The following is a 57,671-nucleotide window of genomic DNA, read 5'->3' on the forward strand; positions in this document are numbered from 1 at the left end:
CTATTCTGAAATTACGGAAAATCAGCTGATTGCTTTGGTTGTCGAAATAGGTCATGTAATACCTGGCATAGCTGGTAGCGGAATTCCCTTTGGCAATAATTTTGGGGTACTGATACCGGTCAAGTAAGAGGGCGTTTAAATTGACGGTTTCCAGGGCAATCGCATTATTAGTGTTGTCAAATGCCCAGTTATAACCAGTGTAGGCATTATAATCGGAATAGCCGGTACCGCTTCCCCATCCTAATCCAGAACTTGTGTGTAATTCCGCATACCGGTCATAAATGAGGTGGAATGTCGCGCCGTCCCGGTTATAGGTAGTGGCATGGATGTACCTGCCCGATTCATCCCTGGCCATACCCATGGTGTCCCAGATAGACGCCTTGATCAGATATTCCGTATCCTGCCGCGCTCCGGTCCCAAGGTCAAATCTTGTACGCTGGGGCATGGCATGAGTGGGTTGATAGGTACCGGCATATTTGTTCGCTCCTATTGCGGGGGTTCCACTGGAACCGCCGGTCAAATCAAGGTACCCGAATACCGGATTATCCCCTTCCATAAGCATGACCGGGTAATACCCGTTTTTAACGTCGGTCTGTTTAACCGTATAGAACTGCAGGTAACGGTCATCGGTGAGGCGTATGTTCTTGGTGTTATAGCGGTCAGCTTCGCGGTTGGGCATATTTTCCTGGTCCAGGCCGTTGGTGCTGGAAGTAAGCGTATATGCCCCATGGGAATCGTTGGCGTTGATGTTATTCAGGGTACCCACCGGCGCCGTAGTAGTTCCGCTGTATACTGCCAGGTATCCTGACTTGGTGGAAGCATTAGTGGCTGAGAACCCGGTTGCAGTAGCGCCGGTAAAGGTCAAGGCTGTTCCCACTGTAGCATAGCCCGTTGTCGCCGGGTTATAAGTGTCATTCTGAGCAGCAGTAAGGATCCGTACCCCGTTGGCTATGGGCCTAAGGTTAAAGCCTGTAACGGTTATAAAGTTGGCATTGGAGCCTTGAATTACCGAGTACTTGCCGTCGGCGGAACGGATGTTATTGTCCTTTAAGCCGCCCTGATTCCGCACACCGGTACTAATCTTCGAGATATAGGGTACCACGTCCATGCGGTAATAGGGTGTTTTGGCAGCAGCCGTCGTGGTCTGGGTAGCAGTTCCCAGGGAAGGGGTATTTGAAGAATCCCTGGCAATAACCCTGAAGGCCCGGTCAGAGGCAGCATAATCGGCAATTTTACTGGTATCCAGATCGAGCCGCCAGTTTACCTTATGGCCTTCCTGATCGTGGGACAGGGGCTCCACCGTAAGATGCCAACCGTTTGTTGCCCAATTACCGGCGCCGGTAAGGACGCCTCCTGTGTAGGAAGCAGCCTGGGCATAAATTCTGCCATTATCACTGATAGTGTTCGCAGCCCCGGTAAAGCTAAACCCTTCCATATAGAACCAGAGAGAACCGAGTATGTTGTTGTCCTCGGCGCTTCCCCGTATGCTTATCTGCCCTGAAACCTTGGGATCCTTGTCCAGAATACCCGTAGTACCAGTAAATTTATCGGAGGGCAGATCCGCTTCCAGCTCTATGTGGCCGTTATCTTTACTGTTCCCGTAGAGGGAATTATCCGAGGCATTGTTCCAGTAGAAGGGGTTTACCACCACTTTGGGGGGCGTTTGGTCCACGTTATCCACATCAATACTGAAGACAGCCGCCTGGGCAAGCTGCTGGGCTTCAGCGCCCCCTGTTGTCGAATCATAAACCTTGACGATGAAGAGCTTGTTACGCATAAGCGTTGTAGTATCTCCAATGAGAGAATCGCTAATGCCGGTAAAATCCGTACCGGTACTATAGGAAACTGTCACATCATGGGTGGTGGAACTGGCAAAATTCCCTGCCTTGGGGGTTGTAGTGGCTACCTGGGTATAGCCGTAGGCGTCACCGCTGGTCCCGTCGGAAGCAGACGCGGACTTCAGGGCAACAAAGGTGGTTCCCGCAAGGTTACTGGGAGCGCCCAGCCTGGTCCAGCGGGTATTCCCCTCGGTATTAATGGTATAGACCTGACCCACCGTAAGGGCGCTTGCCGCTGTAGCGGTACCATTCTGTGTTACATGGGTAACATTGTAACGCTTGAGCCCGTTTCCGTAAAGGGTTTTCAGGTCTATCTGCAGCTTCAGGTTCCGTACCGTAAAGTTGGTAGTGATTTTACCAAAGTTGCTGCTGTCAGGATCAAGCTCCCCTCCTACAATGGCGCTCACCGTCCAGGGGTTTCGGTTGAATTCTCCGGGACTGGTGGCACTCACCCAGGAGCTTACGGCTGCGTCGCCATTGATATCCGTACCCAGGTTGAATTCCCTGATGATGGGCGGATTGTTCCGTATGTAAATATCCTCTTGATAATGGCTTGCATTACCCGCAAGGTCCATCACCACATAGTGAACCGTCAGGGGGCCATCACCAAGGGCATTAATAGTGGTATCGAACCGGGCCTGCCATTCCTTGTCTGGGGTGCCGTCAAACATTTCAGCAAAGGTACCGTCACCATCACTATCCGTAGTGGCGCCGATTTCCTGTTTGTCGATCACCATGGCATGAACCGATTTCCATACCTCACCGACCTGGGTCAGTACCGGGAAATTGTTGAAAGTCGGCACAATGGTCCCACCGGCAGCAAAATTCTTCACATTGGAGTAGCTGGTCATGGTGGAACTCACCTGGCCTGAGGCGTTGAGGTAATTGGTTCCCCGCTGGAAGTAGACCAGCACCCGCTCAACTCCCTGGACTGGCCCGGAAGAGGCGGCGGGTGGGATGCTATAGTCTCTGGCTATACCGGACACGTAGAACTGACTGGTGGAGGCGCTGTACTGGGTAGTAATCGTCGTCTCAGGGTAGAAGTTATCGATAGCGATATTGATAGTTGCGAGTGTAACAAAGGGTGCGGGTATCGTATTGTTGTCGGTTACCTGGAGATCCAGGATGTAATTCCCCGTGGGAAGCTTAGTGGCGTGGGTAAGGGGGAAGAAGCTGGTAGAATCCACTATAAAGGAGATTGAATACTTAAAGAACTGACCATCCCAGTTTGAATCTGTCGGAGAAGCGCTTGCGGTGGTTCCTATTGCCTCATAGGCCGTTGCTGAACCGCCGGCGGGCCATGAGCTGCCATCAATTTTTGCCCGTATCATGGTCCCGTCTGCATAGACCTTATCGACAGAATAATCCAGGTCAATGGCCTCCCAGTCAGCCTGTGAGGCGCTGCCGGGAGTGATAATATGGTATTTCTTCCCAAAAGCCCAACTAGCACGCCCAACATTTGTGGGGGGCGTAACCTGCCAGCCTGTGGGCAGGGTTACGAGCATATCCGTGAAGAGGGACTCCCCGTTTTGACGGGCCTTTATACTTTTAATGCCCCCTTCGTCGGTGACATCCGCAGTAATCGTAAAGGTTCCGCCGGCACGCATTCCCGCGCCGTATGGCCGTTCTACGAGGCCCTTGGTAACCTTGATATTAGTGATGGTGGGAACGCCGCCGTCAAATTCAACGTTTATCCCCTTGGGGAACCCTACCCGGGTAGCTGCATTATGTTCCGGGACCTGGGTATCCACCGCCCTGACCTGTATGGTAACCGGGCGCAGGGCGCCTGTGGGTGGGCTCAATGCACCGTCGGCATTAACATTGTAGTACCATGCTACTACCCTATCGGTATTACCTACTATGGTAGCCCATACCCAGCCATCTTCCTGGTTCCCCGCGGTGGGAGGGCCAACAGGATCACCGTTGATCCAACTGTCATCGGGGTCCCTGTAATAAGCATTTGAGGTGGTGTCAATAATCCGGATCTGTACCCCGTATATCCAGTCATCGTCAGTGGCGGTGCCGGAAATCCGGACCTCGCCGCCTACCTTGGTCCCGTTGCTTGGGTTGGCGATGGCAACCTGGGGTATATCCAAATCAGGATCCACCGCTACATTGTAGCGCAGCACCCGTATATTGCCCGCCTGATCGCTTACCTTGATGTAGAAGGGAAGGAAAAACGCGCTTCCGACGGCAGGATTGACATCAGAGGGATTGGCTGAATAGCCGCTGAAGTTACTATTTTGGTAGGTCCAGTAGTAGAGCCCGCCGGACCAGCCTGAGGCGTGAGTGGCACTGGTAAGCAGGGTATCGGTCCATGAGGCTGCATTATAGACCAGCTCATTGGCGGCATCGGTAGCAGTTTCGCTGTCCCCCAGTTTACCCAGGTGATAGGCGATGGATGCGACGCCGCTTATGGCGTCTTCACTGACACCCCGGAGTTCCGCGCTGCCGTTTATCCAGGTTTCCGAATCTATGATCTGGTAAATGCCCCCGGTGAGAACGCCGCTTCCCACTGTAAGGGTCACGTTGTTTCCCGTGTCCGGGGAGTTAAAGGACGCGGTGGGCGGGGTCTTGTCATAGGTGATCTGTCTGGCTACGGTGCTGATCTTACCCGCACCGTCGGTGGCGCTTACGTTCAGGGTATGGCTCCCTTCGGGGAGGGTACTGCCGCCAGTGACAGGAATGGTAACTTTCCAGGTAGCGTAGGTGGAGTCACCGGTGGAAGTCGCATTCGTTGCGGTCCAGGGCTGGCCATCCAACTCGGCTTTAACGCTGGCAATACCGTTCAAGTCAGAAGCGGTACCGGAGATGGTTATGGCGCTATTGTAGAAGGATTTTATAGGATCAGTCCCCGCAGGTACCGATAGTGCCGTGTCTATGGCTACAGTTGGACTCTGCCTGTCGATGCGGAAATCCCGAACCACCGGGGTAATGGCGTTACCCGCCATATCCGTGGCATTGATAGTTATTCTGTAATAGCCGTCAGCAACTACTAATCCTGTAGGGCCTAAGTCCTTAGACCAGTTCACCACCGTGTCCCCTATGTTTGAATCCGGGGGCGCTATGAGGGTTGTAGCTGCCTGGATGACATCAGTAAAGTTACCGGTGCTTGTACCGTCGCTGCTCTTCGCAAGCGTACTGGTGAGGGTCTGTACCCCGTAAGTATCCCGGGCCAGGCCCAAAACTATGGGATTCGGGTCCGCGAAAGTAGTGAGCGGGGTGGCTGCCACGTTGCTGAATTCCACCACCGGGGGGGCAGTATCCTTGATGAAGACCCAATCCACGCTGGCGGTACGTCCCGCATCGTCGGTTGCTTTGATAGTAATGGTGTGGGTACCCTGGGCAAAAGTAGATGCGTCAAACACGGGTTTTGTTACCCCAACATAACTCAAGGTTTTTGTCCTGTCCGGGGTTCCGAAGGGACCGGCAACGGTTGTGGCAGAATTCCCGTCCCGGGTAAAAGAGACCTCTTTCAGGTTCGCGTCAAAGGCCGTTCCCGTCAGGGTGAACATCGGGGTAGTGGTCTGGGTGGAGTATACGGTCCCCGAAGCCGGACCGATGATGGTAATCGTCGGAATCGTGGTGTCTATCTTGAAGCCCATCCAAATGGGGTCATCGCCGACAGTGACAACTTCAAGCGGGCCCGGGGTACTCCCCTCATTGCCCAGAGCGTCCAATACCTTGATCTGAATCTTGTGGGGCCCGTCGGCTAAGCTCAAACCGGTCAGGGGGATGGCCCAGCTCACATTCTTGCCTGAGCCGGCGGAAGTCCCCGGGACCCAGTCACTGGCTCCGTCAAAACGGTAGCTAAAATAGCCGGCGCCGGTGGGAACCGTTGAATAGTCATCGGTAAAGGTCCCCCGCAGTATGGGGTTGGCATCCGCAAGAATCGTTTCACCGTTCTGTGCAGTCGTTAAAGTGTTTCCGGTATAGCTATTGGGAATTAGCACTTCGTTAATATTGTTGAAAGAAACTACCGGGCCTGTGGTATCCTTGTAGAAGTTCCATGAGCGGGTAAAAGTCAGGCCCACCTTATCGGTTGCTTCCAGGGAAACAGAATGGAGCCCATCGTCAAGGGTGTCAAAGACTGCGGCAGGAATGGTAAGGGTCCAGTTTTTGGTATCACCACCGGCAACCAGGTGCAATTCAACGGCTGTGGTAGAATCATTGTGAGTGCCCACCGAATTAACAGACTGGTCCGTGTCAAGCTTGACACGGAAAGTATCCAGGTTGTGTTCCGTTACGGTCCCGGTAATAGCGAAGTGGGCTTTATAGGTTTCAGCCTGGCCAGGGGTTATGGCTATCGCCGGAGGTGTGATATCCCAGTTAAAGTTTTGGAGAACGATTATGTTCGTTGTATCAGGAGTTGTGTCAGGATCCGTAACCAGCTTTACAGCACTATCATCGGAAACCTGTATCTCAACCCGCTTAACAAAGCTATCACCACCCATGCCTGTGGCAGGAATAGTATAGGTAAAGGATTTTTCCCGATCTGTTCCGGTAATATTAGCTACCGGTATGGTCGTCCAAAGGCCGGTACCGTTTTGCCAACCAGAAGCACCAGTACCGGTTCCATTGTGGAACCTAATTTGAAGTGAACCACCCAGTATCCCGTCGTCGTCCCGCACTATGCCCCGTACCGTTGTACCGGCACCCAGCACGGACAGCTCGGACCCCATGGCGGGGCTGCTCAGGGTTACTACCGGGCTATCGGTACGCTGATCCACAAAGACGGTCAGGGGGGTAGAAACGCTGATATTGTGCGCCCTGTCCTGGGCCATGACATAGAGTTTGTACTCGGTAAGATCATCCAGGTCCGTAGTGGTATTAACAAAGGCCGCATAGGTTGAATCGAAATCTGCCCCATAGGAATCGGCGTAGAAAGTCGTCAATTCGGTCTGCGTAGAAGCCGGAATGGGATTAAAGCTGCTATAATAGGTGGAGGGTATAAAGAAGTACCTGACCCCATCTATACCGTTATTATCCATAGCCGAGGCGGCAAATTTGATAACCCCGTTTATGTTGTCCAGTCTTGTTGTCGGAACTAAGCCGAGCAGGGGCGGAATATTCATGCCCTCGTTGCTGACCATTGCCGGGGCCATGGTCAGGCTGGTGGTCGGCGGGGTTGTATCCACAATGACCGTAAAGTTCTTGTGATCATCCGAAGTATCACCTGGTGTATTATTGTCCAGGGTGTTTTCCTTCCCCGTAACATCATACACAGCGATATTGTAGGTATAATTCCCATCTGCCTGGTCTTCGAAGGCTACAGTAACCGGCTTTGACTGATCCGAACCTGTGCCTACGTTAATCGATATACCGGTGCCGCTGGTGATTTCCGCGCCGTTTCTGAAGATCTTTACCGTATCGGTTGCCCTCAGGGCATTGGAATCAGTCGCGTTAAAGGCAAAGGTATAATCTTTCCCTGCATAGGTATACCCATCAATAGTATTAAGGCCAGCGGGCGTCCAAGCTTGTATCTGGGGCGGACTGGCATCCACAAAGAAGGGCCGGTCCACATGGGTGGCACTTTGATTCTTCAACTCATCATAGGCAACCAGGTGCAGGTAGAGGTTCCCTTCGGTACTCGTATCTATCGCGGGATTACCACCCCAGGTTGCCCCGCCCACAAAAGTCCAATCTGTCAAGGTTGGATCAGGACTCGCAGTGAGGTCCAAGTTACTTATAGAAGGATTAATAAAGGTGCTGCTCGAATCAATTTTGTAAAATACCGCTATGCCTTCGGGGCTATGGGTATCCGAGGCGGTCCCGTTTATGTACAGGGTGGTCCCGGTGGCGGTGGCTCCGGAGCTGGGATTCTGCACCGTTATGACCGGCCCGACAGTATCAATGGTTACGGTAAATACCTTCGTAACCGTGCGATCCGTGCGGCCGGTAACGTCCCTGACGGTCAGAGTATAGGTATAGACCCCGTTCGCAGCAATTGTGCTCAGGTTAGCCAGGTTAGCAGGGTTTGACTCATCCCTGGGAAGGTTTTTAATACCCAGATCCCAACTTGTGTTGAGGATTGTCTTGATATAATCCGTTGTAACAGCAAGGGGTATAGTCACAATGGCCCCGCCGTCTTTCCTCTGGGTCAGGGTTATGGAATCCAACTTGTTAGTATCAGTAACCGCACCGGTAATGGAGAAACCGGTTTTAAAGTGGGGACTCACATCATTGTCATAGTAATTTGCCCCAGTGGTGCTGGCATCGACTTTATCGTTCACTTTAACTGCGGTAGCTCCGGGGGGGTTGTTGTCCAGCCCAAAGGTGAAGGGGGTATAGGGGTATGCGGAGGAGGTCGCCGGGTTAGTGGCAGGAGTCCAGTTATTGTTCTGGTTTCCTGCGGCGTCAAAGACCACTACATAGACTTTGTACTCCCCTTCGGTACTGCTTATGGGGAGGGCGGTCGGATCAAGGCTGGTGTTCCAGTCGATGCGGGCAGCGGGGGAATTGGGCAGTTTTGTCCAGTTCGTAGTATCCGCCTCGAAAAGGGCCTGGTTAGCATGTAGGGTTGGTAATGTCGCACTTCCTACCGCTATTCTATAGAACACTGCGGCAACCTGGTCTTCATCGGAGACGGTACCCCGGAGGGTGTTCACGTCGAGGTTAATGTAGTTATTGGATTGGTTGGCCAGGCTGATAGTTGCCGGGGCGGTGTTTGCCGCTCCCTGGATAGTCAGTTTCGGCGGGGTCTTATCCACGGTCACGGTCCGGGTGAGCTGGCTTGTCTTTCCGGCAATATCGGTCACGGTGATGGTATAGGTGTAGGTTCCGGAAGGATCCGCAGGGGTTGAACTTCCGTCAGCGGCTTTGGGCAGACCGATGACGTGCCAGGCATCGTTTTGAGCCCCGCTGGGGAAGGCGGAGGAGCTGGTAGAGGTATAGGTAATAACTGTACTGGCAAGGATTACCTCAGCGCCGCCTTGCTTTTGCTGTTTTATTTCCAGGCTTGCCAGACCGTTGGTATCGCCAATCGCGCCGTCCATAGCAAAGCTGCCGGTTACCACTTTGGTTGCGGTGGTATTGATTGTAGTTTCCGTCACAGTCGGCAGGGCTTTATCCAGCCCGAATTCAAGAGGGGCATAGGTATAGGGCGAATGGGTCGTCCAGTTGTTGTTCTGGTTTCCTGCGGCGTCAAAGACCGCCACATAGACCTTGTAGGTCCCTTCTACAGCGCTTCCGGCAGTGCCCGCTCCTATGGGAGCGTCGTTAGGATTAAGGATGGCTTCCCAGTTAATTTCGCTGCTGGGGGTAATTGTCAGCTTTTTCCAGCCATCGGCCTCCGCCTCAAAGATAGACTGAGCGGTGCTGAGGTTGTAGGTTGTCGTGCTGAGAGGGTTCTTCTGCACATTATAGAACACCGCAGCGATACGGTTGTCGTCGGAGACCGTGCCCCTAATGGCGTTCGTGGCATCGTTAATCCAGGTAACGGAGCCTACGGTGCTGCCCGGGTTACGCAGGCTGACATTTGCTGGGGCGGCGAGCGCCGCCGACAGGTCCCCCAGTTTCGGGGGAGTGTTATCCACGGTCACGGTTCGGGTGAGCTGGCTCGTCTTTCCGGCAAGGTCCGTGAGGGTGATAGTATAGGTGTAGGTTCCCGGAAGATCGGCGCCCGTAGCAACGTTGGCCGGGGTGATCGGATCTCTGGGCAGGTTGGTGACGCTCCAGGTAGTGGCGGTGATGTTAGGGTTAGTGGTGAAAGTTTGAGTATCAATGGTTACCGTTGTACTGCCCTTGGTTTGGGTTATCACCAGGTTTTTCAGGCCGTAGCTGTCGGAATCAGCCCCGCCCATACTGAATGCGCTGGGCTTTACCTGGGCGGTGGCGCCGACGGTGGTTTCCGTAAGGGTCGGCGGAGCCAAATCCAGCCCGAATTCCAGGGGGAGATAATTGGCTGTATACGGGTTTGAGGTCGTCCAGTTATTATTCTGGTTTCCTGCGGCGTCAAAGGCTACCACATAGACCTTGTACTTTCTTTCTACCCCATTTATGGGGATTGGTAGGGTGTTTGTTGTAGGATCAAGGACATCGGCCCAGTTAATTTCATTGGTGGGGCTAATGTTCAGAGTTTTCCAACCAGTATCCGCAACGAAGGCAGCTTTGTTGGTACCCAGGTTATAGGTCGGGGCGAGGTCACCAAAGGGCTGTATTCTATAGAACAGCGCGTCAACCTGATCGTCGTCGGAGACGATACCCCTGAGGGTATTCCCTGTACCGCCAATCCAGTTAACGCCGCCATCCAAGGTAAAGGCGGCCAACTTGACATCCGCCGCAGCACCGGTTCCGGCTCCCAGGGCGCCCAGTTTCGGGGGGGTAGTATCCACCGTGACCGTCCGGATGATTTGGGTGGTCTTGCCGGCAATATCAGTGACGGTGATGGTATAGACGTAGGTTCCGGAAGCGGCAGTACCGCTCAAGGGAGTTGAACCGTCCGAGCTCTTGGGCAGACCGTTGATGGTCCAGCCTATAGTACCGGAGTCCCCGGGGCTCCAAACGGTATCATAGTTTATAGCCGAAGGGTCAATGTCTACCACAACGCCGGTCTTTTCCTGTTTTACCGTCAGGATTTGCAGGCCGTTAGTATCCCCAATTGTCCCCGCCAGGCTAAAGCCGCCGGGCATCATCTGAGTTACGGTGGTATTGATAGTATCCGTAAGAATTGGCGGGGTCTTATCCACCCCGAAGTGAAGGGGCGTATATGGGTAAAGTGAGGCGGTACCCGGGATCGTTGCGGGGTCCCAGTTGTTGTTCTGGAGTCCTGCGGCGTCAAAGACCGCCACGTAGGCTGTGTACTTCCCTTCAGTGCTTATGGGGAGAGCCGAAGTCTGAAGGATGACGGCCCAGTTAATTTCGTTGCTGGGGTTAATTTCCAGCTTTTTCCAGCCATCGGTACTCGCAGTGGCAGTATCAAAGTTAGCCTGGGTGGTGCCAAGGTTATAGGTTGTTGTATCGAGGGGTGTCTCACTGTCCGGCACTATGTTATAGAACAGCGCAGCAATACGGTCGTTGTCGGAAACGTAACCCCTGAGGGTGTTCGGAATGCCGTCAATCCAGCGGACCCCGGATATGGTGTTGCCCTCGGTGGCCAGGCTGACGTTTGCCGGGGCGCTGTCTAAGGCGGACCTGTCTACCAGCCTCGGGGGGCTGACATCCACGGTCACTATCCGGGTGAGGCTAGCCGTCCTCCCGGCAAGATCCGTGAGGGTGATAGTATAGGTGTAGGTTCCCTCAGCGCTGGTGCTGGGCATGGAGGGAACAGACCAACTATTAGAACCGGGATTAGTAAATGAGATTATATTTAATACCGTTACGGGGGTCGAGACTCCGGCTTCTTTCTCCGTAATAATCAGGCTTTTCAGCCCAACCGTGTCAGAGGCCGTACCGCCCAGAGCAAAGTTTAGGGGCTTCCTTACCTGGTCATTTGTGTTTATTACATTTTCTACCAGAGTCGGATAACCCGTATCCACACCGAAATCAAAGGCGGCGCCCATGTTGTTGTTCTGGTTTCCTGCGGTGTCAATGACCGCCGCATAGATTTTGTACTCCCCTTCAACAATAGCGCTACCACTCCAAATGGGGGCGTCTGTTGCAGGATTAATCGTGATGCTCCATTCGTCGGAGGTTCCGCTGCTAAGCTTCCTGGTAAAGCCTTTGCTTAAAAAGTCGGAGTCCCCGGATGCTGCGTTAATTAAAGGAGCGTCGTCAGTCGCTTTCTGTATCTTGTAATACAGGTTAGCTAAACTGTAGTTATCGGCAGCGGGTATCTTAAAGGTAAAGGTACCGCCCACCCAGGGGGTGGTTGACGCCGGATCTATAACCCCGGCGAGTACAGCTATGGTCCCCAGGGTCGGCACGGTATCGTCCACCCGGACCGTCCGGGTCAACAGGGTTGTCCTACCCGCTTTATCCGTGGCGGTGATCACATACTCGTAGGTTTCGTCGCCAGTAACGGTCGGCAAGTTAGATATAGACCAGGTATTAGAACCGCCAGTGAAGGCGGTCGTCGGATTAGTCGGCTGATCGTATATCACCATCGGCGTGCCCGAGCCTTTTTTCTGTGTAATAACCAGGCTTTCCAGCGCATTGCTATCTTCCACATTGCCGTTCAGGGTAAAGCCGCTTTTACTTACCGCAGCCGGAGTGTTTGCAGTCAGGGTAGGCGGAGTGGCATCCACCCCAAATGCCAGGGGGGCATAATTGTTATAGGCCAGGGGAGGATCCCAGTTGTTGTTCCAGTTTCCTGCGGCGTCAAACACCGCTACATAAACCTTATACCACCCTTCAGTGGTGATGGCAGCAGTAGTGGCGGTCCAGCTCTTCTGCCCAGGCCCGGTGGTGTCCAGCTTTATCCAGTTATTAGGCGTAAGAGCCGCAGCTTCAAAAGCTGCCCGCGTGGTTTCACCGGGTGCGCTGTCTAAATACGGCAGTATCTTATAAAATACCGCCCCTATCTCGTCATTATCATAGACGGTTCCCCGGAGCAGGTTTGCATCGCCGTTAATCCATATCTCAGTAGGGGCGAATGCAGGGGAAACTAATTTCGCGTTCAGGTCTATGTCTGCCTTGACGTTCACCGACAATTCTGTTTCCAGTTTCGGGAGGGTGGTATCCACCTTGATCTTCCGGGTTTCCGTAGCGGTTCTTCCGGCTATGTCAGTGACGGTAATCTCGTAGATGTAGGTCCCGTCCACACTGGGAGCGGGTGTGGTAATAGATGTATAAGGGCTAAGAGGATCCCTGGGCAGCCCATTGGCGATTGACCAAGTACTGGATGTGGGAGAAGTAAAGGGGGTTGTCGGGTTAGTCGGTTGATTGTATATGGTCACCACGGGACCTGAATCTTTTTGCTGGGTAATAACCAGGCTCTTCAGTGCATTGCCATCCCCAACGGTGCCGCTTAAGCCAAAGTTCAGCCCCCGCCTCTGGGTATCGGAGGTATTTATGATTTCGCTCACCGTCGGAAGTTCTTTGTCCACCCCGAATTCAAAGGGAGTGTAATTAGTTCCCGAGTACGGAGTACCGGGAGACCCTGTCCCTGGGATTACAGCCGGGACCAAGTTGTTGTTCTGGTTTCCTGCGGCGTCAATGGCCGCCACATAGATTTTGTACAGGCCCGAAGATGCAGGAAGGGCAACAGTAACGGTCTGGTCGAAGTTGGTTCCGGTAAACGCTATTTTTGTAAAGCCGGCGCCGGTTAAAGCACTATCGCCGGAAGTTGCCGTAATAGAGGGATCAGCATTAGCTACCTTATAGTACACCGCAGCTAACTTGTTGGTATCCTGTACGGTTATGTTGAAAGTAAAGTTAGCGGCATCTAAGTTATTACTCAACCAGGGAGGTGTGATCGCGCTGTCTATAACCCCGGTCAGGGTGTTTATAGTGCCCAGGGTTGTTGTCCCCAGGGTCGGTACGGTATCGTCCACCTGGACCGTCCGGGTTTCCACGGCGGTCCTGCCCGCTTTATCCGTGGCGGTGATGGTATAGGTGTAGATTCCGTCGCCGATAACCGTAGAGGGCAAGCTGGGGGTTGTCCAGGTCCCTGTAGTGGTTTGGGTTAAAACAATTGTACTGCCAGTCACGCCCGCCTTAGTTTGGACTACCACCAGGTTGTGCAGGGCGTTACTATCCGACACATTGCCGTTCAGGGTAAAGCCGCTTTTACTTACCGCAGCCGGAGTGTTTGCAGTCAGGGTAGGCGGAGTGGCATCCACCCCGAATGCCAGGGGGGCATAATTGTTATAGGCCAGGGGAGGATCCCAGTTGTTGTTCCAGTTTCCTGCGGCGTCAAACACTGCTACATAAACCTTATACCACCCTTCAGTGGTGATAGCAGCAGTATTGGCGGTCCAGCTCTTCTGCCCAGGCCCGGCGGTGTCCAGCTTTATCCAGTTGTTAGCCGGAAGATCAAAAGCTGCCCGCGTGGTTTCACCGGGTGCGCTGTCTAAATACGGCAGTATCTTATAAAATACCGCCCCTATCTCGTCATTATCATAGACGGTTCCCCGGAGCAGGTTTGCATCGCCGTTAATCCATATCTCAGTAGGGGCGAATGCAGGGGAAACTAATTTCGCGTTCAGGTCTATGTCTGCCTTGACGTTCACCGACAATTCTGTTTCCAGTTTCGGGAGGGTGGTATCCACCTTGATCTTCCGGGTTTCCGTAGCGGTTCTTCCGGCTATGTCAGTGACGGTAATCTCGTAGATGTAGGTCCCGTCCACACTGGGAGCGGGTGTGGTAATAGATGTATAAGGGCTAAGAGGATCCCTGGGCAGCCCATTGGCGATTGACCAAGTACTGGATGTGGGAGAAGTAAAGGGGGTTGTCGGGTTAGTCGGTTGATTGTATATGGTCACCACGGGACCTGAATCTTTTTGCTGGGTAATAACCAGGCTCTTCAGTGCATTGCCATCCCCAACGGTGCCGCTTAAGCCAAAGTTCAGCCCCCGCCTCTGGGTATCGGAGGTATTTATGATTTCGCTCACCGTCGGAAGTTCTTTGTCCACCCCGAATTCAAAGGGAGTGTAATTAGTTCCCGAGTACGGAGTACCGGGAGACCCTGTCCCTGGGATTACAGCCGGGACCAAGTTGTTGTTCTGGTTTCCTGCGGCGTCAATGGCCGCCACATAGATTTTGTACAGGCCCGAAGATGCAGGAAGGGCAACAGTAACGGTCTGGTCGAAGTTGGTTCCGGTAAACGCTATTTTTGTAAAGCCGGCGCCGGTTAAAGCACTATCGCCGGAAGTTGCCGTAATAGAGGGATCAGCATTAGCTACCTTATAGTACACCGCAGCTAACTTGTTGGTATCCTGTACGGTTATGTTGAAAGTAAAGTTAGCGGCATCTAAGTTATTACTCAACCAGGGAGGTGTGATCGCGCTGTCTATAACCCCGGTCAGGGTGTTTATAGTGCCCAGGGTTGTTGTCCCCAGGGTCGGTACGGTATCGTCCACCTGGACCGTCCGGGTTTCCACGGCGGTCCTGCCCGCTTTATCCGTGGCGGTGATGGTATAGGTGTAGATTCCGTCGCCGATAACCGTAGAGGGCAAGCTGGGGGTTGTCCAGGTCCCTGTAGTGGTTTGGGTTAAAACAATTGTACTGCCAGTCACGCCCGCCTTAGTTTGGACTACCACCAGGTTGTGCAGGGCGTTACTATCCGACACATTGCCGTTCAGGGTAAAGCCGCTTTTACTTACCGCAGCCGGAGTGTTTGCAGTCAGGGTAGGCGGAGTGGCATCCACCCCGAATTCAAAGGGGGTATAGGTATATGGCGAAGGGGAAGACCAGTTTCTGTTCAGATTTCCCGCAATGTCAAAGACCGCCACATAGAGCGTATGCCGCCCTTCGGGGGCGGTAATGGAGCTGCTCCAGGTAGAATCGGGGTTGATAGCTACCTTTGTCCAGCCATTTATTGCAGCCCCGGCAGGATTTTCAAAATCGGATTTGGTGCTTCCAGTGGGGGCAGAACTTGCTATCTTATAAAATACTGCGCTTACCGCATCGTCATCGTAGACTGATCCACCGAGAATGTGAGCGGCATCATCAATCCAGACATCACCGGTAACAGGCGGGGTGGTCAACAAGTGAGGTAACAAGTTTATGTCCGCCTTATTAGTTGGCCCGGTCGCTATGGTCAGTTTCGGTGGAGTGGTATCCACCCTAACGATAAATTTTCTATAGGGGTCAAGTTCCTGGGTATTATGTTTGTCGACGATATCCTTTATATCAAAAATGTACTCATACTCTCCCTGTGCCGGGGCTGTGACATCCAATTTAACATGGACTGATGTAGTATCCGTAGGAGTTGGCATGGGAGAAATAGTAAGGACATAGTCGTTTACGGACCACGGCAGGTTTTCGCCGTTTCTGGTGATAGTAACGCTATTAGGTGTATTAAGGGCATTGGAATCGGTGGCGTCAAATTCAATTATGTAATCGCCATGGGCGTAGTTTTTCACACCGATAAGAGTTGTGTCCAGAGATTGAAAGTGATCTATTACCGGCGGAGCAGTATCCAAATAGAACTGCCGGTCCACAATATCGACGCTCTCATTACCCAGCCTATCGTAGGCGAACACATGCAGGTAGCGTACTCCTTCAGCCCCCCCTGGGGTCGATGCGGTCGGATCAACCCAGCCTGGGTCGATCTTGTGCCAAACAATATTAAACGGCGATACGGATGTTGGGGATGGTTTTGTGCCTGAGTAAAGGGGGTTACCGTCAATAGTGTACCAAACAGCATCTGGTTCGCTCAGGGCATCCAGGTTCGTCCCGCTTATACGCAGGGTAGTGTCGCCGATACCAATGCCGGCGGTGGGGGTACTTATGGTTACTACCGGCCCGGTGGTGTCCACAATGGCGGTGAAGGTATAGGTGGAGGTTCTGGGGTAAGCAGCAGTAGCAGTACTAACGGTAATATCCGTTACAGTAAAGGTGTAGGTGTAGGTGCCGTCATAGGTATGGCTGCTCAGATTGGCCAGGCTGGAAGGAGAGCCAGGGTCCCTGGGCAGACTGGGGATATCCAGGGTCCAGGACGTATCACTCCCGAAAGGCGTTTGAGTATAAGTGGCGCTTATCGGAATGTTATGGCTCGGCGTCGAGCTGCCGGGGGCGGGTACAAAAACCTGGCGCAGGGTTATGGACGCCAAATCGTGGGTATCGCTGACGGTCCCGCCTACGGAGAAACCTGTATTACGGTGTACACCGGTAGCCAGGTCGTTCAAGGTGACGGTGTTGGTGGGGTCATCTTTAAACTTGATGGTTGAAACTGTGGGCGCAGCATAATCCACACCGAATGGATAGGCAGCATAGTTGTAATACTGTACCGGGGAAGTACCCGGAATTTCTGCCGGAGCCCAGTTGGCATTCCAGTTTCCCGCAGCGTCAAAGGCCGCCACGTAAGCTACATGTCGGCCCTCAGGCAGCGGAGGAGTATTAACGGTGTCGCTCCAGTTGGATTCCCCTGAGCTGGCGATAGTTTTCTTTGTCCAACCATTTATGGGATTTTCAAAATCGGATTTGGCGCTTTCTGTGGGGACGGCAGCGGGGACTGCAACTATCTTATAAAATACCGCGCTCACCTCATCCGCATCATAGACCTTTCCCCTGAGGGTGTTCGATTCTCCGCTGATCCAGTTTCCGGTGCCATAGGCACCCAGGTCGCGGATGACGGCACTGAGCTTGTGGTATACAACCATCCAAGCTTTTCTCCCGGCTCAAACACATGGGGTGTCGGCAGTTTGCCCTCCACCGGCGTGGACGGGACCTATACCTATAATATTCTCGCCACGGATATTTCCGGAAGATCAACCCCCGTGACCCGGAAGATCAAGGTGGATACCATCCCCCCGAAACTGGGAGCCGAACTTGGCCTTGCTTCGGACATTTCCCTGCTCACTAATAACCAGGCTTTTCATTCCGACCAAGTCCGACACCGTACCGCCCAAACTAAAGCCCATCGATTGCCTTGTGACAGCATCGGTGTTTATTATAGTTTCCGTCAAAACCGGAGACTTCGTATCCAGGATAAAGTAGACGTGCTGGGAAGCAGCCGGGCTTGCATTTAATACCGTGGTTATGGCAGTACCGGTCTGTAGATAATTTTTGGTAATTTTATCGTCCGCAATTCCTATTTCAAAGGAATATATCCCATCCGGGACATCAGTGGACAATGTAGCCGTAAAGCTCACCTCTTTGCGGGGCAAAGCGGGGGGCACCGGGGTGGGAGCAAGGGGGCTGATCACTACATCTACAGTTCCGGTAATCGGGGCGCCGTCCTTGTTGTAAAATTTTACGCTGCCCGTATTATCGTTCTTCCAAATAATGTCTTCCAGCCTGACCCCGTCATCGTCAAGGAAGCTTCCCTGGATGACCCTGGTATTGAGCAGGCGGTTATCGGTGGTGGCCAGGAGTGCAGCTTCGGTACCGATGGTATCGACAAGGCTGGTGAGCACAATTTTTGGTTTATCAGTATCCTGATCCGCATCTAAGAGCACTACCGAGCGCTTATAGTTGCCCGCCTTATCCTTGGCGACAATATGCAGGTAGTTCAACCGGGAGGTAAAGGCGGTGGTATCAATGACTACCGATGCGCTTGTGCCGGCCTTCTTGTATACCGGCGCTTCGGGTGCATCAAAGAATGTGGCGGCGGCATTGTTGTACAGCGTTACCGGATCGTCTTCTTTACTGGTAGAGATGAGGTATTTGATCTCCCGGTAGTCGCTCTGCTCTTTATCGTATCCGATGTTATTAGCATCATTGGCAACAACATCTGCGGCAATGAAGCCGTTTACGATAAACTGCTTCATCTTGTCGGTCGCTTCGCTTTCCTCAACATTCGGCTGTATCCGGGATACATCTACCTCAGGCGGGGTCGTGTCTATGTAGACTGTGTAGGCCTTGGAGGATTCGCTGCCCTGGTTACTGGTGGTGGCAACGGTAAATTCATATTCGCCATCGGTGAAGGTATAGTCCTCCAGGTCTTCATCGGTATACTTTGGATCAAAGTCGGTTTGTTCATAGGGCGTTCCCGGTGTTATTACATGGGATTTCAGTATCCGCTCCATACGCTCAGGCGGATCGGATGCCAGCGTATTAGCCGTAAATTCCGCACGGGCCAGGATAGTTGCTGCAGCATCCCCGGCTTTCCTAACCGAGAGCGTGGCTATCCCTATCCCCGCCGAATGGCTGAGGTTCGCTTCGATCGTAAATTCTTTATTCTGGTAATCATTAACCAGGGGGGTAAACGTAATTTTGGGGAGTTCATTGGCTTTTATTATTTCCAATTTCCAGGGGGCATCTTCTTTAGGAGGGTATTGGGCAACGTGGATTTGTTTGCCATCCTCAAGAATCCCGTCCCACACCAGCAAGCGGTAGGAGTAGGTCCCTGTGGGCAGACCCTGGGGCTTTACCGTGGAGCTGGGCTTGTAGGGGTGCGCATCGGGAGCAATCCCATAGTACCGGAAATTGACAAACTTTTTCCCGTCATCAGGATAGTCGGAATCCATGTCCGACCAGTCATCAGGTTCGTCGTTACCGTCAAGCCAAAACTTGATTTTCGGGTAGCCCTGGGCGATACCCATATCGTCATTGGCCACGCCCCCTAAATAACCGCCGGAAATCATTTCCGCCAGTTCCTTATCCTCTTCTTTCAACGGGGTCTGCACTTCCACTGTGGGGGGGCCGTTCTTAACCCTAAAGGGCAGTTCCTCGGAAACCACTGCCTTGCCTGTTCCGTCCCAGGCCTGGAGTTTAACCGTTACATCGCCATTTAACCCTTCAAAACCTAATTCATTCAAGGTATCCAGGGTGACGAGATAGTTGCCCCCATTGGAAGATATATAGCTCGTCGCATCTTTGGTAATCGAGACATTGCCGGAGCCGTCAGGTTTCTTCCCGGTAACGGTGATGCTTACCCGGCTGATGGACATATCATCGGTGGCGTTTATTTCAAAAGATACATTCGATCCCCAGATAAAAGGGTTTTTGCTCGGAGACGGGGATACCAGATTTACTTTAGGAGGTTCTATATCAACCTTATTGCCCAAGCCTGCCTGTATCGGATTTTCGCAAGAAATCAGAACCAGGATTGCCAGACTTACCAATGAAAGTTTTTTATACATACAAATACCTCTTTTATGCGGTTATTATCGAAAAATACCCAACAATATTGAAAAATACTCTGTTTTATTATAGTATAAAACAAAATAAAAATCATTATTATACGAATTTTCGGAGTATTTTACTAAAAAACCTTGATTATTGTAAATTATTTGGTAATTTTGGAAAAATTATCAGGGGTTAGAGGCTGTTTTTCCGCCCTGTTCCCCCATCTGCCACACAAAACTGCTGCTCAGCCAGGCCAGGCGGGCTGCCCGGGAAACCGGGTTGTAGGGGGCACCGTTACGGTGGGCGGGAATCCAGCCCAGGGTGTTGGCTATGAGGGTCTGGGTTTCCGGGGAGGCGAGCCAGGTTTTGACCGGAGACAGTTTTTGTACGTACTTTTCTTTGCCGAAGGGGACGGCCCAGAGTAGATCTGCCTGGAGGCCGAATTCGTGCCAATCCTCCCGTTCGGGGAAGCGGCTGGCTTCCAGGCTGCTGGTGTCCTGGGGGGGGAGGGATCGGATGCGGCTGAGGGGGGCGTAGATCCAGGCGGGTGAAGATTGGTAAAACAGGGGGATGGCGTCTATCCAGCCGTAGGTGGAGGCGCCCTGCTGGAAACGGCGGCCTGAAAACAGGGTCTCCCGGGTGCTTTCCCAGAGATCCGGGTCCAGGGGAAAGACGCCGGGCTGTATCTGCAAAAGTTGGGCGGTCCATGCCTCCACAGAGGGGGCATCCCGGCCAGGCATGATCAGGTGGCCTTCCCCGCCTGAGGGGGAATCTACCCGGGTACGGGATACCACAGGGTCCTTAAAATCACGAAAAACCATCCAGGGGTCCAGGGCTAATACCTGGGCGCCCCGATATTCCCCGGTGGCCGTCAGGGTATCCTCCAGGGCGGGGTAGATGGTAATGGGGGGCGCCCAAAAGGCTTCGGTTTCCTCGGATGCCGCCGCCCCGTCAGACGCAGCCCCGCTGACCGCGCCGGTTTCCTGAGATGCCACCCCGTCGCTTAGGTCGCCCCCGGGCGGTCCCTTGGCGGTGATGATAAACCCGTAGCGGCGGCGGGGAAGCTCCCTACCCTCCCCCAGAACTACTACCCTGGTAAACAGGGGCGGCGGGGAAGCGGCCAGGACCTGCTCCCAGACCCGTTCGTAGGGGGCGTCCACCAGCCAGACCGGCTTGGGCCGGGTCAGAAGGACCGCCGCTAAAACGGCGATCGCCAGGACCGAAGAGGCGGCGATTAGGGGGACCCGGTATTTACGGCCAAAAAGAAAAAGGTGACTGTCACCTTTTTTGTCTTTTTTATCTTTTTTGTCTTTCACTACAAAACCTACATAACATGAAATATGGTGATAAATGAAGCCCGGCGCTCCTTTGGGGGCGCCGGGCTGTTTTCGGTTTTGGCCCTACTTCTTGATGTAGGCCCGTTCGTAATTCACGTTGGTCTGATACCCCAGCATTACGGTATTCTTAAGGTCTATGGCAGTACCGGGGAAGGTTCCCCCTGTGGGCACGCCGTTGCAGACGTATTCGTCCACCGGGGTGTTCACCGTGGGGATGGTCATGGCTTCCCAAGCGCCGGTGTAGGCATCAAGTACCGCGCCGTCCGTAAGGGCGTTGAAGTTGTTTCTCCAAACCACCCGCACGGAGTTTTGGGTCTGGGGGAATGAGGCGTGGTAGTAGGAGATATAAGGCACTATGACATCGGTACTAGGTACGCCATTTACCGTCCTTTTTTCTTCCCTGGTGTTGATCATCAGCTTGGTGCCTGCGGAGAGGTAGGAATCTACGGTAACCACCACAGGGGTGGCGGTGTAGGAACTCATGTACGCATACCGCAAATCCCCGGTGCTGTTGGCATAGTAGGCCAGGTGGATGCCGTTGTTCTTGTCTACCGTCATATCCACATACCAGCCTGCAAAATCATTATCAATTACCCTGGCGTTACTCTGCCAGACAGAGGTGGGGGTGTTGCCCTGAGTGGGTGCAAGGCCTGTCGAATAGGAGAACACTAGCTGCCCTGCACTGGCATCGTACCAGGCGATAACCGCCCGGCCGTCACTTAAGGCGCCCACTGCAGTATACAGGCCGCCCTTGTAGTTGGTGGAACTATCCGCAACCACCTGGAAGCCGGCGGCTGATCCGCCTGCCTCGTTAATATCGGTAAGGTTGCTCGCTAAATCACCGGTTATAGTATTCGCTGCTGTGCTTTCTCCATACCGGAAGATCACGGGATTATTGGTTTTGTTACTATCATAGTAGCTCATGTAGATCTTCGCGGGGCTTGCCGAAGTTCCTGCGCCGATAATAGCAATACGGGGTATCTTAACCCGGTTAATATTGTATATCCCCGTGTCGGTGTTTAAACTCAATTCCAGCCGGCGCTTATTTGTTCCGGTATTATAATTTCCCGTATCGGTGCCAACCATAGAACCCGGCGCCCTGCTGAAGAAAGTAAAGGAGGTGGCGCCGGTTATGGTGTCCTGAATACGGTCCGTATTGGTGCCACCACCGTAATAATTCTGGCTGCTATCAATGGCAACGGTGGTGTTGTGGTATTTATTGTAGGAACTTTCAAAAAGCGCTGAGGTTCCGTTCTTGTTAAAGCGCATTTGTTTAACGCCCTGTCCATAGGACATATACCAGTTACTACTCGCATCCATGCGCATAAAGGGGCTGGTAATGTCCGCGCTGCTTATCATGTCCGCGGTGTTCCACACATAGAGGTTGCGGTCATCGGTGAGTATGTTGTTGTTCACATTGTTCGGCTCCTGGGTATAGGCCGCAGTGGAGCTGTTGCTGTTATTCACCGATGTAACACCGCCGACGGTAACCACCAGTGGGCCGGAAACATGGGTGGCGGCGATGGGTAGGGTTATGGTGTTTACATTGGTCACCGTTATAGGCGCCGTAGTCCCCTTTATCGTGGCAGTGGCGCCGGTAAAGTTAAAGCCCCGCACGGTGACGGTTTCCCCTTCCCGGACCGAATACCAGCCCAGGGCGGAACGGTCAAAGGTCGAGGGAGTGGATACATACGCCGAGGATAGGCGGGTGGTGAGGCCGGAAATATAGGGCGCGGTCTTTAAGGTGATGGTATTGTAATTGCTGTTGCTATCCGTCGGGTTCACCACTGAGGCGCTTTCATTCCCGTCCACCGGGCCGGGGGGAGTATAGTCATCATACGTGGGAATACGGGCGTCCACGGCTATGACCTGAACCGGGGCATTCCCGGCCATGGGGGTTCCACCGATTCCTGCCTGGGTATCCCAGAGATAGGCCCATTCGACCCTATGGCCGTCCAGGGTAAGCTCATCGTAGACCCAGGCGTTTGCGGTATTAACAGGGGTCAGTTGTCCGCTCACCGTATTGATGATGGTAACAATAGTAGCATTGGTGAATTTCAGCCTTATTTCGGAAATACGCTGGTTGTCCTCGGCGTAGCCCCGGAGTATGACCTTGCCGCTCACTATATCTGTGGTGACGCTCGGCTGGAAAACATAGGTCCCAGCCTCGTCCTTTTCCAAGAAGATATTGGCGTTAGTATCACTGGTTCCCCGGGGTTCGATATGCCCGGACTTGGAGGCGGTTCCGCCTGAGCCTATCACATGGATGCCGCCCCTGTTCATGTTATTTCCCAAGGCAACGGGTCCTATGTTGGTCAGAGTAGTGTTGGTGTTGGTGTCCGGGTTCCTGGCAATGGGATTGAGGTCGTAAAGCCGCGCCGTGGGCAGTTCCACATCTCTGTTTTCCACCCGCAGTCCCACCACGATCATGTCGAAGAGCTGCTGGGATTCCCCTTCTCCGGGAACCGTGGTGTCCCAAACCTTGATGATGAAGAAGGCCCCGTCAAGCCCGGTTTCCGGTATATTGTTAAATTCTAGGCCGATATAGTTAGTGGAAGCGGAATTGGCGCTAAAGTTCCCGGTCTTTTGCGGCGCCGTGGTATTTATGGTATAGTTCCACACCGAACCGGTTCCGGTGGCGGAAGGCCCGTTGGCGACCGCCACAAAGGTAAGCCCCACAGTAGCGCTTTCCGCCCCGAGGCCCACCCAGTTGGTGGTACCCACATTATTTATGGTGTAGATCTGTCCGGTTTGGATGGTTGACGCATCGGCGCTGGCCCTGGTGGCATGGGAGATCCGGTAATTAACCGCACCGTTTCCGCGGTCCTTGGTAACCGCAAAGGAAAGCCGCCGGTTCCGGGCTGTAAAGCCTGAGGTCAGATAATTGGCGGTATAATCCTTGGTCCCGCCGGCGAAGGTTCCCAATCCGCGAATGTCGGTGCCCAGGGTCACCTTGGTGATCTTGGGGGCGTTGTTCTTAACAAAGAGTTCCTTCTCATAGTACCGGGCGTTCCCCGCGTTATCAAAGATAACGTAATGCAGGGTTACGGGGCCATCGGCGAGCTGGTGGGAATTGAATATGGCGTACCATTCCTTATTGGTACCATTGTCGTACCAGGCTTCAACATAGCCGTCGCCATCGGCATCATGGAAAGAACCGGTTACCTCGTTGTTATTATCAATGGTGATCCCCGACAAATTGTTCGCCGGGAAGCTGGATATGGTTGTAACACTACCGCCTTGGGTCATGTCTTTTACCAACTGGTTCTTGCTGGTAAAGGTATCGGTGTTCTTAAGGGGCAAGTAGGTCCTGGCGCCGCTGATTATACGGCTGAAATAAACCGTTACGTGGCTGAGGCCCTGGATGTTTCCCGAACCGGCCCCGTAGTCCCTGGCGAGCCCCCGGATGTAGTAGTCATCGGTCATGGTATTCGGGGCGGTATAGTCCCCTTCGGGATAGAAGTTATCCACCTGGAGATTCAGGATCTGCTGGGTCTGGTAATGGTACGCGGAGTTGTCAACACCCTTGATGCTCAGGGAATAGTACCCTGTGGTATCCAGATGGGATAGAAGGCTGTTTACCGAAACCTGGAATTTGTAGACAAAGTTTCCGGCGCCGTCCGCCGCATAGGCTGTTCCCGAACCGGTTCCTGTGGTGCTGGTGGCTATAAAGGTCTCGCCTACCGTATTGGTAGAGGCGCCGGGGAACACAGACCCGGAAGGGGCGGTCACGATCAGGTATTTTTTCCCAACATTAAAGGTACCGCCCGGAAGGCTTACCTGGGTCGGGGTTGTTACAAGGGATGAGCCAATCAGGTTGGCTCCGTTGTCTTCATAGGAACCGGTATTGCCCCGCCACTGGATGGCGGAAAGGCCGCTTTCGTCCCGGACATCAGCCCGGACCGAGAAAGTCCTGGAGACCTGCATACCGTCGGTATAGTCTTCCCAGCTACTATCCTGGTTCCGTTTAACTTGCACAAACTCAATTACCGGTATCTCGCTGTCAAAGAAGATGGTTATCTGCTTATAGGGTGTAATATCATACTTATCACCGCTTGTCCCGTAATTCTTTGAATCCTGGGACCGGGCCTGGACGACTATCTTCCTTTGCTGTCCCGGAAGGGGGTTATAATCCCCTGTACTGTTGATAAGGGCATACCAGGTTACCTGGGACCCGCTGCTGCTCTTTACTGCGGGTATCCATGGATCAAAGGTGTCTCCTGCCGCGTCGGGGGTAGGATCAATACGTATCTCGACCCCGTAAATCCAGTCGTCATCCGTGGCGATACCGGATATACGGACCTCCCCACCTACCAGATCCCCGTTTTCGGGACTGAGGATGCGCACATCGGGATTATCCCCATCGGGATCGATCAGGAGGTAGTGGATGGTATTGCCGTATGCGGGATAGATGGTTTCACCGGTATTGCCCGCACGGTCTATGGCCTGGACATTAAAGGGGAAGAGCCAGTAGTTAAAATTAGGATCATTCTGATCCACCAGGGGTCTGGGTATACCGTAACCATCCACATCTTCGGGATCAACCCGGTAGGAATAGGTTGTGTTGGCGTAGGTAACAACATTGTCGATGGTAAAGTTCCAGCTGTACAGTCCTCCCTCCCAATTAGTTACGTGGGAGGCAGCATCCAAAGCGGTATCCGTCCAGGTGCTGGCATTTTTTCCAAGTTTAAACATAATTTTAGAAAGGGTGTTGTTGTCGTTGGCGGTTCCCCGGATCGTTATTTTCCCGTTTACCTTGGCCAGACGCTGGGGGTCTTCCATCCTGACTGTGGGTGCTGTTTTATCCAGGATAAAGTCCTTGTACACGGTCTTAACCCGGCCTGCCAGGTCCGTGGCCTCCACATTCAGGGTATAGGAACCTTCGGTAAAGAGACTTAGGTTCACACTCGCGGTCCAGTTCTTTTGGCCCGGGGTGCCGGAGTCGGTCAGGGAGGCAGTTACCGGAACTGAAGCGGTTCCCGTTGCCGAGACCAGCCAAAGCTTGACCGCACTGATGCCGTCGTAGTCCAGGACGGTCCCGCCAAAGCTCACGGTTTCCGCCTTATAGTAGGACTGGATGGTGTTCAGGGTGAGGACAGGGTCCGCCCGGTCAACACGGAAATACACCGGCACCGAGGAACTTGGGTTAAGCACCTTATCCTTGGCGGTGACGGTAATCCGGTAATAGCCGTCCCCATTGGCCAAAAGGCCCAGGGCGACCATGTCACTGGTCCAGTTCACCGTGGTCTGCACCGACGGGGTTACGGTAGTCGTGTTGAAAGTGCTCCATGTACCGCCGGGGAGGCCATTGTTGCTTTTTTCAATTAACCGGGTAATTGTTGATACCTCGTAGGTATCACTGGTTACTCCCAGGACACGGGGGCTGGCATCCATAATAATGGTGGCCCCTCCGGTTTCAACGTTGCTTAATACCGTCACCGGGGGGGTAGTATCCTTGATAAAGGTCCACTCCGCCGTGGTGGTCCGGCCTGCATCATTTTCCGCCACCACCGTGAGGGTATGGGGTCCCTCTGTAAGGGTACTTAGTTCAAACACATTCTTTGTTACGTTGTAGGTAAATGTTACTTTTTTAGGAGGACCAGCGGTAATTGTGTTAAATGTTGTGCCGGGAGCTTGTGCGTCAAGCTTTATATTGACATTTTTGATGCTGTTATCCGTGGCGTAACCGGTGAGGGTAAGCACCGGATCAGAGGGATTGGTAATGCCAACCATGCCGAACACATTTCCCGAAACTTCATTAAGGATCAGGACCGGCGGGTGACCGGCTATCTTAAAGCCTACCCAGGTACTTGTCCCTTCGTTTTCCAAAGCATCCCAGACCCTGACTTTTACCCGGTGGGCGCCGTCCCCCAGGGTATCCAGGGGGATGCTCCACTGCACAATCTTCCCGGCGCCGGTAACCCCCGGACTGGGGGGGTTGGGGGGAGAGGGGGGTGGGCTAATTACCGCATTTGTCCAGGTGGAGGCATCGTCCATCATGTACTGGAACAGGGGGCTAGCGGAAAGCTTTATATCCGAGTATTCGTCCACAAAGGAACCCCGCAGCACGGGAGTTTCGTCAGAGATGATACTGGTTACTGCGTTCAGGGCAGTGGTGACCGGGCCACTGGACATTAGTCCTTCAGGAATTACTTCACCGGCTATATTGGCAAAGGAAATCGCCGGGCCGGTGGTGTCTTTGTAGAATACCCACTGCACTTCGTGGTTCAGGCCGACCGCGTCAATAGCCTCCAGGGTGATGGTATGGGGGCCCTGAGCAAGGGATGAAAAGTCGGCGGGGGTCAACAATTCAGGGAGGGTATAGGACCAGACTACATTGGTCCCGGAAGCGACAGCCTTAGTAACCCAGTTCCCGCTGCCAAGACGGGCCCTGAAGGTTTTCAAATGCAGCTCAGTTACCTTCCCTGTTACGGTGAAGTTGTCCTTATATTTCATTTGCCCGGTGGAACTATCTACGGTTAACACCGGACTGACCGTATCCACCACAAAGTTTTGTATAACCGGGATTGCGGCTATATCGAGCTCCTCTGCGGGACGGACCTTTTTGAGGTGATCGTCTTTAACACTTATCCTAAGCTGCTTATCACCGTCATTACCGGAGCCGTAGGGGATGGTGCAGGAGAAATTGACGGACTGGCCGGAACCGGACACGGAACCGGCCTGGGTAACCCAGGTAGAGCCGGCATCGGAGGAAAACTCGAATAAAAGGCTGCTGTTCAGCACCCCGTCGTCATCGCTTACGGTGCCCCGGAGTATATAACCACCGGACACAATCGGAGGAGTGGGGAAGTCGTTCAGGGTTATCTTCGGTTTATCTGTGGACTGATCCACATAGAAATTCAGATACGCCTTATTGGTCAGCCCAGTCGTATCCTCTGCCCGGATATAGAGATAGCAATCCCTCAGATCAGTTAATGCTGCCGTGTTATAATAGATGTCAATGGGGAACCCTGTAAAAGGATCGGATATTACAACATCTGTGGAATTGGCAAATACAAAGGTCGTGGGATCACTGGAATCAGGATTGAATGCTGAGTTAATGCTCGACGTATGGGGTATCAGGTACCACTTAACTTCTTTTATGCCGTTATTATCCCCGCCGGTGGCGCTAAAGCGGATGTACCCGTTTACATTGTCTTCCCTGGCATTGGCGCTTACCATTATGGGCTGCCTGGTGATGCTGACTTCCGGCGGCGTGGTATCTACCACCACGGTGTATGATTTTTTACTGGCAAAAATAGTTTCATCATCAACATAATCACTGCCCGGCTGATTTTCCTTGCCCGCCACATCTTTGATGATTATTTCGTAGCGATAAGTCCCATCGTTTGTATGGCCGCTGGCGTCTACCGCCTGGTTTACCGTAACGGTCTTCCGCTGATCAGTACCGGTTGCTATGGAAATACCTGAGGTCAAGGCAGTCCCGTTTAATTTCACCACAATGGTGTCCAGCTTGTTGGAGTCATAGGCATCAAACTTAAAGCTATAACCCGTCCGGGCGTAATTACCGTCTCCAATGACAGTAATAGAGTTGGGAACAAAGCTTCGTATGTCCGGAGGAGCAAGATCCACGTTGAATTTGATACCTGAATGGCTGCTTTGGTTACCCACTTCGTCGTAGCCGATCATGTGGAGGTAGCGCACCCCTTCGCTAATTGAACCGGCCGTAAGGGTGTGGTTCCAGGTGGTATTACCGCTGACCGTAGCCCAGGGGGTGGCGGGGGGTATTTCGGTGGGGGGGGTGGTGGAGCTGTTGACCGCAAAATAAATGGCGCCCACGGCACTCAGTGAACCCGGATCACTGGCAGTTCCGTTGATAATCAAGTTACCACCGGTTATGGAACTGGACCCGTCCGGCGCGGGGTACTGCACGGTTATTACCGGGCCGGTTTTGTCGTACACAATCGTAAATTCTTTTGATATGCTCCGGTCCGATCTGCCGGTTTTATCTTTTATGGTGAGGACATAGCTGTATTTTCCCTCGTCAACCGTAGCGCCGGGGTTAGTTACGGCGTTCCAGGGCAGGTTCGGGATATTCAGGGTCCAGGACGTGTCGTTGCCGCTGGTCTGCGGATAGTGGGGCGACTGGGTAAGGTTTAAGGTCCTGGCGGCCTCTAAATTTTTCCGTTCAGTCAGGGTTATGGTGTCCAGGCCGTTGCTGTCCGTAACTATCCCTTCCAGGGAGAACCGGGTTTTTTTATGGGGCGCCGGATCGGACAGCTCGGGATCCAGTGACCACCATGACAAATCGGTGTTTTTCAGTTTCAGGGCCGACAAATCCGGCTTGCTCTGGTCCACCCCGAATATATAGGGGGTGATATAGTCTACCAGGGGAGTCGGGCTTGCCGGGGGGATGGAAGTTACATTGTTAGTCTGATTTAACACATCGTCAAAGGCCACCACATAGATCCTGTATTTTCCTTCTGTAAGACCAGCTGATGTAGAATTAGGCCATGTAGTACCGGCGCCGCCCAGGGTGACCGAGTCCCTCCAAGTAGTTCCGCTAAGGGTCGCTGCATTCCAACCTGAGCTGGAAGCATTGAAGGTTGTAAGGGGGGTGGCTTCGGTGATAGACGGGGCAGGATCACCTTCCGCCTGTATCCTGTAAAATACGTGACTCACTCCCACATTATCCGTAACCGTACCCATGATCTGGGGGGATTCGCCTGAGACCCAGGAATTGGGCAAAGGATGCTCCACCGGCTGGCTTACGGGCCTTATCCCCAAGGAGGGATTTCCCAGTACCGGAGGAAGTGCATCCACCTTAAGGTAACGCTCGATTATGGTGGTCCTTCCCGCTTTATCCGTGGCGGTAATCTTATAGTAGTACTCCCCGCCGGGATTAGCTGCTGTAAAGGGCGAACCACCCGTGCCGTCCCAGTTATGATTAGCAGGCTCCCAAGGTAAGTTGGGGGCTCTCCAGTTAGTAGACCCCGGGCTTGCAGTAAATCCAGTGGTTTTGTTGTAAATGGTATAGATGGTTCCGCCGTTCTTTTGCTGGGTTATCTTCAGGCTGACCAGTTCATAGGTATCCCCTACCTCGCTTTGATTGCTGTTGTTCAGGCCACCCAGGGTAAATCCTTTTTTAGTCGGAGTTGGGTTGCTAAGGCTGCCCGGACCGCCAAAGGCCGTTTCGGAAAGAGTCGGGGGATCGAGATCCATCCCAAAGAGATAGGAAGAGGGAGCACCTAGGCTCTGGTTTTCTGCGGCGTCAAAGACCACCCAATAGATTTTATACTCACCTTCTTTAATGACAGAACCGCCATCCAGGAAGACCGATCCGGCAGCATCGGGAATAATGGTCTCTTGCCACTTGCCGGGAATGCCGTCGATTCCAATCGTCTTTGAGGTAAATTCGGCATCTCCTGTTAAAGCCGCCACATCCGCCGAATCAAGGCCTGTTAGATTGGGAGCGAGGTCACTTGCCTTCTGTATCTTATAATACAGCTTGCCGGGATTTGGGTTGTTAGAATCAAGGGAGTTATTGTCGGAGACAATTCCCCCAATTGTAAAGGTGGAGCCCCCTATATAGGGGGTTGGGGTTCCCGGGGGTATGATCCCGCTCAGGGTTATGGTCCCCGGGTTCGGCGACGTATTATCCACCCGGATATTCCGTGTTTGGACGTCTGTCCTTCCCGCTATATCCGTGAGGGTGATCACATATTGGTAATTTCCTTCCACCGTGTCCAGGGCTGGACTGGTCCAGCCGAGGGGCGTTGCCGGGGGGTTCGTGGAGAAGCTGCTCGTGTTCCAAAAGGGACTCGGAGAGCCGCTTCCAAACTTTTTGGTTATTACCAGGCTTGCTAAGAGGTTGGTTTCAGTCACGGTGCCGCTCAGGGTAAGGGGGGGTTGACTTACCTTAAGGGTATCGCTGCCAATTATTTCGGTAAGTACCGGAGGACTGGCGTCCAGCCCCAATCGTTGGGGGCTGCTTATGTTATTGGCCGCGTTTCCTGCGGCGTCAAAGACCACCGCATAGATATAATACGTACCTTCGACAAATACAGAAGCTGCAGATTTGAAGGGCGAGGGATAAGCGGTAAGATCCTCGGGTAGTTCCCAGTGACCGTTGCCCCCGGCATCTGGTGTAACCGTCAGCGGGGCAAAGTACAAGTCCGTTAATTGCGTCACGTTGGAAGGATCTGATATAGCCAGAGAAGGATCCGAGCTTATCAGAACATACGCCGAACCAAAACCGTGATCATCATGGGCATTTCCTGTGATTTTAAGGTCAGTGTTTTCAGGCCCTATCCAGGGAAATGGGGTTGATGAGGATAAACGCCAGTTCGGGAATATGGTCCCCAGAGTCGGAGGGTGAGTATCCACCAGGACCGACCTACCACCCTCCACTATGGAGCTTCTTCCCGCTATATCGGTGACTGTAATCCTATAGGTGTAGTTCCCGTCTTCCTCACCTGCATATCCAAAGGGGAAAATGTCGCCGCTGTCCCAGTCTTGGTCCACAGGCACCGAGGAGAAGGAAGTTCTTTCATAAGCCGTCACAAAGGCTCCGCTGCCCTTCTGCTGTTCTATCAGCAGCCTTGCCAGGCCGTAGGTATCCCTCACCTTCCCTTTCAGGGAAAATCCGATGTTTTGTATCGATTGCTGAGTAGTATTGATCTTGGTTTCCGTAACCACCGGCGGATGGGTATCAACCCCGAAACGGAAGGGGGCATAGGGATATGCCCCGGTATTATATGGCGTAGGGGGGGCTATGTTGTTGTTCTGGTTTCCTGCGGCGTCAAAGACCACCAGGTAGATCAGGTATTCCCCTTCCACAGCGCTTCCGACGGCGCCTGTTCCTATGGGAACATCCTTAGGATCTATGGTGATGGACCATTCACCTGCGCTGAGGGGTCCTGAAACCGGCCTTGAGGTAAAGCCAGCGGCTATCACATTCGCTTCGGTGGACGCAGCCGTAATACCGACACCCGTTGAAGACTCGGGAGGAGGATCTCCTGCCGGCTGTATCTTATAATACACCGAACTAAAGCGGTAATTATCGCTTATGGTTCCGCTGATGGTAAATGAGTCAGTACCCACCCAGGGCATGGGGTGTCCGTTAGGACTTACCTTCCCGGTGCTAATGCTTATCCCCTCTATTTTAGGTCTTTCATTGTCCACATAGACGTACTTCTCCACCGTATTGGTTCTTCCCGCCTTATCGGTGGCAATAATCTTATAGCCGAAGAGCCCATCGGTGTAACCTAAAGCAGGCAGATTATGAGTACCGATTGTCGTCCAGGTGCCATCTTCTAAGGGATTCGGATTGGGGAGGGGGATGGCCAATGGGGGAGAAAGCTCGGTATAGGTTCCACCGCCCCACTTCTGTTCTATCACCAGCTTATCCAGGAAATAGGTATCCCCCACAACGCCGCCTAAGGTAACTGGGCTTTTCCGTACCAACGGGTTTGTGGAGCTTTCGCCGCCGGGGGTCGTTTCGGTAAGCTTGGGATCCTTGGTATCAACACCGAAAAGGAAGGGGACATAGGCGGCTCCCGAATACTGCGTACCGCCAGGGTCATTGGCCGGGCTTATGTTGTTGTTCTGGTTTCCGGCGGCGTCAAAGACCACCAGGTAGATCTTGTATTCCCCTTGAGTATTGGAGATCGGAGACGCGCTTGGATTTATGGTGGCGTGCCATTCGGCATTGATGGGGCCTCCGGTAATATCCTGCCTGACAAAGCCGGTTAATGCTATTAACTGCGCCTCGGTGGTCGTAGACGTAACACCGGGAGCAGCACTACCGGGACCGGTGGCCGGCTGTATCTTATAGTACAACGAAGCGGCAGAACCAAACATGTAGTTATCGGACAGGCTGCCGGTGATGGTAAAGGAAGAACTGCCTACCCAGGGCATGGGGTGTCCGTCAGGACTTACCTTCCCGGTAAATGTTATTGCCCCCAATTGAGGAGCAAAGGGGTCCACATGGACTACCCGTTCTAGCACGGTAGTCCTTCCCGCTACATCCGTGGCGGTAATCGTATATGTGTAGTCGCCCTCATGGGGACTTTGTGAAGGCAAAGTCAAGGGAAAGGCCGGCCAAGTGTTGCTAGGCGGGATAGGATCCGGATTGGTGGCGAAACTGGTCTCAGTTAAAACTGTTATCTCAGTCGCGCCCTTCCTCTCTTTTACCACCAGGCTTACCAGGGAGTTGGTATCCCCCACATCACCGGTCATGGTAAAATCGGTGGTGATGATCCCGGATGAGGAAGGACTAAGCACTACGTCAAGAGCCGGCGCTCTCTTATCCATCCCGAAAAGGAAGGGCTCATAGGGCGCTACTCCCGTATTATATGGCGCAGGCGGGCTTATGTTGTTGTTCTGGTTTCCTGCGGCGTCAAAGACTACCACATAGAGCTTGTATTCTCCTTCCACAGAATTGATACCCGCAGGATCGGTTGGATCTATGGTGACGGTCCATTCACCGTCGTCAGCGGCGCCATCAACCGCCCGGGCAGTAAATTTATTTGTACCGGTTAATAGTTTTATCTCTGCTTCGGTGGTTGCAGCCGTAATAGGCGGAGGGGTATACGTTGCCAACTGTATATTATAATACACCGTACCAAACCGATAGTCATCGCTTACCTCGCCCTTGATGTTAAATTTGTCGTTGCTTACATAGTGGACTGGGGCTGTTCTGTCTATAACCCCGGTCATGGATATGTCCCCCAATTTCGGGGCGGATGTGTCCACCCGGACTTCCCGCCTCTCTGTGGTCTGGTGGCCTACAATGTCGGTGGCGGTAATCACATAGTCATACAGGCCATCCTGGGCGCTATCCAGGGGAGAATAGGGGGAACCCGTTGCGGGGTTAAAGGGCAAATTGGGAAGGGACCAAAGCTGGGAGTTGGTATTTGTTGGGTCGATGGAAGGCAATTCCCATATAGGAAGAACCGATTCCGGGGCGCCACGCTTCTGCTGGTATATCACCAGGCTTTTAAGCCCGTTGAGATCCTTCACCGTTCCGTCCAGTGAAAAACTCGCTCTTTTTACCTTAAGGGCGGAATCTCCCAAGCTGTCCTCGGTAAGTACCGGGGGCTCGGTATCCAGGAAGAAGTAGACCCGCTCAGTGGCGATGGTGGTAGTAACGGCCTCGATGTCCAGATCTCCGGTGAAACCCTGGGCTGCGGATTTAAGGGCGTTTTTCTTATCATGATCGTCCTGGGCTTTCATTTCAAAGGAATAAATCCCGTCGGGAAGATCCGCCTTGGGCGGCAAAGTAACGGTAAAGCTTACCGCGTTACGGTCGGTGGTATTCTGGGCAATGGGCAGGGGAAAGGGAGTTGCAATGCCGGGCTTATAATAGGAGAACGTTGCGGGGTTAGTGGCGATATCAATGCCGTCGTCGTCCCGGAAAACACCCCGGATGGCCCTTTCGGTGTCCAGTTTGTTGGGATTGGCTGCGGCCCTAAGGGCGGCTTCGCTGTGGATGGTCACCAGGTCAAAGACGGGAATATCAATTACCGGTAAGTCCGTTTTCTGCTCAACCTTTAACAGCGCCGTGGTGTGGTTGTAGTTTCCCGCCCTGTCCTTGGCTACAAGTACCAGGTACTGGTCTTTATTATTGTAGTAAGCCGGTAAAGGCAGATCGGCGGGCGCCAATTTCCTGGTGTCAATAATGACCGAAGAAGCGGATTCGGTATTTTTGTACACCGGCACCTCAGGCTTGTCAAAATAGTTGTCCCCCGCAGCCTCGTACAAGGCCGCAGAGACTGTCTGGCTGGGCGCTGCCGGGGAGCTATTCTGGATTAAATATTTGATTTCCCGGTAGGTCTTATCCTCGATTTTAAAGGTTGCGATATTATTAGCATCGTAGGTACTGATATCCAGGGATATCAGGCCGTTTGCCGTATATTCGGTATAGTTAGTAACGCTGTTGCTATAGCTCTTATACACGGGGATTACCCGGGCGACATCCAGCTCCGGCGGAGTCGTGTCTATGTACACCGTGATGGACTGGGAGGATACGCTGCTCTGGGCGCTGGTGACGGTGACGGTAAATTCATAGGTACCATCGGTGAAAGGATAGGGTTCCAGGTCATCCAGGTCATTCTCCTGCAGATACTTATCTTGGTCGGTATCGTTTTGACTGTAGGGCTTTCCGGGCTCTATTGGCTGGGACTTCAGGATCCGTTCAATCCGTTCCGGATCAAGCACCGTCACAGGATCAGAAACCTCCGCCCGGGCCAGGATAGTTTCATTGTCATCACCGGCTCTCTTAACCGAAAGGATCGTCTGGCCTATCCCTGCGGAATGGCTGAGTTTGGCTATCAGGGTAAAGGTATCATTTTGATAGGGATTCTCCAGGGCTTGTCCAAGCTGATTAATAAAAGTCAATTCAACCTTGGGAACTTCATTGGCCTTTATGATTTCCAATTCATAGTAAGGCGCCCCCACCGGAATTTCAGTAATGTAGTCGGGTTTTTCCAGCGGGTAATCGGCGATATGAATTGGTTTGCCATCCTCAAGAACGCCATCCCATACCTGTAAGCGGTAACGGTATTTTCCCGGGGCCAGGCCCTGCGGCTTTTCCGCGGCTTTGTAAGGATGTTCAGTTATCCCATAGTACCGGAAATTGACGAACTTCTTCCCCTCACCCGGGTATGGGGAATCCATATCCGACCAGACACCAGCAGCAGGCTCAGGGCCATTGGCAGGCCAAAACTGGATTTTAGGCCACCCCGTGGCGACAGCCATATCGTCATTGGCCACGCCCCCTAAATAACCGCCGGAAATCATTTCCGCCAGTTCCTTACTCTCTTCTTTCAACGGGGTCTGCACTTCCACTGTGGGGGGGCCGTTCTTAACCCTGAAGGGTAATTCCTCGGAGACCACTGCCTTGCCTGTTCCGTCCCAGGCCAGAAGCCTAACCGTTACATCGGCATTTAAATTTTCAAAACCTAATTCATTCAAGGTATCCAGGGTGACGAGATAGTTACCCCCGCTGGCGGACATATAGCTCGTCGCATCTTTGGTAATCGAGACATCGCCGGAGCCGTCAGGTTTCTGCCCGGTAACGATGATACTTACCCGGCTGACGGACATATCATCGGTGGCGTTTATTTCAAAAGCTACATTCGTTCCCCAGATAAAAGGGTTTTTGCTCGGAGACGGGGACACTAGATTTACTTTAGGAGGCTCTATATCAACCTTATTGCCTAAGCCCGCCTGTATCGGATTTTCGCAAGAAATCAGAATCACGATGGCCAGACTTACTAATGAAAGTTTCTTGTACATATATACCTCTTTTCTGCCGTTATTATCGAAAAATACCCATTATATCGAAAAATACTCAAGTTTATCATAGCATTAAACAAACTAAAAATCAATATTTTACGAATTTTCGTATTATTTTACTAAAAAACCCATGTTATAGCAAAATTTTTGATAAATAATCGCATTAAGAAAGCGCCGGGAAGTAGAAATTCCCGGGAGCTGACTGACACTTTTTAAGCATTTTATGGTATACTCTATAATATGGACCTTGACAGCCTTGGCATTATCCTTACTTTGGGCGTGCTGCTTTGCTTTTCTGCCTTTTTTTCCGCCTCAGAGACCGCCTTTTCCTCCCTGAACCGCATTAAGCTGAAAAATTTAGCCAACCAGGGCAATAAACGGGCTGCCCTGGCGCTGAAATTGGCGGAAAATTACGACAAATTACTCTCCTCAGTCCTGATAGGGAACAATATCGTCAATATTGCCTCCTCCGCCCTTGGGACAGTCCTCTTTGTGGGGCTCCTGGGGCGGGCTGGTGTACCTATTTCCACACTGGTCCTGACTATTCTGGTGCTTCTCTTTGGGGAAATCTCCCCGAAGACCATGGCAAAGGAGGCGCCTGAAAGTTTTGCCATGTTTTGCGCCCCCTTGTTGCAGTTTTTTGTCTTCCTGTTTCGCCCCCTAAACCGTTTCTTCTCCCTCTGGAAGGCGCTGATCATCAAGCTGTTCCATATAAAGACGGACCGGACGGTCACCGAAGCGGAACTCCTGACCTTTGTGGAAGAGGTTCGTCAGGAGGGAGGCATTAACGCCCAGGAAGAGGATATGATACGCCGGACCATCGAATTTGACGATCTGACGGCTGCGGAAATTGTCACCCCCCGGGTGGACCTGGCAGCGGTAGATATCCAGGATACCCCGGAGCGTATTGAGGCGAAATTCTACGAAACCGGCTTTTCCCGGCTGCCGGTTTACCGGGGCAGCATTGACAGTATAACCGGGGTTATACTCCAGAAAGACTTTCACTATGGTGTATTAAAGCAGGGCAAATCCCTGGAAAGCATCATGAAACCCGCAGTTTTTGTGGTCAAATCCATCAAAATCTCCCGTCTCCTCAAGACCCTCCAGGAAAAAAAGTCCCAAATGGCCATTTTAGTGGACGAATTCGGAGGCACCGTGGGGATTGTGACCATTGAGGACATCCTGGAGGAGCTGGTGGGCGAAATTTGGGACGAACACGACCAGGTTGTGGAGGCAATCACCGCCCTGGGCGGGGGCGCCTACCGGGTTTTGGGCAATACCGCCCTACAGGACGTGCTGGATCTCTACGCCATCGGGGAGGATCAGGGGACTAACGCCACCACCGTGGGGAGCTGGGTCATTGAAACCCTGGGGGGGGTCCCCAAGGAGGGGGAGTCCTTCAGCTTCAGGAACCTGAGTGTCCAGGTTACTAAGGCGCTGCGGCACCGGGTGCTGGAGGTGGTGGTGCGGGGTAGCGATATAGATCTTATTTTATATTCAAAATGAAACATCTGGAAGTTGTTGCGGGCATTATAGAATTTGGCGGAAAAATCCTTTGCCTGCAAAAGAATGTGGGTAAATATGATTATATTTCTTACAAGTTTGAGTTTCCGGGGGGGAAGGTTGAGCCAGGGGAGTCTCATTGTCAGGCATTGATGAGGGAGCTTAATGAAGAACTAGCCATGGATATTAAGATCCGGGAGCAGGATTTCTACATGACGGTAGATCATAGTTATCCGGACTTTGAAATTACCCTGCACAGCTTTTTATGCAGGGTAAATGATTGTACTTTTACACTGAAAGAGCATAAAAGTTTTATATGGCTTAAAAAAATGGATTTACTACGTGTTGAATGGGCTGCGGCAGATTTGCCCATAGTCAAGAAATTAATGGATGATATAGTCTAATCCGCATATACCTAATTAAATCATTACAACGTAAAGAGTTAAACTAAGGTGCCGGGCGGAATCGCCTTCCATTCGCAAACATCCTGTTTGCTCATTCCAGCCGGGGTTTAGTCCTGTCGGCGCCATCCATGGGCGTGTCAGGAAGTATGTGTAAATGGCCAAAGATGGTAGAATACCAAGGGAGCAAAGATGGCCAAGACACGAAAGACGAAAGAGAAGGATCTGATCGACCAGATGCTGGACCAGGTGAACCTGAAGGGATTGTCCCGGGACGAGGTTCTGGGACAGGACGGCTTATTAAAACAGCTTACGGGAAAGTTGTTAAGCAAGATCCAGGAAAAATTCAAACAGCTCGGGCGCCGGGCAATCAATGTCGGGGTAGATGTACAAAACTATCGCCCGGTGAGTATAGAGGAAGTAATCAAAAAGGCTGACGCCGCAGGGTAATAGAGAAATGGATATGGAACATGGGAACATAAACCGCTCTGTTTGCCATCTTAATATCATCGGCTTTCGGGCGGCAGTGGCGGCTCAAAAGGATACCAGCCTGCGGGGGCGGCCTTTTGTCGTTGCCGGGGCTACGGGGGGCAGAGCTTTAGTTCTTGATCTCTCGCCGGAAGCAATGAAAGAGGGGATTAGCCCTGGCATGGCAAAAGTCGAAAATCTGTCAGAAATTTTTATTTTTCCACCTAACCCGCTCATCCCATACTGGTTTATTGAGCATATATGATTAATATAGTCATATAATATGGTATCTCAGATATGTAAATATTCCCTTTATATAAATAACATGATAATATCCTTTCTATGGGTATTTTTATTGTCCTGTTCCTAGTTATATCCGGTTTTGCCGGCGCGGATGAACAGCCTGCAGGTGAAATGGCAAGCAGGCTTTTTCTGTCTAACCACGTCCAAACCGTGTATAACAGCAGTAACGGCTTCCCCTCGGATGAGGCCAATACGGTACTGCAAACATCGGATGGGTATCTGTGGTTCGGGGGTTACAGCGGGCTGACCCGTTTTGACGGCAACAGCTTTAAAACCTTTAACGCCGTAAGTAATGACGATTTCCCCAGTTCCAATGTGCGCGCCCTTTTGGAGGGAGCGGATCACACCCTCTGGATTGGCACCAGCGAAAGCGGAGTTGTGTCCTATCGCGGGGGTAAGTTTAAGATATTTAACCAAGCCCAGGAGCTCCCTTCAAATATGATCCGGGCCATCGTCAAGGACAGCTCCGGGACCATGTATTTTGGTTCATCCAACGGCCTCTTTTCAATCGACCGGGAAGAACGGCTGACCCTGATTCCCCTGGATACGGATCGTGTTCCCTATATTATTTCCCTGGCCATGGATTCAAAAAACAACATCCTTGGGATACTGAACAGCGGGGAACTGTTCATCCGTACTGTTACGGGAAAAACCATGATCCTTAATCCGGATTTGATTTTTTACTCCGTCGATGTCCTTTCAAACGATCAGATTGTTATCGGGTGTCAGAACAATAGGGTGCTTTTTGCTACCCTGGACGGAGAGAAAATCTCCTATTCCGAATATACGGTTCCCCTGAATAACTGTAAAAATGCCTTTGAGGACAAACAGCAAAGGATATGGATTACCGCTGATAATGGCATCGGCTTTTTTGGAACAGATAAACTGTTTTATCCCGTCGAAACCCTGGGGCTCCAGGGCTTCTTTACGGAAATCATTCAGGATTACGAGAACAATTATTGGATCACCTCATCCGAGGGGGGCGCTATTATCCTTGCAGAAAGTCCATTCAGCAATATAAACCAGTTCCTGGGGATATCAGAATTTGCCGTTCAGTCCATACTGCTTGATGGGGATTACTATTACTTTGCCTCTAATTCGGGGCTTCTTATCACGGATAAACAGGGAAATATCCGGAATACCCCACTGACCCGGCAGCTCAATAATATCCGTGTCCGTTCCATCTACCGGGACAGCAGCGGCATTATCTGGATAGGCGCCTACTCAAAGTACGGAATCATCAGGTACGATCCAAAAACGGAGCTCTTCACCGGGTATCTGGATGACACTTCCGAAACCACCGCCCGGGTCCGGGTAGTGACGGAACTTGCCAACGATACCATCGCCGTAGGAACCGTGGATGGCATAGTATTTCTGCGGCAGGGGAAGGTCATTTCACCGGAGGAAACATTCGGCAGTGCTGCACCCCTGGTTATGCCGAAAATTATGATACTTTCCCTGTGGTACGATACCCGGGGGAAAGAACCGGTCCTGTACATCGGTACCGACGGCAGCGGGCTTTTTGCGGTAAGCCGGAACGGGGTTAAACACTATGATACCACCCAGGGGCTTTCGGGGGATGTTATCCTGCGTATAGCCCGGGATCCCCTGAAGAACGGCGTCTGGGTGGGTACGAGCATGGGACTCTGCTATATTGACCTCACTGCGGCGCCGGAACCGGGGGTTAGAAAAATCGAAAAATTCCCCGCCTACGGTATCCTCGATATCCTTCCCTATGAAGGGAAGCTCTGGATCCTCACCACAAACCTGATCATCCAGGCGGACCCGGCGATGCTGCTAAACGATAATCTCCCCCTCACCATCCGGGAACTTGGCAAAGCAAACGGTCTGTCCGGGGAGATTAACGCCAATGCGTGGAACTATATTGATGACAAAAGGCAGATTCTCTACTTCTGCTGCAACAACGGTATAAACAGCCTGTCCCTGATAAACGATGTCACCCAGAAAATTCCCAATGCCGCGGTGAACAGCATAGAAATTAACGGAGAGGTTTACTACGAACTGCCGGATCCCTTTATGATACCAAGAAATACCCAGCGTATCACCTTTAACATATCCATCCTCTCCTTCGGTCTCCACGAAGATGCGTTTCTCACCTATTGGCTTAAGGGGCAGGATACAAAGGAACAGCTGCTCACGGACAGAAAAGCGGCCAATATTTCCTATACCAACCTTTCCGGTGGGAAATATACCTTTTCGGTCCGCTCCGTAGGATCTCCGCCGGGAAGGCTGCCCGGCAATTCCATTACCCTCAATGTGGAAAAAGAATTGGCCATACTGGAATACCTGGCGGTACGGATTTTCCTGGTCCTCATCGCCGCAGCTATTCTGGTGGCCGTCGGCATGGCTATTTTTCAGGTAAAAAATGCGGCGGAACGTATTCAAATGGTTAACGAGCTTGAGAACGCCATGCGTCAGGCTGAACAGGCAAATAAATCCAAAAGCGAATTCCTGGCCAACATGAGCCACGAGATACGCACCCCCATGAATGCCATCATTGGTATAAGCGAGCTAGTCCTGCGGGAAGAAACAGCAGGCCGGGTCAAGGACTACATTAATGATATTAAACAGGCCGGATACAATCTCCTGTCTATTATCAACGACATACTGGACTTTTCAAAAATTGAGGCCGGTAAAATTCAGATCCTATCCGCCCCCTACCGGCTCAGTTCTCTGCTCAACGATGTGATAACCATCATACGGATCAGGGTTTCTGAAAAGCCGATCATCTTCATGGTGAATGTAGACCCCCTGCTTCCGGATAACCTAACCGGGGACGAAGCCCGGATGCGGCAGATACTGTTAAACCTGCTGTCCAATGCGGCAAAGTATACGAAGGAAGGGCATATACAGTTTACCGTAAGCGGTGAAAGGAACGGGGAGCTCCTCAATTTAAAATTTGAAATCGCCGACAGTGGTATCGGTATCAAAAAAGAAGATCTGGATTCCCTCTTCGGCGATTTTGTGCGTCTCGATGCGGAACGGAACAGGGGCATTGAAGGTACCGGCCTTGGTCTTGCCATAACCCGGAACCTCTGCCTGGTCATGGGGGGTGACATCATCGTAAGCAGCGAGTACGGCAAAGGTTCGGTGTTCACCGCCCAGGTTTCACAGCAATACACGGAAGGAGAAGCCCTGGCGGCGGTTGAAAGCCCCGATGAGAAGGGGGTGCTGTTTTACCACCCGCAGAATATCTACACCGAATCGATATGCAAATCCCTTAAGGACCTAGGGGCGCCGGTTACCATCGCCGGCAGCAGGGATGATTTTTTCGCCCGGCTTAAAAACGGCGCCTACCCCTTCGCTTTTATACAGGCCCGGGAAGCGGAAAAGGCCGTTCAGATCATCCTTGATTGCGGGGGTAAAACCCAGGTTATCCAACTATCGGATCTGGGGGGGTCCTTCTCTTTTCAAAACATCCCCATTATCGTGATGCCCGGCTATGTGGTTCCCATCGCCAATGTGCTTAACGGCAAGGCCTTTAACCACGAGCGGCGAGAAACCGGCGTCAGGTACATCGCGCCTGAAGCAAGGATACTGATCGTAGACGATATCACCACCAACCTTACGGTGGCGGAGGGACTCCTGGTCCCCTACAAGGCCCAAATAGACTGCTGCCTTAACGGTCTTACGGCAGTAAGCAAGGTGAAGGAGACCCCCTATGACCTTGTTTTATTGGATCACATGATGCCCGGTATGGACGGCATAGAAACCGCCAAGGCTATCCGCGCCTTGGATCTTGCCTATACAAAAGAGATGCCCATCATTGCCCTCACCGCCAATGCCCTTTCTGGAATGCGGGAAATGTTCCTGGCAAACGGCTTCAACGATTATATTTCAAAGCCCATAGAAATCAGCCAGCTCAACGATGTTGTTGAACGGTGGATCCCCAAATCGAAGATGATACGCTCAGATACACCGGAAAAACCGGATAGTGCGGAACAGGGTCCCACGTTCCATTATGCACAGCTTTTGAACGCCGGCGTGGATGTTAAAAAGGGTATAACCCTTACAGGGGGCAGCGAAGAAGGCTACGTGAAGGTGGTTAGCGCTTTTTACAAGGACGCCTGTGAACGGCTGCCATTGCTGGAAACGGTCCCTGCCCCGGAAGCCTTAGATGCGTTTACCACCCAGGTACACGCACTTAAAAGCGCATCCGCCACCATCGGCGCCGCTGCAGTATCAAAAGCCGCGGCGGAACTTGAAGCTGCGGGAAAAGCGAAGAACCTGGGTTCCATTGAAGAACACATCCCGGCTTTCCACAAAAATCTTACAGCCCTAACAGAAAGTATCGCGGCGGATCTACATCTGGTCCAAAGCAATGATACAGCGCGGGAAACTCCCGCCTTTGGTTCCGCCTCACTTTCCCTGTTTATAGAGCTGAAGGCAGCCCTTGAAAAAGAGGATATCGAAAACATAGACCGGCTCCTCGCGCTGCTGGAAAAAGAACCCCTGACTGCTAAAACACTGGAACTAATAGCGAATCTTTCCGATGTGGTACTGATGTCCGAATTTAAACAGGGGATAAAAATAATTAACGCCCTGACAGGAGACGGCAATGGCGCCTAAAGAAGACAAGATTATCACTAAATTTAAGTACCGGTTCTCCCTGTTCTTTGCTATATTTGTAGCGGCAATATTTACGGTTATCATCATCACATCCTTTCAGCAAATATTGAATGTTACCACCACCCTCTCCGCACGGCAGGGAATACCGATTAACGAAAAGGTAAGCGCATTAATTGACGTTGACGCCTTTGTCAATTTAAGCAAAACCCTTGATCCAAATGATCCCTATTATGAAACAACCAGGCAAAAGATGCTGGCCATAAAAGAAGATGTCAACTGTCTTTATCTGTACACCATGGCGCCGGTCAACGATACGATATTCCGGTTTATCATTGACGGCAGCGGCCAGCCCGGGGACAGCTCCTTTTCACCGCTTGGGAGTCTGGAGGATGTGCGCAACTATGACAAGGCTTTTTTTAAAGCCATGAAGACGAAAAATTCCCAGTTCGGCGGCACAATTGATTCTCAGGACAAATGGGGACGGGTGGTTTCCACCTATACGCCCATCCTTAACAGCGCCGGAGACGCGGTGGGCATTATCGGCTGCGACTTCGAAGCCGAAAGTATTTATTTAGACCTGCGGTCTCAGATACTGGGGCAGATTGCCCTGTCTTTGGTATTTATCATCATTGCTATCATAGTGTATATTTCCCTGTTAAACCAGGTTAACCGACAGAACAGCCGCTTGATTGAGCTTAAAAGGGAAGCGGAAAGCGCCTCGGATGCTAAAAGTAATTTCCTCGCCAATACCAGCCATGAACTCCGCACACCCATGAACGCTATCATGGGGACCACGGAAATGATCCTGAGAAAAGATATCAGCCCCGATGTATATCAGGACGCTCAGCGGATCAAGCAGGCCGGTTCAAGCCTGCTCTCCATCATCAATGATATCCTTGACTTTTCAAATATTGATTCGGGGAAGGCGGAGATACACCCCACAGAGTACCTTCTTGATTCCCTGATAAGCGATGTCATTAACATTATCGGGGTGAGAATTGAGGATAAGCAAATCGATTTTATTACCAATATTGACTGCAGCACAAATATTAAACTGTACGGTGACATCGTGCGGATCAGGCAGGTCCTGCTTAACATCCTGGGGAACGCAGTTAAACACACCGAAAAGGGGTATATAAAGCTGACAGTCTTTTCAAAAACAGAGGGCGATGACATCCAGCTGAACTTTGAGATTACCGATACCGGGCTGGGTATAAAAGATGAAGATATGGATAAACTGTTCGGCAACTTCACCCACCTGGATAACAAAAAATACCAGGGGACCGAAGGGACCGGCCTGGGGCTTGCAATCAGCCGTAACCTCTGCCGGCTTATGGGGGGAGATCTAACCGTACAGTCAAAATACGGCGAAGGCAGTATCTTTACCGTTGTAATTCCCCAGAAAGTCCGCGGAGAAACGCCGCCCGCCGGGACGGAGCATACACTCCAGGAACAGGCGGAAATCCGATTCATCGCTCCGGAGGCAAAGATACTCATTGTGGACGATATCATCACGAATATTAATGTGGCAAAGGGCCTCCTGTTACCCTATCAAATGGATATTCATACCTGCACAAGCGGTAAAGAGGCGGTTGAATTAGTAAAGAACAACCATTACGATATTGTGTTTATGGATCACATGATGCCCGGCATGGACGGCATTGAAACAACCGCAGCAATTCGTTCTTTAGAGGGCGCCGATGGTATGGATGGCGACGCATATTTTCAGAACCTTCCCATAGTAGCCCTGACCGCCAATGTGGTGGTTGGTATGAAGGAAATGTTTTTGGAAAAGGGGTTCACCGATTACCTTCCCAAGCCCATAGAAATATCCGCCCTTGATCGTATCGTAGCCCGCCTGATTCCCGCAGAGAAACACCGGGACGCAGGTCCGGAAGCGGTACGGACACGAACGGTAAAGACGACGGACCTGAAAATAAGCGGTGTGGATACCGCCAAGGGCATAGCCATGACCGGGGGTACCGAAACGGGGTACCGCAAAGTGCTTGCCTCGTTCCACAAGGATTGTGAGGACCGGCTTCCCCTGCTTACCCAGGTTCCCGGAGAACGGGAGCTGCCCCTCTTTACCGCCACCGTACACGCCTTAAAGAGCGCCGCCGCTACCATAGGCGCCGAAGCCGTATCAAAAGAAGCGGCCATACTTGAGACAGCGGGGAAAAACGGAGATATTCAGACCATTGAAGGGGCTCTCGCGGGTTTTTACTACGATCTTAAAAGTCTGGTGGAACGGATTGAAACAGAAAACCCGGCGGAGACCGGACAGACAGAGGAAGATCTATCCCCCTACCTTCACCTGTTCACGGAAATTAAAACGGCGCTGGAACAGGAAAATATTGATACCATCGACAGGATCCTTGAGGAACTGGAAAGTAAAACCTTTGACGCTAAAATAGCGGGGATCATAAATACTATTTCCGATCAGGTCCTGATGACCGAATATCAGGCGGCGATAAAAACCATAGATACTCTCATTAAAACAACGGGGAATTAAGGCATGGAAACTAAAAAGGAAGTAATAATTCTGGTGGATGATAATCCGGCGAACCTGCGGGCGGGAAAAAATGTATTAAGCCTGCAGTACAGTGTTTTTACCGCCCCTTCGGCGGAAAAAATGTTCAGCCTTTTAGAAAACAACAAGCCGGATCTGATATTGCTTGATATCGAAATGCCGGAAATGAACGGCTACGAGGCGATAAAAATCCTCAAGGACCGTCCGGAAACCCGTGACATCCCGGTTATATTCGTTACCGGTAAGACCGAGACGGATGATGAGCTTGAAGGCCTGAACCTGGGAGCCGTTGATTATATAACCAAACCATTTCAGCCCTCCCTATTATTAAAACGTATTGAGGTCCATCTTCTGGTACAAGCCCAGCAGCGGGAACTCCAATACTACAACGACAATCTGCGGAAGGCCTTTTCCACCTACGTCTCCGGGGATGTGGTTCAGGACGTAATGAGCGATCCTTCCCGGCTGCAGCTCGGCGGCGCCAAACGGAGCATGACCGCCGTGTTTACGGACATTCAGGGGTTTGCGTCCTTTGCAGAAAAAATGGACCCGGAAGACCTGGTGCGGCTCCTCAATATATACCTCACCGCCATGAGCGATATCCTTCTGGAACAGAAGGGAACCATAGACAAATACAACGGGGACGCCATCATGGCTTTTTTCGGGGCGCCTCTGGATATCCCGGATCACGCCCTGCGGGCCTGCTGTTCCGCAGTTTTAATGAAAAAAAAAGAAAAAGAATTGAACGCCTATTTTCTGGAAAAGGGCCGGAGTCCCGATCCGCTTTTTACCCGGATTGGGATCAATTCGGGTAATATGATTGTGGGGAACATGGGCAGCGAACGGAAGATGAACTATACCATCATGGGCCATGCGGTAAATCTGGCGTCCCGGCTTGAGGGGGTAAACAAACAGTACGGCACACAAATACTGGCGGCCGAAAAAACTATTCAGGAAACCGGTAATAAACTCCTCTGCCGCCGCCTTGACCGTGTCCGGGTGGTAGGGGTGAACACCCCGGTACAGCTCTACGAAATTTTGGATATCGCCGGTGCGGCGCCGGCCGAAACCGTGCAACTCGCCAAACTCTTCAACGCTGCCCTGGAAATTTTTGAAGGCCGTGACTGGACCGCTGCGGAAAGCGCCTTTGAGGGGGTACTAAACATTGCTCCCCAGGATAGGCCGACCCAGCTATTCCGGGACCGCTCCGCAGCCTTCCGGCAAAAACCGCCCGAAGGGGACTGGGACGGGGTATTTAACCTGAACGAAAAATAGGGCCGCTTAAGGCCGGGGTCTCCGTTTTCCCGTGAAGGAGCTGACCCGACTATCCCTGCAATGAAAGCGGAACCCTTATTATCAAAAACAACTTTCCTCCTTTTACGAGCTTCGTGTCGCAACCAGGTACCAATGAAGATGAAACGGCTTTGTACAAAACGGTTATTTTCCTCAAGGTCTATGATAGGTATGGCAGGTTGTTGTTTGATCAAATGCCGCTGCTGGTTTATGGTTCCGTTATGGAAGATTTTGATTATGAGAAATTATTTGACGAAAGTGAAATGAATACGATAGATGTCAATGAATATCGGCAATTTGGGGCAACGGTAAAAAGAGTAAATGACACCATGGATATTGGGTATCTGGTTGATATGAATATGAATTACCGAGACAGGAATATCGTTGCAAGAATTAATGGAGAGAATCCAAGCTTTATCCATAAATATAATGGCAAAAATATTATCATTCATATTGATTGCCTGGGTGATGGGTCTGAGTTCTCTGATGAAAATGCTATGGCGGCTGCATTTTTGGCAACCGGTAAATACAGGCTTGCGATAAACAAGAAGTGTATAAATACTATCGATAAAGCGACTATAAAAACAATAGAAGGTGAAACTGAAATATATTTTCTTGATATATTCGATGAATACCTCGTAGAAATCCCCATACCCCTCATTGTTATGAGCGATATAAACCTTATTTTACATTCAAAATCAACAACCCCGCCGCAGAGCGGCTGGGTATGTTGTTCTGTAAGGAAATTTATTGGACCGGGGTATGCAACCCCTTGCGAATGAAACATCTGGAAGTTGTTGCGGGTATTATAGAATTTAGTGGGAAAATCCTTTGCTTGCAAAAAAGTGCGGGTAAATATGATTATATTTCTTACAGGTTTGAGTTTCCGGGTGGGAAGGTTGAACCAGGAGAATCTAATTGTCAGGCGTTGATGAGGGAGCTTAATGAAGAACTAGCCATGGATATTAACATCCAGGAGCAGGATTTCTACATGACAGTACATCATAGTTATCCGGACTTTGAAATTACCCTGCACAGCTTTTTATGCAGGGTAAATGATGGTAATTTTACACTGAAAGAGCATAAAAGTTTTGTGTGGCTTAAAAAAATGGATCTACTACGTGTTGATTGGGCTGCGGCAGATTTGCCCATAGTCAAGAAATTGATGGAAGATATAGCCTGTGTATGATTTTTTACACTTATGAAAAAGGCGTCGGAGCTGTCGTGGGTTTGCGGAAATGCCTCTGGAACACAAAAAATTGGTACGATTTGTTGAAGCAGGCGAACTTGTAATTTTTTTAGTGTAAACGGTAATCATAGGGGGACTCTGTCTTCCCCGTAAATGATTGCGAATTGATTGAGGGCAGCGCCCCAATCCCGTATAGGCATTGTCCATTTTCTGGAAATGTTTTTCAAGCCCATAAAAATTAATTTCACCGCAGCCTCATCGTTTGGGAAAGACTGGCGGTGTTTGATAATTTTTTGAATCGTGTAATTAACCGATTCAATGGCATTGGTAGTATACACCGCCTTCCTGATTTCAGGTGGGAATTTGAAAAACGGTATGACCTCGTTCCACCGGCTCCGCCAGGACTTTGAAATCATCGGGTATTTTTTATCCCACACTTTTGAGAACTCGTCCAGCGCTTCGGCGGCAAGTTCCGCTGAAGGAGCCAGGTAAATAGTTTTGAGGCTGGCTGTCACCGCCTTCCGGTCTTTGTAGGGGACAAACCGAACTGAGTTTCGGACCATATGGACGATGCAAAGCTGGACCTCGGTTTTGGGGAACACCGCGGCAATGGCGTCGGGAAAACCGGTCAGCCCATCGACGGCGGCGAAGAGGATGTCCTGTACCCCCCGGTTTTTGAGTTCATTCATAATGCCCATCCAAAACTTGGCCCCTTCGTTCTGCTCAATCCAGAGCCCTAACAGCTCTTTCTGGCCGTCCAAACGTATCGCCAAGGCCAAATAAACGGATTTCTTGACTACCGCAGCCCCATCGCGGATATTGACCCGCAGCGCATCCAGGAAAACTACCGGGTAAAAGGGCTCAAGAGCCCGCCCCCGCCATTCGGCTGCCAGTTCCTTAACCTCATCGGTTACCCGGCTGATAAGCTCAGGCGAGACGTCAACCGCGTAGATATCCTTGAGGTGATCTTGAATCTGGCGGGTAGTAAGCCCAAGGGCGTACATCGAAAGGATTTTGTCATCGAACCCCCGAAACTCCCGCTGGTGTTTGGGAACAATTTGAGGCTCGAATGTCCCCTCCCGATCACGTGGGACTTCGACCGGCATCGGCCCGTGGTCGGTCCTCAGCTCTTTGCTGTTTTTGCCATTCCGGCGGTTCGAGATTTGTTTTTCACCCGGGTCGCTTTTCTCATACCCAAGATGCTCGGTCAGCTCAGCCTCCATCGTCCGCTCCACCAGCGCTTTGGTCAGCTGCTTCATGATCCCTTCGGGCCCGTAAAAGTCATCGGGCCCATGGTAGTCCTTCAAAATCTCGTCCAGGACTTCTTTTGAAAAGGCCATACTTGCTCCTTCTAGGTAGTATAGCCGTTTACACTAATTTTGTTACAGGCTCGAAGCAGGCTGGTTAACTCATTCAGACTGTGATACTCGGCCATTAAGTTTTGTTGTGGTGCAAGGCCTTCCGCCTCTGTGTCAAACCCAATCCGGCAGAATCGTTTAAATAGAAGGAAAGCGAATTGTTGCTTGCATCAGCGTCAATTACCAGATATTTATATCCAGCGCCGGTTAATGCTTTGACAAAAAGACAGACAGGGTACTTTTCCCTGTCCCGCCTTTGATTGAATTGATTGCTATGGTCTTCATACATTGCCTTCCTTCTGGGTGTTAACCTGTCCAAGGGAGAGTTCCGGCAAAAGCCCGCTAAAAACATCCCCGGTGGTTACCGCCACATCATTCAAGTCGTTTTCAAGAGCATGATCCGCATATACCTTGAAAACAGCCTCCGTCTTATGCCCGGTGGCCAACATGACTTTGCGGGCTTCAATTTTGTCGGCCATCCGCGCCGCATAAAAATGACGCCAGGAATGGAAAACCACATTCCGCTTCTTCCAATAATCCACCGCCTCTTGACGAATTTTTTTTGCTTCCGCCCGGTCCTTCAGCGCTTCCGGTTTTTGAGATCTCCCCCAATTCTTAACCACATAAGATTCCCCTAAGCGCAAACGAATAAGCATTTTCTTTAAAGCCAGAAGCTGTCCTTCCTGGTCCCAGGGTCTTTCCCTTAAAGAAAGGAATCCAATATAAATAGGCCCTTTCAAGGCTTAATTTGGTGTGGGTCTGGCCAATTCGTAATTTATGGGAGTGTTTTTCTTGTACATAGGGAGAGCGTTTATAATCCCAAAAACGAGTAATAAAATCCTCAAAAAGTTCATCGCCAAGGGTATTTTGCCGGATTATCAAGCTCACAAGCCCTTGGTCCTGAAGGATTTTCTCAATTTTTAGGACATCCTGGCTAGTTAAGGCGGCATTTTTAAGCCCGGCTAGGATTTGGGCTGTACTCAATACATCCGACACTAATCGAGCCGATGGCGAAAGAGCGGTCTTAGGCTGTTTTTTGGGTATTCCTTTAGCCAACCAGTCATAGACAATTAGGAGAGCTTCATCTCTCGTGGATTTACCAGTGGATAAGGCGGAAAGCCGCTGTTTAGTTTCAGGATTGATAAACTGGACGTAAAAAATGCCATTACGAGGGTGTAAATGGAATTGCCGCTCTTGCTGACGTATCATGTCACAATCTCCCTAAGCAAAACCAGAACAAACCCCTTAAATGGGGTTTTGCTCATAGTGCTTGCTCATAGTTTTAATCATGAATGAACGCCAGTTTTCTTGTGGTTCAATTAAATCCTTACAACGTAAGTAGGTATCAGACAAAGATATTATGTTATGAACAGCGATTTATGCTCTTATTCTATTACAGGATATAGAATTAGTCAATAGCAGACATGAAATATTTTACGAAGGTTTATGATAGAAAACGACCCTTTGTTGCATACATAACTGCATACATTTTATGATATTCGACGACAATATCCCCATTCCCAATATGATAAAGGTCATTTTCAAAAGCCTAATCCCGGCCCTTTCTGCCTGAACCCTGCTAGGAGCAGTCCATCCCTGAACCCTGTTCCGCTAACCCAGAGCCCGAAGCCCCGCCTGTGCCCTCCCTTTTTCTGCCTGGTCCCTCGCAAACCGGGGCCGCCATTCCTCAAGCCGCCGCCCCACCCCCTGTTGTATGCCGCCACCTGGCCCCGCTGTCCGCCGCCTGCAACCCGGCGCATACCGAATCCGTAGGACAAACCGCCACAAGCCGTTCCGGTCGCTCCGTAAACTCCGCTCCCTCCACGGCCCATGGCGCTTTACCCATTAACCAAGGGGGATAAAGGCGGGGACACCATCATTCAAACCGGAAGCCTTTACACCCAGCAGTAAAGCTGCCAATCCAGGCGGCCCCGCCTTCCCCCTTGACCCCCATAACCACCCCGGCCATCCAATATGCGCCAACACCCGCCGCCTGCCCTTGGCAAGCGGCGCATCAGCCGTACCTACAGCCTGGCCCAAAGATTCGCCCTGAAAGCCGCACCCCCATTTTGAAGCCCCCGCCCGCAGCCTCCAAAGCCGGGGCATAATTCCCAGCGGCCCTCCATTGCCCCATACCGTCCAGCCCTCATGGGGACTAAACCGCATGGGGCAATTCCGGGCCGCCTAAAGCCCACATCAGCCGGTGGGATCCTCCGGCGCTGCGCTTCTCCGGACACCACCGGCCCCCGTCTTTTCCGCATGGTCCTTCGCATACCGGGGCCATCATCCCCAACCCGCCGCACATCGGCCTTTATCCCCACAAGCCATTATCCCCAGCGCTCCGGGGGCGTCCTGCCCCCTCCGCGCCGCATGGTGGCTAGTCCTCACGCCTCCATGCGTACCGTTATCCACACAGGCAGTTATTCTAACGCCCTAACGGGCGCCGCTGCTTCGCCCGTGTAAACCCTATTTCCCATCGGCTTTTCATAGCACCGTGGGGAGAAATGCGTACAGTGCCCACCCCGGGGCCGCGCAACCTTCAAGCATAGAGTAGTCAGGTGGTGGTGTATGGACGACCTCCATTGTCCCTCCCCCTCGCCGCCGGGCTTCCCCCACTTCCGGAGAAATAGGAGGGGTTTTTTCCACTGTCCCAGCGCCCATTTTATCTTCAACACAGCTTTCCCTGGCTACCGCCACTTTTACTATCACTTTTGCATCGTATCCCTGGGGGCCGCTGGGACAGTGGAAAAAACCCTTGCATCCACGGCTCATAGGGGGAGGAGCAGCCACCGGCGTGGCCGGTGGCAGAGCGGAAAAAAACCACACCGGCGTCCATGCCGGCGTGGTTTTTTCTCCCAGGCGGCGTCCTGCCGCCTCGTCCATACACCACCACAGCGGGGAGTGGTAAGCCCACCCGGTTTTTCGTCTTCCCATGAAGCCCAGCGGAGTCCGCCCCACAGCTGACGCAAGTGTATAACCCCAATCGCTGGTATAAAGGCCCGCATACCGTTACATACATTCGCAATAACCGCCACCCCTACGGGTAGGCGGCAAGAATCCACAACAAAAACCATCATCCCCCAAAGAGGCTCTGCCTACTTCCTCCGTATAACACAGCAACCCCTACGGGGATGCCGTGCCGAGCCCCAATAACCGCCCCTTCGGGGCGGCCAAAAACCAATCCCCGGCAAATGACCAATGACACTCGCAATACCCTAATTTCCGAAACCCCCTCTATTATCTTAAGATATACCTATTTCCCTTTTTTTTATTGTCATAATAGTCATAAAAAAAATAAATAGAAACAGTATTAGTATTCAGTAGTATTGGGTAGCAAAAAATACCCATAAAACGCAATGACAGAAATCCCCCAAAAAAAGCCCATATTTTTGTCATTTATGACAAGGTTTCAGTCATTTTTTGCCCGTGAGGGGGGAGCGCGCGCGCCATAAAATTGCCCGGAATTGCACAGCCTGATTTCAAACCCTGCCGGAACCGGAAAACCAAGCCAGAACCCGTATAAAGAAAAAGCCCTGCGGCATAAAATATACCAGCAGGGCATACACTAAAAACGCCAAAAAACAAGCGCCCGTGTTTTCACTTTCCAACAACCGGGGGCGCACGGGGGCCGCCCAAAAACCGCACGCGAAACATTGAGCGTGTCCTTCCGGTAAAGTTGGCACGGCGTGGGGCTCAATAAAGCCCCAAATACAATAATGGCTACAAGCCCCCGGTGGCCCGGAAAAAATCCCTACTCCTCCCTAGCCCTCAGCATAATCCCCGCCCAGTACCTTGCCTCCGCAGTCCTGGTCCGGCTAAACCCCATCTCCTTCAGCCGCTGGGAAAGAATCCGCTCGCACATCGCCTTCTCGTTATTCTGCTCACACCAATCCTGATACGCCTTAAACAGCTCCCGGATCCTGATACTCACCCCCGGCGACTGAACGCAGCGCTCTTTCAGGAAAATCCCGATCACGTCCATTTCCCCCTTGTAGTCATCGGTCACCGCCAGAACCGCCTCCGGCACCACCAGCCCCTCCCTAAGCCAGCGGTACGCCCCTTCCAGCAGCCAGTTCAGAATCCCCGAAGCTTCCGCCCGCAGCTTTTCCTCCAGGTGCTTGTCCTGCCTGTCCGCCTCAATCCGGGTAGTAAAGGGAATCAGCTTAATCCGCCGCCAGATGCCAAAGTCCGTCCCCTTGACCGTAGGCTTGTGGTTAGTCCCCATGAAAATCTTGAAGGTCGGCGTGAAGGAAAAGTATTCCCCGTAAAGAAACCGCGCAGTAACCTTGTCATTCCCCGTAATCTGCTTAATCAAAGGTTCCGAAAGCCGCCGCCCCTGGTCAAGCTCGGTAGTACTCACAAACCGCGCCCCCCGCAGCCGGGCAATATCGTTGGTAGCCTGCTCATTGTTCCGCTTCATAAACGTATCGGTAGTAGTAGTAATCGCGTAGTCCCCCAGGATATACATCAGGGTATTCAGAAAAGTACTCTTGCCATTGGCGCCGGACCCAAACAGAATAAACATAGACTGCTCCGACACATCCCCGGTAATAGCCATCCCCGTCACGGCCTGCAGAAAGCCGATAATATCCCCGTTGCAGTTCATGATCTCCCGGACAAACTGCTTCCACGCCGGACAGCCCGCCGCCGGGTCATACACTACATTGGCAGTTTTAGTAATCATGTCCTCCTGCCTATGCTCCCGGAACAAACCGCCCTTAATGTCAATGGTGCCATTCTGCACATTGAGCAGCCAGGGGTTGCTGTCCAGCTCCTCGCTGGAAATATTCAGCTCCCTAATCCAGGAAGCCGCCTTGATAAACGCCTCCCGCCGCCTCACACTTTCGCTCAGCATGGCGTACTTCTCGATTTCTATCCGTTCCCGGTAATCCTGGGTCTTCAGCAGATCGTCATAAATACCTCGGACCATAGCCAGCCCCTTTTCATGAATCAAGGCCCCGTCATCTATCCGCCAGCAGGTACCGTCCCAGACAACCCACTTCTTCCAAGCCCCGTTATACCGGATATCCCGCCCATAAATACTGAGCAGCCGCTCCGCATTGGTAGCATCGGTAAACTGAATTTTCCCGGCCTTCAAATCGCTGATACGCAGATACATTGATTCGTCGCCCACCCGTTCCGCCATTATAAACCCTCCTGCCTTAAACCAGCCGCATACATCCTGAACCGGAACGCCACCAGATCAAAGGCAATCTCCGGCGTAGACTCAGGCAGCTCCTGCATCATCCGCCCATACATGGAGTACAAAAAAGTAAGGGAACCAGGCTTCCCCAGATATTCCCGGTTTTTGAAAAACGCCACCGCCCGGTATTCGTCATCCGGGATATCTTGTTTCCGCGCCCGGTACCACGTCAAAAGATCATCAGCCCATTCAATCTCATGGGCAGCGTACTCCTCCAGCGCCTTCCGTTGGCGGCGCACATTGTATTGGTACCGTTCCGTCCAATCAACCTTACGCATACACCTGTCCCTAAATGAAAAAACGAGAAAAAAGTGCCATTGAACTACTACAGCATTACTACAAAAATCGGGAAACAAGGGCGGGGACCGCGCCCTCAAAACAAAGACTGCCCTAAACCCATCCCCTGCCACAGCAAAGGGAATACCAAGCAACCAGCGTATAAAGCAGATAAGCAGCAGCAAAGCTATTCCTTTCCGCCATGAATGGCGGTTTTTACCAGGCTTTAGGTGTAGTTTAGTTTTGCTAAACTACAAGCTCATAAAATGCCATGGAGGGCATTTTATGAGCCCTCTTGCCACACAAAGACCCGCACCGTTTCCCCGGCAGCAGTCCGCCCATCGGCAAAGGTGATGAACGCCCACAGGGACCACCACCCGACCTTGTCAATCTCCTCCTCAAGGCACTCATGGAAAATAACCCCTCGTGCCACATCTCCCACACCTGCCGTAAAACTCCCCGTTGAGCCGTCAGGTTTCCGGTACTTAATCGCCGCCGATAAACACCCTTCCAAATCCGTAAAGGTTTTCACGGTAATCCGCAGTGCACTCTGTCCCCGATAAATCCGATTCATCTGTCCCCCTAATGGATACGGCTCTCAAGCACAATCTCCCGGCATATCGCCGACTTCAAAACAAGCTCCTCATTACTTTTTAGGAACCGCCGCAAAAGAAAATCCCGCACAAACCCTACCGTAGCCAGCCTGATAAAAACTCCCAGGCTCCGCAGCGCCTCCCCCGTAGTTCCTGCAGTGTCAAACGCTTCCCGGTGATATTCCCCCAGATGAGCCGTCCCCGCACGGCTCCCCGCAGCTGCATACATCCCCCGTACATAGTCCCCCCAATGCCCCACTGCATCGGAAACTCCCGCCTTCCCGGTCAAAACCCTCAGCAGCAAAGCTGCCCGGCCTGTGGCATCGCTCTCCCTGACGGTCATCAGCATAACCCGAAAAATACCCCGTTTCGTACTGCCGCCCCCGTCAAGGCTTCTCCCGGTTTCAATAATACTGCGCTTATTACCGACAAAACGGCTTTGCGCCGTTGTCGTTTTCACCGTATCTACCGCTTTCCGCAGTAAAGCCCGGCTACCTTTGAGTAAGTCACCAGCTTTTAGCTGTTGGGCCAGTTTCCGGTATATCCCCGCAGCACGGCTTGCCAGGCCCGTCCCCTTTACCGTCGCCGTGTGTTTCCGCACATAGGATGAACCGTGTCCCAGGGCACTGGTATTCCCCCCATCCATGACGCTGACCCGCTTATAACTTGACGTGTGCCCCAGGCCTGCATTATTCCTGCCATTCATAGCCAGAGTCTTTTTATAGGACGCCTCAGGTTTCAATATATCACTTAGTTTTACCCCCTGTGCCAGTGTCTTCTTATAGGCTGCCACAAGTTTCCGGGAATCGCCTAGCGTTACTCCCTGGGCCAGCGTCCTGATATAGGCATTTGCCGGTATTTCAAGGTATATGCTCATCTTCATGTCGTACCGTGCATTGGGCAGCACATTCCTGTATTCGCTTCTTGGATCATTAAATTTGTCATTAAAAATACCAATATCCAAAAACATCAGATCAGAGAGCATTTCATACACCGTGCTATAGTATTCCCTATAGCTGGGGTCAAGCTGCAATTCCTGTGCCCGGAACAAAGGAACGCCATAATCGAATTGCAGAGCCACCCCATTACCATAAAACCCAAACCATATATCCGTATTTGCCGCAATAGCATTAGGGGTAATGGTTGATTTTATCCATCGGTTGATATTTATATACTCATAATTATGGTTTTCCGGCAAAGGGTACCCATAGGTAAACTGATAGCTAAGCAGCTGTTTTGGCCTATTGCCATAATTGCTGTATATAAAAGGCGCAATCGTACAGTCATAGCCGTCCATAATTTTCCCTGCTTTATGGATATACGCATAACAGTCATAGGTTCCATTAAGCGCCACCGGTGTGTTGTATTTATTGAAAGCCGCTTCTTCATACAGCTCTATCCACATGGCGCGTTTCACATTATCCATGGTTTTACCAGGATAGTATTCCTGGCAAGTTTCCCAGTCATCGTAACTTAAATAATCATACTCGTAATACGCCCCAACCGTATTTGACCCGATAACCGGGTCCACCACCACCGGGTACTGAGCTTCCCCCAGCCACCTTTCCGGAATAGTAATAGTCATGACCCCATTTTCTATCCACACATCCCCCCAAACCTTCTGCCCCCGTGCGTCAATAATCCTGGGCCGGTGTATATGGCAAATCTTCCCGGTCCCCACATGGTAGGCGGGGGAGTTAATAACCATCTCCTTTTTATAAACCGCATAGCTTCCCCGCAGTATTTCAGGCCCGAAAGAATCAGGCTGCCTGAAAAAATCAAACTGCTCCCAGCCCTCAATAGCCACAAAGACCTGGTTACCCTCCGGTTCCCGGTTCAGGATAAGGTCATACTCAAAATGCGAACCATCAAGTATCGTAAATCGGTGGCTTTCCCGTTCCCCGGAGTAGTGGAG

22 protein-coding genes and 1 pseudogene (2 of these 23 running past the window's edge) are annotated in these 57,671 nt (G+C 51.8%); 10 read left to right on the top strand and 13 right to left on the bottom strand.

Annotated elements, in window-relative coordinates:
- The 4 genes from TREPR_RS09475 to TREPR_RS09490 form a co-directional block, all read right to left on the bottom strand.
- Window positions 1–17,041: the 5' portion of an Ig-like domain repeat protein gene (locus TREPR_RS09475; RefSeq protein WP_015708088.1), read on the bottom strand. It extends 827 nt beyond the left edge of the window; only the first 17,041 of its 17,868 coding nucleotides appear in the window; the start codon lies at window positions 17,039–17,041; its stop codon lies off the left edge, out of view.
- Window positions 17,042–17,149: 108 nt separating this feature from the next.
- Window positions 17,150–19,465 (bottom strand): hypothetical protein, encoded by a 2,316-nt coding sequence (locus TREPR_RS09480; protein WP_015708089.1) that lies wholly within the window; start codon window positions 19,463–19,465, stop codon window positions 17,150–17,152.
- 171 nt (window positions 19,466–19,636) lie between these two features.
- Entirely contained in the window at window positions 19,637–20,767 is a 1,131-nt protein-coding gene (locus TREPR_RS09485) for a hypothetical protein (protein WP_015708091.1), read from the bottom strand.
- An 84-nt stretch (window positions 20,768–20,851) separates the two neighbouring features.
- Window positions 20,852–36,049 carry an Ig-like domain-containing protein gene (locus tag TREPR_RS09490; protein WP_015708092.1) on the bottom strand — a complete coding sequence of 5,066 codons (15,198 nt, stop codon included), beginning with the start codon at window positions 36,047–36,049 and terminating at the stop codon, window positions 20,852–20,854.
- Between the two features lie 240 nt (window positions 36,050–36,289).
- On the opposite strand from TREPR_RS09490, the gene TREPR_RS09495 reads away from it, so the two are divergent.
- From TREPR_RS09495 to TREPR_RS09535, 9 genes and pseudogenes are all read left to right on the top strand, one after another.
- Window positions 36,290–37,555 carry a hemolysin family protein gene (locus TREPR_RS09495; RefSeq protein ID WP_015708093.1) on the top strand — a complete coding sequence of 422 codons (1,266 nt, stop codon included), beginning with the start codon at window positions 36,290–36,292 and terminating at the stop codon, window positions 37,553–37,555.
- The gene (locus tag TREPR_RS09500) at window positions 37,552–37,956 is read left to right on the top strand and encodes a (deoxy)nucleoside triphosphate pyrophosphohydrolase (protein WP_015708094.1); all 405 of its coding nucleotides are present in this window, start codon (window positions 37,552–37,554) and stop codon (window positions 37,954–37,956) included. The genes TREPR_RS09495 and TREPR_RS09500 overlap by 4 nt, the downstream gene beginning before the upstream one ends.
- Window positions 37,957–38,145: 189 nt before the next feature.
- Window positions 38,146–38,289, top strand: a pseudogene (locus tag TREPR_RS19270) (IS256 family transposase); the annotation flags it as partial.
- 121 nt (window positions 38,290–38,410) lie between these two features.
- The gene (locus TREPR_RS09510; RefSeq protein WP_015708096.1) at window positions 38,411–38,686 is read left to right on the top strand and encodes a Y-family DNA polymerase; all 276 of its coding nucleotides are present in this window, start codon (window positions 38,411–38,413) and stop codon (window positions 38,684–38,686) included.
- Window positions 38,687–38,763: 77 nt separating this feature from the next.
- Window positions 38,764–43,314, top strand: a complete 4,551-nt coding sequence (locus tag TREPR_RS09515) for an ATP-binding protein (protein WP_015708097.1) — start codon at window positions 38,764–38,766, stop codon at window positions 43,312–43,314.
- The gene (locus TREPR_RS09520) at window positions 43,304–45,826 is read left to right on the top strand and encodes an ATP-binding protein (protein WP_015708098.1); all 2,523 of its coding nucleotides are present in this window, start codon (window positions 43,304–43,306) and stop codon (window positions 45,824–45,826) included. Before TREPR_RS09515 ends, TREPR_RS09520 begins: the two co-directional genes overlap by 11 nt.
- A gap of 3 nt (window positions 45,827–45,829) precedes the next feature.
- Window positions 45,830–47,119, top strand: coding sequence for a response regulator (locus tag TREPR_RS09525; protein ID WP_015708099.1), 1,290 nt, complete (start codon window positions 45,830–45,832; stop codon window positions 47,117–47,119).
- A 239-nt stretch (window positions 47,120–47,358) separates the two neighbouring features.
- On the top strand, window positions 47,359–47,919 hold the full coding sequence (locus TREPR_RS09530) for a hypothetical protein (protein ID WP_148257279.1): 561 nt from the start codon (window positions 47,359–47,361) through the stop codon (window positions 47,917–47,919).
- On the top strand, window positions 47,916–48,326 hold the full coding sequence (locus tag TREPR_RS09535) for a (deoxy)nucleoside triphosphate pyrophosphohydrolase (RefSeq protein ID WP_041611118.1): 411 nt from the start codon (window positions 47,916–47,918) through the stop codon (window positions 48,324–48,326). Before TREPR_RS09530 ends, TREPR_RS09535 begins: the two co-directional genes overlap by 4 nt.
- Before the next feature lie 125 nt (window positions 48,327–48,451).
- On the opposite strand, the gene TREPR_RS09540 is transcribed toward TREPR_RS09535, so the two are convergent.
- From TREPR_RS09540 to TREPR_RS18625, 4 genes are all read right to left on the bottom strand, one after another.
- Entirely contained in the window at window positions 48,452–49,666 is a 1,215-nt protein-coding gene (locus tag TREPR_RS09540) for an IS256 family transposase (RefSeq protein ID WP_015707812.1), read from the bottom strand.
- Window positions 49,667–49,965: 299 nt separating this feature from the next.
- On the bottom strand, window positions 49,966–50,307 hold the full coding sequence (locus TREPR_RS09550) for a site-specific integrase (protein ID WP_015708102.1): 342 nt from the start codon (window positions 50,305–50,307) through the stop codon (window positions 49,966–49,968).
- Window positions 50,300–50,893 carry a hypothetical protein gene (locus TREPR_RS09555; protein ID WP_015708103.1) on the bottom strand — a complete coding sequence of 198 codons (594 nt, stop codon included), beginning with the start codon at window positions 50,891–50,893 and terminating at the stop codon, window positions 50,300–50,302. Before TREPR_RS09555 ends, TREPR_RS09550 begins: the two co-directional genes overlap by 8 nt.
- 332 nt (window positions 50,894–51,225) lie before the next feature.
- Window positions 51,226–51,444, bottom strand: coding sequence for a hypothetical protein (locus TREPR_RS18625; protein WP_015708104.1), 219 nt, complete (start codon window positions 51,442–51,444; stop codon window positions 51,226–51,228).
- A gap of 388 nt (window positions 51,445–51,832) precedes the next feature.
- Between TREPR_RS18625 and TREPR_RS18630 the strand changes: the two genes are divergently transcribed.
- Window positions 51,833–52,147 (top strand): hypothetical protein, encoded by a 315-nt coding sequence (locus TREPR_RS18630; protein WP_169313417.1) that lies wholly within the window; start codon window positions 51,833–51,835, stop codon window positions 52,145–52,147.
- Window positions 52,148–52,168: 21 nt separating this feature from the next.
- On the opposite strand, the gene TREPR_RS09570 is transcribed toward TREPR_RS18630, so the two are convergent.
- From TREPR_RS09570 to TREPR_RS09590, 5 genes are all read right to left on the bottom strand, one after another.
- Window positions 52,169–52,618, bottom strand: a complete 450-nt coding sequence (locus TREPR_RS09570; RefSeq protein ID WP_169313418.1) for a hypothetical protein — start codon at window positions 52,616–52,618, stop codon at window positions 52,169–52,171.
- 817 nt (window positions 52,619–53,435) lie between these two features.
- The gene (locus tag TREPR_RS09575; RefSeq protein ID WP_015708110.1) at window positions 53,436–54,830 is read right to left on the bottom strand and encodes a DNA primase family protein; all 1,395 of its coding nucleotides are present in this window, start codon (window positions 54,828–54,830) and stop codon (window positions 53,436–53,438) included.
- Window positions 54,830–55,165, bottom strand: a complete 336-nt coding sequence (locus TREPR_RS09580) for a hypothetical protein (RefSeq protein ID WP_015708111.1) — start codon at window positions 55,163–55,165, stop codon at window positions 54,830–54,832. Before TREPR_RS09580 ends, TREPR_RS09575 begins: the two co-directional genes overlap by 1 nt.
- 281 nt (window positions 55,166–55,446) lie before the next feature.
- A complete protein-coding gene (locus TREPR_RS09585; protein WP_015708112.1) occupies window positions 55,447–55,737 on the bottom strand; it encodes a hypothetical protein in 291 nt (96 codons plus the stop codon).
- Between the two features lie 8 nt (window positions 55,738–55,745).
- Window positions 55,746–57,671, bottom strand: the 3' portion of a protein-coding gene (locus tag TREPR_RS09590; RefSeq protein ID WP_041611121.1) for a hypothetical protein. 156 nt of this gene lie beyond the right edge of the window; only the last 1,926 of its 2,082 coding nucleotides appear in the window; its start codon lies beyond the right edge, outside the window — the gene reads right to left on this strand; it ends in the stop codon at window positions 55,746–55,748.

Origin of the sequence: Treponema primitia ZAS-2 (assembly GCF_000214375.1) — a bacterium.
GTDB lineage: Bacteria > Spirochaetota > Spirochaetia > Treponematales > Breznakiellaceae > Termitinema > Termitinema primitia.

Coding starts and splice junctions, on each gene's coding strand:
- TREPR_RS09480 (WP_015708089.1), bottom strand. CDS start 19,465: ATGTATAAAAAACTTTCATTGGTAAGTCTGGCAATCCTGGTTCTGATT.
- TREPR_RS09490 (WP_015708092.1), bottom strand. CDS start 36,049: ATGTACAAGAAACTTTCATTAGTAAGTCTGGCCATCGTGATTCTGATT.
- TREPR_RS09495 (WP_015708093.1), top strand. CDS start 36,290: ATGGACCTTGACAGCCTTGGCATTATCCTTACTTTGGGCGTGCTGCTT.
- TREPR_RS09500 (WP_015708094.1), top strand. CDS start 37,552: ATGAAACATCTGGAAGTTGTTGCGGGCATTATAGAATTTGGCGGAAAA.
- TREPR_RS09510 (WP_015708096.1), top strand. CDS start 38,411: ATGGATATGGAACATGGGAACATAAACCGCTCTGTTTGCCATCTTAAT.
- TREPR_RS09515 (WP_015708097.1), top strand. CDS start 38,764: ATGGGTATTTTTATTGTCCTGTTCCTAGTTATATCCGGTTTTGCCGGC.
- TREPR_RS09520 (WP_015708098.1), top strand. CDS start 43,304: ATGGCGCCTAAAGAAGACAAGATTATCACTAAATTTAAGTACCGGTTC.
- TREPR_RS09525 (WP_015708099.1), top strand. CDS start 45,830: ATGGAAACTAAAAAGGAAGTAATAATTCTGGTGGATGATAATCCGGCG.
- TREPR_RS09530 (WP_148257279.1), top strand. CDS start 47,359: ATGGAAGATTTTGATTATGAGAAATTATTTGACGAAAGTGAAATGAAT.
- TREPR_RS09535 (WP_041611118.1), top strand. CDS start 47,916: ATGAAACATCTGGAAGTTGTTGCGGGTATTATAGAATTTAGTGGGAAA.
- TREPR_RS09540 (WP_015707812.1), bottom strand. CDS start 49,666: ATGGCCTTTTCAAAAGAAGTCCTGGACGAGATTTTGAAGGACTACCAT.
- TREPR_RS09555 (WP_015708103.1), bottom strand. CDS start 50,893: ATGATACGTCAGCAAGAGCGGCAATTCCATTTACACCCTCGTAATGGC.
- TREPR_RS18625 (WP_015708104.1), bottom strand. CDS start 51,444: ATGCGCCGGGTTGCAGGCGGCGGACAGCGGGGCCAGGTGGCGGCATAC.
- TREPR_RS18630 (WP_169313417.1), top strand. CDS start 51,833: ATGGGGACTAAACCGCATGGGGCAATTCCGGGCCGCCTAAAGCCCACA.
- TREPR_RS09570 (WP_169313418.1), bottom strand. CDS start 52,618: ATGGGAAGACGAAAAACCGGGTGGGCTTACCACTCCCCGCTGTGGTGG.
- TREPR_RS09575 (WP_015708110.1), bottom strand. CDS start 54,830: ATGGCGGAACGGGTGGGCGACGAATCAATGTATCTGCGTATCAGCGAT.
- TREPR_RS09580 (WP_015708111.1), bottom strand. CDS start 55,165: ATGCGTAAGGTTGATTGGACGGAACGGTACCAATACAATGTGCGCCGC.
- TREPR_RS09585 (WP_015708112.1), bottom strand. CDS start 55,737: ATGAATCGGATTTATCGGGGACAGAGTGCACTGCGGATTACCGTGAAA.